Annotated in this window: 61 protein-coding genes and 2 tRNA genes (2 of these 63 running past the window's edge); 34 read left to right on the top strand and 29 right to left on the bottom strand. The window is 70.6% G+C overall.

Features of this window, described 5'->3' with window-relative positions; all coding sequences use genetic code 11:
• Window positions 1-1,944 carry the 3' portion of a polysaccharide lyase 8 family protein gene (locus IEY82_RS14130; RefSeq protein ID WP_189124537.1) on the top strand. The gene continues 345 nt to the left of window position 1, outside the view, so the window shows 1,944 of its 2,289 coding nt (coding positions 346-2,289); the start codon falls outside the window, past its left edge; its stop codon occupies window positions 1,942-1,944.
• A 24-nt stretch (window positions 1,945-1,968) separates the two neighbouring features.
• Here the strand turns inward: IEY82_RS14130 and IEY82_RS14125 are convergent, their stop codons facing one another.
• Window positions 1,969-3,201, bottom strand: a complete 1,233-nt coding sequence (locus IEY82_RS14125) for a DUF418 domain-containing protein (RefSeq protein ID WP_189124536.1) — start codon at window positions 3,199-3,201, stop codon at window positions 1,969-1,971.
• An 83-nt stretch (window positions 3,202-3,284) separates the two neighbouring features.
• On the opposite strand from IEY82_RS14125, the gene IEY82_RS14120 reads away from it, so the two are divergent.
• The 4 genes from IEY82_RS14120 (at window position 3,285) to IEY82_RS14105 (ending at window position 5,142) form a co-directional block, all read left to right on the top strand.
• Entirely contained in the window at window positions 3,285-3,881 is a 597-nt protein-coding gene (locus IEY82_RS14120; RefSeq protein WP_189124535.1) for a TetR/AcrR family transcriptional regulator, read from the top strand.
• A 209-nt stretch (window positions 3,882-4,090) separates the two neighbouring features.
• On the top strand, window positions 4,091-4,411 hold the full coding sequence (locus tag IEY82_RS14115) for a GYD domain-containing protein (RefSeq protein WP_189124534.1): 321 nt from the start codon (window positions 4,091-4,093) through the stop codon (window positions 4,409-4,411).
• Between the two features lie 69 nt (window positions 4,412-4,480).
• Window positions 4,481-4,813, top strand: coding sequence for a YnfA family protein (locus IEY82_RS14110; protein WP_189124533.1), 333 nt, complete (start codon window positions 4,481-4,483; stop codon window positions 4,811-4,813).
• Window positions 4,814-4,836: 23 nt separating this feature from the next.
• On the top strand, window positions 4,837-5,142 hold the full coding sequence (locus IEY82_RS14105; protein WP_189124532.1) for a hypothetical protein: 306 nt from the start codon (window positions 4,837-4,839) through the stop codon (window positions 5,140-5,142).
• A gap of 179 nt (window positions 5,143-5,321) precedes the next feature.
• Here the strand turns inward: IEY82_RS14105 and IEY82_RS14100 are convergent, their stop codons facing one another.
• Genes IEY82_RS14100 through IEY82_RS14090 form a run of 3 tightly spaced genes read right to left on the bottom strand, consistent with a single transcriptional unit; the run spans window position 5,322 to window position 8,169 of the window.
• Window positions 5,322-6,059 (bottom strand): ABC transporter ATP-binding protein, encoded by a 738-nt coding sequence (locus tag IEY82_RS14100; protein ID WP_189124531.1) that lies wholly within the window; start codon window positions 6,057-6,059, stop codon window positions 5,322-5,324.
• Complete coding sequence (locus IEY82_RS14095) at window positions 6,056-7,162, bottom strand: FecCD family ABC transporter permease (RefSeq protein ID WP_189124530.1); 1,107 nt, start codon at window positions 7,160-7,162, stop codon at window positions 6,056-6,058. The genes IEY82_RS14100 and IEY82_RS14095 overlap by 4 nt, the downstream gene beginning before the upstream one ends.
• Window positions 7,159-8,169: an ABC transporter substrate-binding protein gene (locus IEY82_RS14090; protein WP_189124529.1), complete on the bottom strand. Its 1,011-nt coding sequence runs from the start codon at window positions 8,167-8,169 to the stop codon at window positions 7,159-7,161. The genes IEY82_RS14095 and IEY82_RS14090 overlap by 4 nt, the downstream gene beginning before the upstream one ends.
• A 323-nt stretch (window positions 8,170-8,492) precedes the next feature.
• Between IEY82_RS14090 and IEY82_RS14085 the strand changes: the two genes are divergently transcribed.
• Entirely contained in the window at window positions 8,493-8,813 is a 321-nt protein-coding gene (locus IEY82_RS14085; RefSeq protein ID WP_189124528.1) for a plasmid stabilization protein, read from the top strand.
• A 120-nt stretch (window positions 8,814-8,933) separates the two neighbouring features.
• Here IEY82_RS14085 and IEY82_RS14080 read toward each other — a convergent pair whose 3' ends face one another.
• Window positions 8,934-9,488 carry a hemerythrin domain-containing protein gene (locus IEY82_RS14080; RefSeq protein ID WP_189124527.1) on the bottom strand — a complete coding sequence of 185 codons (555 nt, stop codon included), beginning with the start codon at window positions 9,486-9,488 and terminating at the stop codon, window positions 8,934-8,936.
• Window positions 9,489-9,748: 260 nt separating this feature from the next.
• Between IEY82_RS14080 and IEY82_RS14075 the strand changes: the two genes are divergently transcribed.
• Window positions 9,749-10,738 carry a sporulation protein gene (locus IEY82_RS14075; protein WP_189124526.1) on the top strand — a complete coding sequence of 330 codons (990 nt, stop codon included), beginning with the start codon at window positions 9,749-9,751 and terminating at the stop codon, window positions 10,736-10,738.
• A 79-nt stretch (window positions 10,739-10,817) separates the two neighbouring features.
• Here the strand turns inward: IEY82_RS14075 and IEY82_RS14070 are convergent, their stop codons facing one another.
• The 5 genes from IEY82_RS14070 to IEY82_RS14050 form a co-directional block, all read right to left on the bottom strand.
• Window positions 10,818-11,501 carry a TetR/AcrR family transcriptional regulator gene (locus IEY82_RS14070; protein WP_189124525.1) on the bottom strand — a complete coding sequence of 228 codons (684 nt, stop codon included), beginning with the start codon at window positions 11,499-11,501 and terminating at the stop codon, window positions 10,818-10,820.
• Window position 11,502: 1 nt separating this feature from the next.
• On the bottom strand, window positions 11,503-12,717 hold the full coding sequence (locus tag IEY82_RS14065; RefSeq protein WP_263648200.1) for a cytochrome P450: 1,215 nt from the start codon (window positions 12,715-12,717) through the stop codon (window positions 11,503-11,505).
• Between the two features lie 304 nt (window positions 12,718-13,021).
• Window positions 13,022-13,420 carry a RidA family protein gene (locus IEY82_RS14060; protein WP_229697585.1) on the bottom strand — a complete coding sequence of 133 codons (399 nt, stop codon included), beginning with the start codon at window positions 13,418-13,420 and terminating at the stop codon, window positions 13,022-13,024.
• Window positions 13,421-13,704: 284 nt separating this feature from the next.
• Window positions 13,705-15,153 carry an argininosuccinate synthase gene (gene argG / locus IEY82_RS14055; protein ID WP_189124524.1) on the bottom strand — a complete coding sequence of 483 codons (1,449 nt, stop codon included), beginning with the start codon at window positions 15,151-15,153 and terminating at the stop codon, window positions 13,705-13,707.
• Window positions 15,154-15,229: 76 nt separating this feature from the next.
• The gene (locus IEY82_RS14050; protein WP_189124523.1) at window positions 15,230-15,991 is read right to left on the bottom strand and encodes an MBL fold metallo-hydrolase; all 762 of its coding nucleotides are present in this window, start codon (window positions 15,989-15,991) and stop codon (window positions 15,230-15,232) included.
• 159 nt (window positions 15,992-16,150) lie between these two features.
• Between IEY82_RS14050 and IEY82_RS14045 the strand changes: the two genes are divergently transcribed.
• Window positions 16,151-16,564, top strand: coding sequence for a TIGR03668 family PPOX class F420-dependent oxidoreductase (locus IEY82_RS14045; RefSeq protein ID WP_189124522.1), 414 nt, complete (start codon window positions 16,151-16,153; stop codon window positions 16,562-16,564).
• A gap of 43 nt (window positions 16,565-16,607) precedes the next feature.
• Here the strand turns inward: IEY82_RS14045 and IEY82_RS14040 are convergent, their stop codons facing one another.
• Entirely contained in the window at window positions 16,608-17,105 is a 498-nt protein-coding gene (locus IEY82_RS14040) for a hypothetical protein (protein WP_189124521.1), read from the bottom strand.
• Between the two features lie 182 nt (window positions 17,106-17,287).
• On the opposite strand from IEY82_RS14040, the gene IEY82_RS14035 reads away from it, so the two are divergent.
• Window positions 17,288-17,971: a flavin reductase family protein gene (locus IEY82_RS14035; protein WP_225263247.1), complete on the top strand. Its 684-nt coding sequence runs from the start codon at window positions 17,288-17,290 to the stop codon at window positions 17,969-17,971.
• A 141-nt stretch (window positions 17,972-18,112) separates the two neighbouring features.
• Complete coding sequence (locus IEY82_RS14030; protein ID WP_189124519.1) at window positions 18,113-18,340, top strand: tautomerase family protein; 228 nt, start codon at window positions 18,113-18,115, stop codon at window positions 18,338-18,340.
• A gap of 81 nt (window positions 18,341-18,421) precedes the next feature.
• On the opposite strand, the gene IEY82_RS14025 is transcribed toward IEY82_RS14030, so the two are convergent.
• Both IEY82_RS14025 and IEY82_RS14020 read right to left on the bottom strand, forming a co-directional pair.
• A complete protein-coding gene (locus IEY82_RS14025) occupies window positions 18,422-19,165 on the bottom strand; it encodes an ABC transporter permease (RefSeq protein ID WP_189124518.1) in 744 nt (247 codons plus the stop codon).
• Entirely contained in the window at window positions 19,146-20,087 is a 942-nt protein-coding gene (locus IEY82_RS14020; RefSeq protein WP_189124517.1) for an ATP-binding cassette domain-containing protein, read from the bottom strand. Before IEY82_RS14020 ends, IEY82_RS14025 begins: the two co-directional genes overlap by 20 nt.
• A gap of 319 nt (window positions 20,088-20,406) precedes the next feature.
• On the opposite strand from IEY82_RS14020, the gene IEY82_RS14015 reads away from it, so the two are divergent.
• The 10 genes from IEY82_RS14015 (at window position 20,407) to IEY82_RS13970 (ending at window position 25,943) form a co-directional block, all read left to right on the top strand.
• On the top strand, window positions 20,407-20,934 hold the full coding sequence (locus tag IEY82_RS14015) for a C40 family peptidase (protein ID WP_189124516.1): 528 nt from the start codon (window positions 20,407-20,409) through the stop codon (window positions 20,932-20,934).
• Window positions 20,935-21,007: 73 nt separating this feature from the next.
• On the top strand, window positions 21,008-21,211 hold the full coding sequence (locus IEY82_RS14010) for a transposase (RefSeq protein WP_189124515.1): 204 nt from the start codon (window positions 21,008-21,010) through the stop codon (window positions 21,209-21,211).
• A 67-nt stretch (window positions 21,212-21,278) separates the two neighbouring features.
• Window positions 21,279-21,354, top strand: a tRNA-Thr gene (locus IEY82_RS14005).
• A 166-nt stretch (window positions 21,355-21,520) separates the two neighbouring features.
• Window positions 21,521-21,594, top strand: a tRNA-Met gene (locus IEY82_RS14000).
• 70 nt (window positions 21,595-21,664) lie between these two features.
• Window positions 21,665-21,829 carry a 50S ribosomal protein L33 gene (gene rpmG, locus IEY82_RS13995; RefSeq protein ID WP_019632658.1) on the top strand — a complete coding sequence of 55 codons (165 nt, stop codon included), beginning with the start codon at window positions 21,665-21,667 and terminating at the stop codon, window positions 21,827-21,829.
• Between the two features lie 239 nt (window positions 21,830-22,068).
• Window positions 22,069-22,518: a MaoC family dehydratase N-terminal domain-containing protein gene (locus IEY82_RS13990; RefSeq protein ID WP_189124514.1), complete on the top strand. Its 450-nt coding sequence runs from the start codon at window positions 22,069-22,071 to the stop codon at window positions 22,516-22,518.
• Window positions 22,518-22,946, top strand: coding sequence for a MaoC family dehydratase (locus IEY82_RS13985; protein ID WP_189124513.1), 429 nt, complete (start codon window positions 22,518-22,520; stop codon window positions 22,944-22,946). The genes IEY82_RS13990 and IEY82_RS13985 overlap by 1 nt, the downstream gene beginning before the upstream one ends.
• A gap of 146 nt (window positions 22,947-23,092) precedes the next feature.
• Window positions 23,093-24,055 (top strand): hypothetical protein, encoded by a 963-nt coding sequence (locus IEY82_RS13980; RefSeq protein WP_189124512.1) that lies wholly within the window; start codon window positions 23,093-23,095, stop codon window positions 24,053-24,055.
• 62 nt (window positions 24,056-24,117) lie between these two features.
• Complete coding sequence (locus IEY82_RS13975) at window positions 24,118-25,155, top strand: UDP-N-acetylmuramate dehydrogenase (RefSeq protein WP_189124511.1); 1,038 nt, start codon at window positions 24,118-24,120, stop codon at window positions 25,153-25,155.
• Window positions 25,156-25,376: 221 nt separating this feature from the next.
• Entirely contained in the window at window positions 25,377-25,943 is a 567-nt protein-coding gene (locus IEY82_RS13970; RefSeq protein WP_189124510.1) for a TMEM165/GDT1 family protein, read from the top strand.
• Between the two features lie 5 nt (window positions 25,944-25,948).
• On the opposite strand, the gene IEY82_RS13965 is transcribed toward IEY82_RS13970, so the two are convergent.
• The 4 genes from IEY82_RS13965 to IEY82_RS13950 all read right to left on the bottom strand — a co-directional run bounded on the left by IEY82_RS13965 (window position 25,949) and on the right by IEY82_RS13950 (window position 30,471).
• A complete protein-coding gene (locus IEY82_RS13965; RefSeq protein WP_225263245.1) occupies window positions 25,949-28,804 on the bottom strand; it encodes an ATP-binding protein in 2,856 nt (951 codons plus the stop codon).
• A gap of 110 nt (window positions 28,805-28,914) precedes the next feature.
• A complete protein-coding gene (locus IEY82_RS13960; protein WP_189124508.1) occupies window positions 28,915-29,061 on the bottom strand; it encodes a hypothetical protein in 147 nt (48 codons plus the stop codon).
• A 205-nt stretch (window positions 29,062-29,266) separates the two neighbouring features.
• Entirely contained in the window at window positions 29,267-29,929 is a 663-nt protein-coding gene (locus IEY82_RS13955; RefSeq protein ID WP_189124507.1) for a hypothetical protein, read from the bottom strand.
• Window positions 29,926-30,471 (bottom strand): RNA polymerase sigma factor, encoded by a 546-nt coding sequence (locus tag IEY82_RS13950; protein WP_189124506.1) that lies wholly within the window; start codon window positions 30,469-30,471, stop codon window positions 29,926-29,928. The genes IEY82_RS13955 and IEY82_RS13950 overlap by 4 nt, the downstream gene beginning before the upstream one ends.
• A gap of 145 nt (window positions 30,472-30,616) precedes the next feature.
• Between IEY82_RS13950 and deoC the strand changes: the two genes are divergently transcribed.
• Window positions 30,617-31,546, top strand: coding sequence for a deoxyribose-phosphate aldolase (gene deoC, locus IEY82_RS13945; protein ID WP_189124505.1), 930 nt, complete (start codon window positions 30,617-30,619; stop codon window positions 31,544-31,546).
• Here the strand turns inward: deoC and IEY82_RS13940 are convergent.
• The gene (locus IEY82_RS13940) at window positions 31,528-32,382 is read right to left on the bottom strand and encodes a YihY/virulence factor BrkB family protein (protein WP_225263244.1); all 855 of its coding nucleotides are present in this window, start codon (window positions 32,380-32,382) and stop codon (window positions 31,528-31,530) included. The two genes, deoC and IEY82_RS13940, sit on opposite strands and share 19 nt — an antisense overlap.
• A gap of 341 nt (window positions 32,383-32,723) precedes the next feature.
• Between IEY82_RS13940 and IEY82_RS13935 the strand changes: the two genes are divergently transcribed.
• From IEY82_RS13935 to IEY82_RS13920, 4 genes are all read left to right on the top strand, one after another.
• Window positions 32,724-33,809 (top strand): AI-2E family transporter, encoded by a 1,086-nt coding sequence (locus IEY82_RS13935; protein WP_225263243.1) that lies wholly within the window; start codon window positions 32,724-32,726, stop codon window positions 33,807-33,809.
• Window positions 33,810-34,370: 561 nt separating this feature from the next.
• Complete coding sequence (locus tag IEY82_RS13930; protein WP_372459725.1) at window positions 34,371-35,813, top strand: aldehyde dehydrogenase family protein; 1,443 nt, start codon at window positions 34,371-34,373, stop codon at window positions 35,811-35,813.
• The gene (locus tag IEY82_RS13925; protein WP_189124502.1) at window positions 35,803-36,000 is read left to right on the top strand and encodes a hypothetical protein; all 198 of its coding nucleotides are present in this window, start codon (window positions 35,803-35,805) and stop codon (window positions 35,998-36,000) included. Before IEY82_RS13930 ends, IEY82_RS13925 begins: the two co-directional genes overlap by 11 nt.
• On the top strand, window positions 35,993-36,838 hold the full coding sequence (locus IEY82_RS13920) for an aldehyde dehydrogenase family protein (RefSeq protein WP_189124501.1): 846 nt from the start codon (window positions 35,993-35,995) through the stop codon (window positions 36,836-36,838). The genes IEY82_RS13925 and IEY82_RS13920 overlap by 8 nt, the downstream gene beginning before the upstream one ends.
• A 53-nt stretch (window positions 36,839-36,891) precedes the next feature.
• Here the strand turns inward: IEY82_RS13920 and IEY82_RS13915 are convergent, their stop codons facing one another.
• The 6 genes from IEY82_RS13915 to IEY82_RS13890 all read right to left on the bottom strand — a co-directional run bounded on the left by IEY82_RS13915 (window position 36,892) and on the right by IEY82_RS13890 (window position 43,015).
• Window positions 36,892-38,334: an amidase gene (locus IEY82_RS13915; protein WP_189124500.1), complete on the bottom strand. Its 1,443-nt coding sequence runs from the start codon at window positions 38,332-38,334 to the stop codon at window positions 36,892-36,894.
• Window positions 38,335-38,354: 20 nt separating this feature from the next.
• Window positions 38,355-38,567, bottom strand: a complete 213-nt coding sequence (locus IEY82_RS13910; RefSeq protein WP_189124499.1) for a type II toxin-antitoxin system antitoxin — start codon at window positions 38,565-38,567, stop codon at window positions 38,355-38,357.
• Window positions 38,560-39,408, bottom strand: coding sequence for an SPFH domain-containing protein (locus IEY82_RS13905; RefSeq protein WP_189124498.1), 849 nt, complete (start codon window positions 39,406-39,408; stop codon window positions 38,560-38,562). Before IEY82_RS13905 ends, IEY82_RS13910 begins: the two co-directional genes overlap by 8 nt.
• 100 nt (window positions 39,409-39,508) lie before the next feature.
• Window positions 39,509-40,189, bottom strand: a complete 681-nt coding sequence (locus tag IEY82_RS13900; RefSeq protein ID WP_189124497.1) for a hypothetical protein — start codon at window positions 40,187-40,189, stop codon at window positions 39,509-39,511.
• 50 nt (window positions 40,190-40,239) lie between these two features.
• Window positions 40,240-42,711, bottom strand: a complete 2,472-nt coding sequence (gene hrpB, locus IEY82_RS13895) for an ATP-dependent helicase HrpB (RefSeq protein WP_189124496.1) — start codon at window positions 42,709-42,711, stop codon at window positions 40,240-40,242.
• Complete coding sequence (locus IEY82_RS13890) at window positions 42,698-43,015, bottom strand: ArsR/SmtB family transcription factor (protein ID WP_189124495.1); 318 nt, start codon at window positions 43,013-43,015, stop codon at window positions 42,698-42,700. The genes hrpB and IEY82_RS13890 overlap by 14 nt, the downstream gene beginning before the upstream one ends.
• Before the next feature lie 88 nt (window positions 43,016-43,103).
• Here IEY82_RS13890 and IEY82_RS13885 point away from each other — a divergent pair, with 88 nt between their 5' ends.
• The 5 genes from IEY82_RS13885 to IEY82_RS13865 all read left to right on the top strand — a co-directional run bounded on the left by IEY82_RS13885 (window position 43,104) and on the right by IEY82_RS13865 (window position 48,544).
• On the top strand, window positions 43,104-44,255 hold the full coding sequence (locus tag IEY82_RS13885; protein WP_189124494.1) for an MFS transporter: 1,152 nt from the start codon (window positions 43,104-43,106) through the stop codon (window positions 44,253-44,255).
• 152 nt (window positions 44,256-44,407) lie between these two features.
• Window positions 44,408-44,797: a YbaB/EbfC family nucleoid-associated protein gene (locus IEY82_RS13880; protein WP_189124493.1), complete on the top strand. Its 390-nt coding sequence runs from the start codon at window positions 44,408-44,410 to the stop codon at window positions 44,795-44,797.
• Complete coding sequence (locus IEY82_RS13875) at window positions 44,794-45,090, top strand: hypothetical protein (RefSeq protein WP_189124492.1); 297 nt, start codon at window positions 44,794-44,796, stop codon at window positions 45,088-45,090. The genes IEY82_RS13880 and IEY82_RS13875 overlap by 4 nt, the downstream gene beginning before the upstream one ends.
• A gap of 97 nt (window positions 45,091-45,187) precedes the next feature.
• On the top strand, window positions 45,188-45,574 hold the full coding sequence (locus IEY82_RS13870; RefSeq protein ID WP_189124491.1) for a YbaB/EbfC family nucleoid-associated protein: 387 nt from the start codon (window positions 45,188-45,190) through the stop codon (window positions 45,572-45,574).
• A 6-nt stretch (window positions 45,575-45,580) separates the two neighbouring features.
• Window positions 45,581-48,544, top strand: coding sequence for a WXG100-like domain-containing protein (locus IEY82_RS13865; protein ID WP_189124490.1), 2,964 nt, complete (start codon window positions 45,581-45,583; stop codon window positions 48,542-48,544).
• A gap of 66 nt (window positions 48,545-48,610) precedes the next feature.
• Here IEY82_RS13865 and IEY82_RS13860 read toward each other — a convergent pair whose 3' ends face one another.
• Window positions 48,611-49,441 carry an undecaprenyl-diphosphate phosphatase gene (locus IEY82_RS13860; protein ID WP_189124489.1) on the bottom strand — a complete coding sequence of 277 codons (831 nt, stop codon included), beginning with the start codon at window positions 49,439-49,441 and terminating at the stop codon, window positions 48,611-48,613.
• A gap of 92 nt (window positions 49,442-49,533) precedes the next feature.
• Window positions 49,534-50,376 (bottom strand): NAD(P)H-binding protein, encoded by an 843-nt coding sequence (locus IEY82_RS13855; protein WP_189124488.1) that lies wholly within the window; start codon window positions 50,374-50,376, stop codon window positions 49,534-49,536.
• 74 nt (window positions 50,377-50,450) lie between these two features.
• On the opposite strand from IEY82_RS13855, the gene IEY82_RS13850 reads away from it, so the two are divergent.
• From IEY82_RS13850 to lipB, 4 genes are all read left to right on the top strand, one after another.
• Window positions 50,451-51,371, top strand: a complete 921-nt coding sequence (locus IEY82_RS13850) for an AraC family transcriptional regulator (RefSeq protein WP_189124487.1) — start codon at window positions 50,451-50,453, stop codon at window positions 51,369-51,371.
• A complete protein-coding gene (locus IEY82_RS13845) occupies window positions 51,368-51,874 on the top strand; it encodes an HAD domain-containing protein (protein WP_225263240.1) in 507 nt (168 codons plus the stop codon). Before IEY82_RS13850 ends, IEY82_RS13845 begins: the two co-directional genes overlap by 4 nt.
• A gap of 60 nt (window positions 51,875-51,934) precedes the next feature.
• A complete protein-coding gene (locus IEY82_RS13840) occupies window positions 51,935-52,117 on the top strand; it encodes a PspC domain-containing protein (RefSeq protein ID WP_189124486.1) in 183 nt (60 codons plus the stop codon).
• Between the two features lie 68 nt (window positions 52,118-52,185).
• Window positions 52,186-52,821 (top strand): lipoyl(octanoyl) transferase LipB, encoded by a 636-nt coding sequence (gene lipB / locus IEY82_RS13835; RefSeq protein WP_189124485.1) that lies wholly within the window; start codon window positions 52,186-52,188, stop codon window positions 52,819-52,821.
• Between the two features lies 1 nt (window position 52,822).
• On the opposite strand, the gene IEY82_RS13830 is transcribed toward lipB, so the two are convergent.
• From IEY82_RS13830 to IEY82_RS13820, 3 genes are all read right to left on the bottom strand, one after another.
• Window positions 52,823-53,212, bottom strand: coding sequence for a type II toxin-antitoxin system VapC family toxin (locus IEY82_RS13830; protein ID WP_189124484.1), 390 nt, complete (start codon window positions 53,210-53,212; stop codon window positions 52,823-52,825).
• Window positions 53,209-53,436 (bottom strand): FitA-like ribbon-helix-helix domain-containing protein, encoded by a 228-nt coding sequence (locus tag IEY82_RS13825; protein ID WP_189124483.1) that lies wholly within the window; start codon window positions 53,434-53,436, stop codon window positions 53,209-53,211. Before IEY82_RS13825 ends, IEY82_RS13830 begins: the two co-directional genes overlap by 4 nt.
• A 64-nt stretch (window positions 53,437-53,500) precedes the next feature.
• Window positions 53,501-54,071: the final stretch of an amino acid permease gene (locus IEY82_RS13820; RefSeq protein ID WP_189124482.1), read on the bottom strand. It continues 959 nt past the right edge of the window; the window shows 571 of its 1,530 coding nt (coding positions 960-1,530); the start codon falls outside the window, past its right edge — the gene reads right to left on this strand; the stop codon is at window positions 53,501-53,503.

Raw genomic sequence — 54,071 nt, 5'->3', positions numbered from 1 at the left:
GCCATGCACAGGGACGGTCAGGTCGCCGAGACCGCCGTCAGGGCGCTGGACTTCCTGTACGAGCACGCCTACCACGAGGGGCTCGACCGGCGGGGCAGCAACTGGTTCTGGTGGGAGATCGGCGTTCCCCGCGCGCTCACCGACACCTGCGCCCTGCTGTACGACGGCCTGCCCAAGGACCGCCTTGAGCGCTGGTTGCGCCCCTTGCGCCGCTGGTGCCCCGACCCGGAGCGCCGCGTCAGCCACCCCGGTGTCGTCGAGACCGGTGCCAACCGCGCGGGCAAGGCGATGGCGGTGGCGATGCGCGGACTGCTCACCCACGACGCACGCCTCGTCAAGCGGGCCAGGGACGCGGTCCCCGACCTGCTGCGGCCGACCCGAGGCCCAGGCGACGGCTTCTACCGGGACGGATCGTTCATCCAGCACGACGTGTACCCCTACACCGGCAGCTACGGCGTGGACTACCTGGAGAGCGTGGCCAAACTGATCGCCATGCTCTCCAGGTCACCGTGGAAGATCACCGGAATCGGCAACATCTACGACATCGTGGATCGCTCGTTCGTGCCGTTCGTCTTCGACGGGCTGATGATGGACTGCGTACGCGGCCGGCAGATCTCGGTGCAGGGCCATCGTGACCACCACTCGGGACACAAGACGGTCGAGGCCATCCTCACCCTGCTGGAGACGGCACCCGAGCGCCATGCCGAGCGTTGGCGACCGCTGGTCAAAGGGTGGCTCACCCGCGACCAGGCCATCCCCTACGGCACGCTCGCACCGCCGGCGAGCATCGCGAAGGCCACGGCCCTGCTGGAGGACCCGTCGGTGCCGGTCGGCCCTCGCACGACGGGCACGTACGTCTTCGCCGACATGGACCGGGTCGTGCACCGCCGTCCCACCTGGGCGTACGCGATCGCGATGAGCTCGGAGCGCATCGGCGCGGCTGAGGCCATGAACCGGGAGAATCTGCACGGCTGGTACACCGGCGACGGCATGACCTACCTCTACACGGGCGACCTCACCCACTGGAACGACGACCTGTGGCCCACGATCGACCCGTACCGGCTGCCCGGCACGACGGTCGACACCCGTAGACGCGCCGATCTCCCGCACGACCACCGTCGCCTGCCACCCACCCCGTGGGCGGGTGGCGTGGCACTCGACGGCGAGTACGGCGTGGCCGCAATGAAGCTGATCGCCGGCGGCTCCTCGCTGCGGGCCAAGAAGGCGTGGTTCCTGCTCGATGACGCGGTGATCGCCCTCGGCGCCGGCATCACCGCCTCCGACGACCGCCGGATCGAGACCATCGTGGAGAACCGCAACACCCACGACCGGCATCCGCCACTGACCCGGGGCGACGGCTGGATCCACCTGTCCGGGGTGGCCGGCTACGTGCTGCTCGACGGCGCCGACGCGAAGGTGATGCGCGAGAAGCGCACCGGCCGCTGGCGGGACATCGACAAGGGCGCCACCACCGGAGGCGACACGTCGCCGGTCACCAGGCACTACACGACGATCCTCATCGACCACGGCGTCGATCCCCGCAAGGCGCGCTACGCCTACGCCGTACTGCCTGACGCCTCCATCACGCAGACGGCGGCTTACCACGGGCGAATCGAGATCCTCGCCAACTCCGGAGCGGTGCAGGCCATCACGCGCGACGGCGTGCTCGCCGCCGTTTTCTGGCGCGCTGGGACCGTAGAGACCGGGGATGGGCCGCTCGTCGTCGACGGCCCCTGCACGCTGCTGGTCCGCCGCGACGGTAAGCGGGTACGGCTCGCGGTCTCCGACCCGTCCAGGACCACCGACGAGGTGAAGATCACCTTGCCCTGGCCGGTGAAATCGCTCAAGGAAAGGGACCGCAGCGTGCGCAAGGCCAGGACCGCGCTCAAGGTGGAAGTGGGTGGCAGCCGCGGGTACGCCCACACCGCGGAAGTGCGCGTCTGACTCCGGGGCGCCTGCTCGCCGTTCTCAGCCCGGGTGATGATCTCGACCAGGCCGCTGAGGATGAGATGGACGAGCGTGCCGCACCCGGCGGTACGTCAGTCGGCGCAGTGCCGTCTCAGCGGGCCCGCGGCGGCCCGTACGGGACAGCAGGGCCGCGAGCACCACGGTGCCCAGCCAGGTGAGCACCGCGATGCCCGACGCGGCGGCGTCGCCGACCCGGGTGGACAGGCCGCCCAGGTATGGGGCGAACAGTGCGACGAACACCACCGACTGCAGCAGGTAGCACGTCAGCGACCACTGCCCGCAGGCGGCCAGCGCCTGGGTCACCGCCCCGGACCGCCGCCCGGCGCGCTCTCGCCGGGCCACGACGAGCCCGACCAGCGCCGCGTACGCCAGGCCGCCGGCGATCCCGGTGACGCTGTGCAGCGCGTACGCGGACACCGAGAGCTCGTCGCCGGGTGTCCAGAGCCGCGTGTCGGCCAGCGTCAGCGGCAGTCCGCCGACGACGGAGATCGCCGTGCCCGCGACGGCGATCCGGGTGAGCGGCGCCCGGTGCGCCTCCGGCTCCTCCAGCAGGCGGCGGCGGGCCGCCCAGATGCCGAGCATGAAGGGCGGTACGACGCTCACCAGGAAGAACGTGGGCGTCATCCCCGACCAGCCGATCAGCCGCATCACCATGGCCGCGACCGGGTCGGCCATGGCCGCGGGCGTGTCGCCTTTGCCCGCGTTCAGGGTGAGCATCCCGAGGAGAGCGACCACGACGACGTGCAGAACGGCTCCCACTCCGGCCGCCCAGGCCAGCGCCCGGTCGCTACGCCGGATGAACCCGATGAACACCAGCCCGGCCAGGCCGTACGCGCCGAGAATGTCGCCGAAGAACAGCAGGAGCGCGTGGCAGAACCCGAAGGCCAGCAGCCACAGACTCCGGCGGCGCAGCACCCGCCGGACCTCGGGCCAGCCTTCGCCGCTGGCGAGCCGCCGGTGGGCGAGCTGGACGAGGCCGTAGCCGAACAGGGCGGCGAACATCGGCAGCGCCCGACCGTCCACGAGGAGGATCTGGACCCCGGCCACGAGCCGGTCGAGGGCCGTGCCGTCGAGGGTGTAGCCGCGCCAGCCCACGGGGTGGCCCGACAGGTACATGTGCGCGTGCGCCACCGCGATGAGCAGCAGCATGAAGCCGCGCGCCAGGTCGGGAGCCGGGGACCGCTGGGTGAGCGGCACGGCCCCCCGGGCGGGGGCCGGTGCGGAGATGGACATGGATCACCTCGAGAATTAGATACACAACTGTAGCTTAGTTGCGTCGATAAGATACATGCTTGGCGCTAAAAAGGGGAGGCGTTGTGAGTGACGGGGACGGCCGGACCCGGCGGCGCGGCGAAGAGCTGATCCGGGCCATTCACGCCGCGGCGCTGGCGGAGGTTCGGGAGGTCGGCGTTGGACGGCTGACCATGGACGGCATCGCCAGGCGGGCGGCGACCCCTCGCTCGACGCTGTACCGCCGCTGGTCCGACCCCGTCGAGGTGCTCCTGGACGCGCTCTACCACTCCCACCCCGTCGAGGAGCCGACGCCCGGAGCGGACGATCTGCGCGGCGACTTGATCCAGGCATTGCGGCTCATGGTCGAGTGGGCGTTCAGTCCGGCGGGACTCGCGGTCGCCGGCATTCTCACCGACCCCGGGAGCGCCGCGCGGATGTCCGAGGCGCTGCAGGAGAAGGTCTTCGCCGTCCGTGGCGGCACCTTCACCGCTACCGTGCTGCGGCACTACGCCGAACGCGGCCATTTTCCCGCCGAACGGCTCACGTGGGTCGTGCTCGACCTCGGCGAGGCGCTCGTCACCAAGTGGGTGATCGACAAGGGCTGCCCGCCTGGCGAGGCGGAGTTGGCCGACATCGTCGACCAGGCGATCCTGCCGGCGATCGGGCTCTCCGGAGGCTGACGGGATCGCCCAGACGCCGAGGCGGCCGAGTCACCGTGCGTCGTCGAGCGGCTCGCCTGAGCGGCGTAAATCCGCGACAGGGGAAAACGCGACAGGGGAAAACCAGTACAGCGGGCGGGATTACCGTCACCCCAAGCCGAGAACTTCGACCTCGTGACCGCAATGGCCGCCCCGGCACGGGACGGCGGCACGAGGAGAGGGACTCGACCATGCCCAAGTACCTGATTCAGGCGACCTACACCGCGGACGGCCTCAAGGGAGTGCTGCGAGATGGCGGCACCGGACGCCGGCAGGCGGTGGAGCGCATGGCGGAGAGCGTCGGCGGCCGGGTCGAGCAGATGTATTTCGCGTTCGGCGAGACGGACACGTATGTGCTCGTCGACCTGCCGAGCAACGCGGCTTCGGCCGCTGTGGGTCTCACGATCTCGGCGTCCGGGGCGGTACGAACGAAGACCACTGTCCTGCTGACGCCGGAGGAGATCGACGAGGCCGCGCGGACGGAGGTGGCCTACCAGGCTCCTGGCGCGTGACAGCCGGGGTGATCGCGAGCGCCTCGACTGCGGCTTCTGCCGGGACCGGGATGCGCTGTACTACCTGCCATGACGATCGTTCGCTCCCTGGTGTTGTTCGCCGTGGCCGCACTCGCCGAGATCGGCGGTGCGTGGCTGGTCTGGCAGGGTGTACGCGAGCAGCGCGGCCTGCTCTGGATCGGTGCCGGCGTCATCGCGCTGGGCCTGTACGGGTTCGTCGCCACCCTGCAGCCGGATGCGCACTTCGGCCGCATCCTGGCCGCCTACGGTGGCGTCTTCGTCGCCGGTTCGCTGGCCTGGGGCATGGTGGTCGACGGATTCCAGCCCGATCGCTGGGACGTCATCGGCGCGCTGGTCTGCCTGGTCGGCGTCGCCGTGATCATGTACGCGCCGCGCGGTTGAGCCGTGGTCGCCCTCTGGCGGTGGTGGCGGGCGATGATGAACGCCGGCCGGTTCCATCTCCGCGCGTCGCCGATCTCGGGCCCGGCGGTGACCCGCTGTGGGATCCCGATCGACTGGCCTCGGATGTCCTGGCGGCACTGCCGCTGAGCTGGGAGCAGGCGGCCGACTGGGCGGTGGACCGGCGGACGCGTCCTCGCGAGGAGATCCTGGCCATGCGTACCTGCAAGAACCTCCTCGCCCCCATGAGGCTGATCGCTGATCAGCTGGCGGCGGGGCCGGTGAGAGCGCGGATCGAGAGCTGGCTGGACCTCTGGCCACAGCTCCCGTAACGCCCTGCAGGGGCAACTCCGCTGAGGGGTCTTGAATCCTCACGGAATAGATCATTAGCCTCAATGGGAACGCGGAACCTCTGTGCCGTCACGCTCGATGCCCATCCGGGCGCAAAGCGCCGGGGGAGCCGATCACCACCCTGATCATGGCTCCCGCGCTCAGCACGGCGGACCGCAGGTCATTCCTTGAGCCGTTCGAAGACGAGCTGGGTGCGCCGCACGGCGCGCACGCCGTACACCTCGGAGATGAGCTCGGGGGTGAGGACCTGGCCGGGCGGGCCTCCGGCGAGGACGCGACCGGCGCTCATGACGTACAGGCGGTCGCAGAACGCGGCGGCCTGGTTGAGGTCGTGCAGGACGGCCAGCGTGGCGACGCCCAACTCCCGGACTAGGTGCAGGATCCCCAGTTGGTGGCGGATGTCGAGGTGGGAGGTGGGCTCGTCGAGCAGGAGCAGGCGGGTCTCCTGGACCAGGGCGCGGGCCACGAGGGCGCGTTGTTTCTCGCCGCCGGACAGGGTGGCGTAGACGCGTTCCTCCGTGCCTGCGAGGCCGACCCGGTCGAGGGCGCGCGCGCACCGCTCCTCGTCGTCACCGGCGGCGCGTGCGTACGGCGTGCGGCCCATGAGCACGACCTCTCTGACGGTGAAGTCGAGCTCGGCGGGCGTTTCCTGGGCCACCACGGCGGTTCGCCGGGCCGACTCGCGCCAGGACAGGCGGTGTACGTCGTCGCCGTCCACGCTGATGAGCCCGGCCGAGGGGCGCAGCGCCCGGTAGATCGTGCGCAGCAGGGTGGACTTGCCGCAACCGTTCGGGCCGACCAGGGCGACGAACTCGCCGTCGTCCACCAGCAGGTCGGCCTCGTGCACGATGGGGCGGCCGTCGAGGTGTGCGGAGACGCCGCGCAGGTCGAGCCTCATGTGACGCTCACCGCCCGGTCGACGGAGCGGCGGCGCAACAGCCACAGGAAGAACGGCACGCCGAACAGCGCGGTGACGATGCTGAGCGCCAGCTCCTGCGGCGCGTTGATGGTGCGGGCGGCGACGTCCACGAGTTGCAGGAACGCCGCGCCGAGCAGCGCCGTGACCGGGAGCACCCGGCGGTGGTCGGCGCCGACGAGCAACCGGGCCGCGTGCGGCACGATCAGCCCGACGAACGCGATCGCCCCGCTCGTGGCCACCATGACACCGACCAGCAGGGAGGTGAGCACGAAGAGCGTGAGCCGCAGGCGATGCACGTTCACGCCGAGGGAGACGGCGGTCTCCTCGCCGGCGGTGAGCGCGTTGAGCCGGCGATGCTGCAGCAGCAGGTACACCAGGCCCGCGGCCAGGACGACGGTGGGCAGCGGCAACATCTCCCAGCGGGCGCCGCCCAGGCTGCCCATCAGCCAGAACAGCACCTGCTGCGCCGCCCGGCCGCTCTGCGCCTGCTGCAGCACGAAGCTGTAGAGGGCCTGGAAGAGGTAGGCGAGGGCCACCCCGGCCAGCACCAGCCGAGACGGTGTGAGCCGGCCCGAGCGCTGGGCCAGAACGTACACCAGGGCCAGGGCGAGCAGCGCGCCGGCGAAGGAGGCGCCCGACATCGACAGCCCACCCAGCGTGGAGGCGCCCAGGATCAGCACGAGCACCGCTCCGAAGGACGCGCCGGAGGAGATGCCGAGCAGGAACGGGTCGGCCAGCGGGTTGCGCACCAGGGCCTGCAGCACCGCTCCGACCACCGCCAGCCCGGCCCCGACCAGGAGCGCCAGCAGCGCGCGCGGCAGCCGGAACTCCCACACGATCTGCTCCTGCACCGGTGTCCAGGTACGCGGGACCAGGCCGGGCACCAGGCGGTCGGCGATGATGCCCCAGGTCTGCGGCAGCGCGACGGGGACCGCGCCGATGCTCACGGCGAGCCACGTCGAGGCGACCATGGCCACCGCGAGCAGGACGAGGAGCACTCCGAACCGGCCGCGGCGCCGGGCCGGCCCTCCGGCGCTGACCGGCCCGGTCGCCACCCGGTCCTGCTGGGTTTCGCCGATCATCGGGAGAAGGCGTCAGGGTGCAGGAAGCGGGCGATGTCGGCGATGGCCAGGAGGTTGCGGTAGCCGGGATGCTGGGCCGCCACCGGCACCGGGAGGACCCGATCGTCCCTGGCCGCGGGGCTGTTCCTGGCGATGGCGAGGATGCCGGCGGCCTTGGCCCGCACGGTCGGCATCTTCTCGCCCCGCAGCGTGGCGTACTCACTGACCAGGATGGCGTCGGGTTGCGCGGCGCTGATCTGCTCCACGCTGACCTCGGTGTAGTCGCTATTGACGTCGGCCAGCGTGTTCCGCCCGCCGGCGGCGACGATCATCTGGTGGGTCACGCCGGCGCCGCCGTAGGCGTTGACGGGTCCCTTGCCGCCGTCGGTGGCCAGCACCTTGACCGGCGGCCGGCCGCTGACGCGCTCGCGTACGTCCTCGAGCCTGCCGCGCAGGTCGGCGGCCAGTCTGTCGGCGCGGTCGGAGACGCCGAAGATCCTGCCGAGGTTCCGCAGGTCGGTGAAGGTGTCGTCGAGGGTGAACTCGAGCGTCTCCTCCGGGCTGCACCAGCCGCCCAGGATGTACACCGGGGAGCCGGCGGCGTCCAACTCCGCCACGGTGGCGTAGCCGCCGCCGGCGTCGAAGCCGGCCATCGCGTTGTCGAGGACGAAGTCGGCGCCCTGGGAGAGCATGACCTCCTTCTGCGGCAGCATGATCGTCGGCGAGATCTCCGGGATCTTGTCGTACTGCTCCTTCTGGCCGGGCAGGAACGCGCTCTCGGAGAAGTTCGTGCGCCCGGCGATCCGGTCGCCGACGCCGAGGGCGAGCAGGGTCTCCAGGGCGGGGTGATAGCCGGTCACGACCTTGGCGGGCGGCCTGTCGAAGGTGAGGGTGCGCCCGCAGTTGGTGATCGTGACAGGGAAACCCGCCGGGGGCGCCGCGGCGGGATCGGCCTGCCGCGTGGCTGCGGGCGCCTGCCCGCAGGCGGTCAGCGTCAGAGCCGCCACCAGGGCGAGCAACCTTCTCATGATCGGGCTACCGCCTTGAGCGGCGCGCTGTCGCGAACGATCGGCGTGACTGGGGACGTGCGGGGCGGGCGGCTCATGCGGTGAGTCTCCGGAGGTGAGAGGTTCGACGATCGCGGTGCGACGACCACCTCATTCTGCACATAAGCCGCAATTGCCAGCAAGTTGCATTAAGTCTCTCCCTGTGCCGGTACCCGTCGAAGGGGACGGGTTCTGCCGTACGGCAGGGGAATCGGGCCGCCTGGCGAGCGGACCTGTTTCGTGGATTTCGCCGGGGTAGTTGTCCTTGGGTCTCAGAGTTCTGATGAGTCTGATGAGGAGGAGACATGCCTCGCGGATCGAGTCCGAAGCGGGAACGCCAGTACGAGCACATCAAGGACAGCGCCAAGCAGCGTGGCGAAAGCGACAAGCGCGCGACCGAGATCGCCGCCCGTACCGTGAACAAGGAGCGGGCCAGGGCCGGCGAGTCCCGGACCGCGAGCCGTACGTCCACCAAGGACATCTCGTCGAGTCGGCGAGGCGGGCTGCGCTCGCATTCCGGCGCGGGCGGCCGTACCAGGGATCAGTTGTACGCCGAGGCCAAACGCCAGGGCATCAAGGGCCGCTCCAAGATGAGCAAGGCGCAGCTGGAGAAGGCCGTCGGCTGACCGGGCCGGCGAACTGCCAGAGCGCGGCCACTGCCGCGACGTGACCACTCGCGCGACATCTGCCCTGGCTCCCCGGCGGGTTCCGCCTTCCCGGCCGGAGAACCAGGGCAGATCGAGCGATCACCGCTTCAGCGCGGCGGCGAGTTCGTCCTTGGTCATGGACGAGTAGCCTTCGATGCCCTTGGCCTTGGCCCGGTCCTGGAGCTCCTGCTTGGTGCGACTGACAGGCTTGGGCGGGGCGGTCAGCAGGTCCGCCTTGGCGGCGCTGAAGGCGCGAGCCAGCTCGGTCAGCCTGCCGGCGGGCACGGCCTTCCGCAGGGCCGGGAGGATCTCGCTCTCCTCTTCCTCGACGTGGTGCGTGACCGCCTTGACCAGGTCAGCGAGGACCTGGTCGAAAGCCGGTCCGTCCGGGTCCGTGTCGAGCAGCCGGACCAGCTCCTCCTCGGCCTCGTGATGTTCTTCGGTGCCGTGGTGCACCTCGCCTCGCTCGCTGGGCGCGGCCTTGGCCAGCGCGGGGTAGACCTCGTGTTCCTCGGCACGGGCATGCGCGGTGAACTTCGCGGCGAGCTCGGCCAACAGCGCGGGCCGGTTCTCCCGTTCGGTGCGCAGCCTGTCGAAGAGGGCCTCGACGTCGCGGTGGTCGGCCGTGATCAGGTCGATGACGTTCTGTGTCATGTCAAGCTCCTTGTAGGGGTCGCCAGGTCGGCGCTGCTACCCCGGGAAAGCCGTCGCACGCGACTACCCCGCCCCACCCCGGTAAACGGCGGCCGTCGTACGGTCACTTGGCGACAAATCCCCTCATTCCCCCATTGATTGTCAACCCGCTCTCACCTGGAAGGACACGGTTTGCTGTCCGCCGGAACCTGCCTTCGACGTTGATCGTTCAGGCGGATGGCTGACACATGCCAACAACCGTCGACAGGGAGAACAAAGTCGTGGTCTTCAAACGGATGCTGGGTGCCTTCGGTGTGGGCGCCCCCTCGGTGGACACCGTCCTGGCCACTCCGCGGATCCAGCCGGGAGGGATGCTCACCGGTGAGGTACGACTCACCGGCGGCGACTTCGACGCCGAGATCGAGCACATTACCCTCGGTCTGGTCGCCCGGGTCGAGGTCGAGCACGGTGACGGAGAGGGATCCGGAGTGGGTGAGTTCTCCCGCGCCCAGGTCTCCGGTCCGTTCACCCTCCGCAAGGGCGAGAACCGCACCATCGACTTCAGCGTCTCCGTGCCGTGGGAGACCCCCATCAGCGAGATCGGCGGCCAGCACCTCAACGGAATGGCGCTGGGCGTACGCACGGAGCTCGCCATCGCCAAGGCCGTCGACAAGGGCGACCTCGACATGGTCGCGGTCGAGCCGCTGCCCTCCCAACTGCGCATCCTGCAGGCGTTCCTGCAACTCGGCTTCCAGTTCAAGTCGGCGGACCTGGAGGTGGGGCAGATCTACGGCTCCGGTCAGCAACTGCCGTTCTACCAGGAGATCGAGTTCTACCCGCCGCCCCAGCACGCGGGGAGCGTCGGCGAGGTCGAGCTGACCTTCATCGCCAACCCAGGTGGGCTGGAGGTCATCCTGGAGGCCGACAAGCGGGCCGGCCGCTACGGCGACGACGCCATCGGCCGCTTCACCATCGGCCACGACGACGCCATGCACACCGATTGGCCGGGCGAGCTCGACCGCTGGCTGGCCGGCCTCAGCCAGTATGGCGGCCAGTACGGCGGCCACCAGGGCGGCTTCGGTCACGACGGCTACGGCCACGGTGACCACCACGGCGGCTACGGCCATCCGCAGCACCATGGCCATCACGAGCACCGGAGCGGCCCCGGCATGGGCGCGGTGGTGGCGGCCGGCGCCGCCGGCGTGGTCGGCGGGCTGGTGGCGGGGGAGATCGTCGAGGAGATCTTCGAGGACGAAGAGGAAGAGGGATAGGACGCCCGCCGGGGCCTGTTCGCCGCTGAACAGGCGGCGAACAGGCCCCCAGCGTGACACCACCAAGCCCTGGTTGGGGCTACCCGGGTGCGCGGCCGGCTCGGTCCAGTCCGGCCGCGAGCTGAGTGATCGCCGTGTCGACCTGCCGGCCGAGCAGTGTCGTGTCCAGCGGCCGGTCTGAGCCCGCTGTCTGCTGGAGCCACTGGTTCATGACGACACGGAGCGCCGTCAGGACGGCCGCCGCGCACAGCAGCGGATAGAGGGCGTCTCCGGATCGTTCGGTTGTACGATCCGCGGCGGGCGGCGTCGCCGGGTGATCGATGTGCTCGGCGATCGCTTCGGCCAGCGCCTTCTCCTGGGCGGCGAGCACGGCCAGTTGCTGGGGCACCAGCGTCGGAGAGGCGCGGATCAGTTGCAGGGCGCGGATGTGGTCGCGGCTGGCGACGTCGCTCTGGTTCATGACGATCAGCACCGCCTCGCGGAACGCCTGGAGCACCGTCTCCGTCCGCGGCCGGGCCCTGAACTGCGCGATGAGCTCCTGCGAGCCCGCCGACAGGGAGGCCGCGACCGCTTCCTCCTTGCTGGAGAAGTAGTTGAAGAAGGTGCGCAGCGCGATGTCGGCCTCGTCGGCGATCTGCTCGACGGTGACGTTCTCGACGCCGTGGCGCAGGGACAGGCGGAGCGCCGCCTCGCGGAGCGCGGCGCGGGTGGCCTGCTTCTTGCGTTCGCGGCGGCCGATGACCGGCTCGGCGTCACCGTCCACGTCAGGACCAGGCGACCGGAAGGGCGTGCACACCGAAGATGAGCATCTCGTCGCGCAGCGGCACCTGCTCCGCGGGCACCGTCAGGCGCAGGTTGGGCAGGCGGGTGATCAGCTCCCTGAGGCCGACCTGCATCTCGATGCGGGCCAGCTGCTGGCCCAGGCACTGGTGGACGCCGTGCCCGAAGGCCAGGTGCGGCGTGCGGGGGCGCTTCACGTCGAGCCGGTCGGCATCGGGCCACTGCTGTGGGTCGCGGTTGACCTCGGGGGTGGCGATCACGACCGTGGCGCCGGCGGGGATGTCCGCGCCGCCCAGGGTGACGGGCTCGGTCGTGACGCGGCTGACGCCGAGCTGGATGATGGACAGGTAGCGCAGCAGCTCCTCGACCGCGTTGTCGATCAGGTCTGGGTCGGAGCACAGCGCGGCGAGCTGGTCGGGGTGTTGGAGCAGGGCGAAGGCGCTCAGGCCCAGCATGTTGGCGGTGGTCTCGTGGCCGGCGCCGAGCAGGACGAGGGCGACGTCGACCAACTGGGCGTCGGTCAGCGGCGGGTCGGCGTCGTGGACGAGCCCGGACAGCAGGTCGTCGGCCGGGTTGGCGCGCTTGTCGGCCACGAGGCGCTGGATGAACGCGTACAGCTCGGCGCTCGCGACGGCTCGCTCCTCGGCGGTGGCGTTGGCGTTCAGCCCGATGGCGGTGCGTTCCTGGAACTCTGCCCGGTCGGCATAGTCGACGCCGAGCAGCTCGCAGATGACCAGCGAGGGCAGCGGCAGCGCGAACGCCGGCACCAGGTCGGCCTCGGTGCCGGCCGCCTTCATGGCCTCGATGTGCTCGGCGGCGATCTCGGTGACCCGGTCCTCCAGCGCCCGCATCCGCCGTACGGTGAACTGGCCGGTCAGCAGCCGCCGGATGCGGGTGTGCTCGGGCGGGTCCATGAAGACGAAGAAGCCGTCCTCGCGGCTCTCGACGGCCGGACCCGGCGGCAGGGTCCCGGCCTCGAACTCGGCCACCTCGTGCGGCTGCAGTGACGTGGCCTCGCGATGGCGGACCCGGTCGGCGCTGAAGCGCGGGTCCGACAGCACGGTACGGGCCTCTTCGAAGCCGGTCACCAGCCAGGCCCGCGCGCCGTTGAGCAGTCGCAGGGGCTGGACCGCGCCCTGACCGCGCCGCTCCCGCAGGCCAGGCGGCGGATCGAACGGGCAACGGCCGCGCTCGACCATGTCCGCGGGGATGATCCGGCGCATCGCCGTGGGGTTGGCCTTGGGGGAGTCCTCGGTCAGGCCGGCGTTGTCCACGGGCACATCCTGTTCTCGGGCGGAGCCGTTCACCGGCCGCCCGCAGCGAAAGACGGACCCACACTATAAAAGATGCACGGCGCGCATCGATGCACGCCACGCACGAATGTCGCCGGCAGTCGTATGGTCGCCCCACGGGTGTCTCCACAGGGCGGTGATCGCCTCGGCGTCCTGGAACGACGAAGGCCCCGGATGGTTTCCGCAGCCCTCGCCGTCGGACACCTGCGGCTCAGGAATCAAGTACGGCGGCGACGGCTTCGATCTCGACGAGCTGGTTGGCGTAACCGAGCACGGTGACGCCCATCAGGGTGCTCGGCACATCGTGATCACCGAACGAGTCCCGGACCACCCGCCAGACGCTCCCCAGGTCCTCCTGCCGCGTGGACGCGACGAGGACCCTGGTGTTGATGACGTCGCGCAGCGATGCGCCGGAGGCGGCGAGCGCAACCCGCAGGTTCTCAATGGCCTTGACCGCCTGACCCGTGTAGTCCCCGATGGCCGCCGTCGAACCGTCCTCGTTCAGCGGGCAGGCTCCGGCCAAGAAGATCAGCCGCGACTCGGCGGGCGCGGTGGCCGCGTACGCGTACTCGGCGACGTCGGACAGGGCGGTCGAGCGGATCAACGTGATGGAGCGAGGCACGGTCGTTCCTTTCGCATTCAACTGCAAAGCGACCAGCCTGGCAGAGTCGTTCTGGCCGCCGCCTCCCCTTTTTATCCGCCGGCCGGGCGGTGCGTTCGGGTGTCGAGCGCACGGCCGCCTACGAGCGATCGAGCGTCCACCGACACCGAATTCCCGGGAGTTCGACCAGAAGGCGTCGGCGTCCGGTTGACCGCCATTTTCGATCACTGATCAATCGAATGACATATCACGGCCGAAAGCGTGGGGAAAGAGGTGCCGATGGACGTCGCCGGTCAGTCGGTGCCGGCCTCCATCGCGGCGCGGTCGAGCATCTGGTCCTCGTCGGAGACCTCGCCGCGCGAGGCGATGGCCTCGGCGCCGCCCTCCGGCATCTCGCCGATCAGCTCGGTCGGGGGCGCCGGGAGGGTGCCCATGAGCGCGGGGTGGTGGGTGCCGACCATGCCGAGGGTGGCGTACTGCTCAAGCCTGGAGCGCGAGTCGGCGATGTCGAGGTTGCGCATGGTGAGCTGGCCGATCCGGTCCACCGGGCCGAACGCGGAGTCCTCGGTGCGCTCCATCGACAGCTTGTCCGGGTGGTAGCTGAACGCCGGGCCCGAGGTGTCGAGGATCGAGTAGTCCTCGCCGCGCCGCAGCCGCAGCGTCACCTCACCGATGACCGCGGTGCCGACCCAGCGCTGCAGCGACTCGCGCAGCATCAGCGCCTGCGGGTCGAGCCAGCGGCCCTCGTACATCAGCCGGCCCAGTCGCCGGCCCTCGGTGTGGTAGTACGCCAGCGTGTCCTCGTTGTGGATCGCGTTGACCAGACGTTCGTACGCCGCGTACAGCAACGCCATCCCCGGCGCCTCGTAGATGCCGCGGCTCTTGGCCTCGATGACCCGGTTCTCGATCTGGTCGGACATGCCGAGGCCGTGCCGTCCGCCGATCGCGTTGGCCTCCATCACCAGGTCGACCGGGGTGGCGAACTCCTTGCCGTTGATCGTCACCGGCCGGCCCTGGTCGAAGCCGATGGTCACGTCCTCGGTGGCGATCTCGACCTCGGGGTCCCAGAAGCGCACCCCCATGATCGGATCGACGGTCTCGATGCCGGTGTCCAGGTGCTCCAGGGTCTTGGCCTCGTGGGTGGCGCCCCAGATGTTGGCGTCGGTCGAGTAGGCCTTCTCGGTGCTGTCGCGGTAGGGCAGGTCGTGGGCGAGCAGCCACTCCGACATCTCCTTGCGCCCGCCGAGCTCGGAGACGAAGTCGGCGTCGAGCCAGGGCTTGTAGATGCGCAGGTGGGGGTTGGCCAGCAGGCCGTAGCGGTAGAACCGCTCGATGTCGTTGCCCTTGAAGGTCGAGCCGTCGCCCCAGATCTGCACGTCGTCCTCGAGCATCGCCCGGACCAGCAGGGTCCCGGTCACGGCGCGACCGATCGGCGTGGTGTTGAAGTACGCCCGCCCGCCCGAGCGGATGTGGAACGCGCCGCAGGCGAGCGCGGCCAGGCCCTCCTCGACCAGCACCGTCCGGCAGTCGACCAGGCGCGCGACCTCGGCTCCGTAGGCCAGCGCGCGGCCGGGCACCGAGGCGATGTCGGGCTCGTCGTACTGGCCGATGTCGGCGGTGTAGGTGCACGGAACGGCACCCTTGTCGCGCATCCAGGCGACGGCGACAGAGGTGTCGAGCCCACCCGAGAAGGCGATGCCGACGCGCTCGCCGGTGGGCAGGGAGGTGAGAACCTTGGACATGGAACAAGAGTATGCATGGTGGCGCATGGTCATGCAACATCCGGCACGGTCCAGCATCGGAGGTCGCGTATCGAGGTCACCGCAGGTCGCGGTCTACCCAGAGGTCGAGGACGAGTCCGGGGGTGGCGACGCCGATCGGGCCGTCGTACTCGGACTCGGCGGCGGTGTGGGCGGCCACGGGGTCCGTGCCGGGCTGCAGATGCGTCAGGAGCAGGCGCCGGGCTCCGGCCTCCCGGGCCTGCCGGCCTGCCTGGCGGGCGCTCGACAGGTGGTGCCGCGAGTCCTCCGGGACCCGGTCCGCGTAGGTGGCCTCGGCCAGAAGCAGGTCGGCGTCACGGGCCAGGGCCACCACCTCGGGGCTGGGGCCGGAGTCACCGGTGTAGGCGAGCACCCGCCCGCCCGCCGCCAGCCGTACACCGGCGTTGGGGACCGAGTGCGGCAGCAGGCGGGTCCGCGCCTGGAACGGGCCGAGGTCGAGCGGGTCGCCGGCGGCGAACTCGCGCAGGACGTAGGCGCCGGCCAGCGCCCTCGGGCGGTCCAGCGCGAGCACCGCGTCCAGCGCTCCGGGCAGTGAGTACACGGGCAACGGTGACGAGGGGTCGTCACGGAACGTCCGCGCACGCAGGAGCGGGTTCAGATCGGCGCAGTGATCGGGATGCCCATGGGTGACGAACACGGCGTCTACCTGGTCGGCCGTGATCCGTTCCAGCAGTCGCGGCACCGTCGCGTAGCCGGGGTCGAGGAGAAGCCTGAACCCGTCGTGCTCCACGAGGTAGCCGCCGCAGGACTGGCCCGCGCCCGGCCACGCGCCGCATCCGCCCAGGATCGTCAACAGCATCCATGAACCCTAGTCCGGCGGCCGGCGGCGTCGGGAGGCGTTTCATCTGGGAGGGCCGCTCCCTCCTGCCGACTGGTCAGACCTGGTGCCCCGACGTGAAGTGGGAGCGCGCGGAGTCCCGGTCGAGCGGATCTGAGGGGGACGGCGGAGAATGGGCGGATGGACGCGCGGCGGGCTCGCGAGAGGTTCCGCGGTGAGCGGGTCGCCCGCCTCGCCACGGTGAGCGGCGACGGCGAGCCGCATCTGGTGCCCGTCACGTTCGCCGTGACCGGCGATCGGATCATGATCGCGATCGACCGCAAACCCAAGACGACGACGAACCTGAGGCGGCTGCGCAACATCCGGGCGCACCCCCGGGTGACGCTCCTGGCCGACCACTACGAGGACGACTGGGCGCGCCTGTGGTGGGTACGCGCCGACGGCTCCGCCCGCGTCGTCGAGAGCGGGACGGCGTGGGCGTCGGCGATCGACGCCCTGGCCGAGAAGTACGACCAGTACCGGACGGGCCGGCCGGACGGGCCGGTGATCCTGGTGGAGGTGTTTCGCTGGTCCGGCTGGTCCTCGTCGGAATAGCGCCGGCCCGGAGCGTCGGGCGGGATAGGGCCGGCCCGGTGGCTCAGGCGGGAGCCGTGGTGCCCGGCAGGGGCGTCGTGGCGGGCGCACCGGCCAGGCGTTCAGCCAGGCGTCTCGCCACGAACTGCGCGAACATCCCGTGGGCGACCACGGTCGCGCCGAAGGCCACGACGATCACCACGATGAGCGACATGCGGGAGTCGGGGGCCAGGATGACGGCCGCGCCGTCGGCGAAGCCGTTGGTCGCCATGCCCCAGCCCGTGACCGCCGCGGTCACCCAGCGGCCGGCCACCCGCACCACGGCCGGCGCGACCGCCGTCACGGCGGCGGGCACGGCGAGGACGGTGAAGACCATCATCACCCCTGCGGTGCCGGCGGCGGTGAAGGTGCTCTCCTCGGCGGCGGCCACCGTGATCGCGCTCATCAGCAGGCGAGCCGTCATGCCGATGACGACACCGGCGGCCAGCGCTCCGCCGGCCGCCGCGGCTGCCGTGGCCGCCACGCGCATTAGGCGGCCTCCCCGCTCGGACAGTTTCCCCATGCCTCACCTTCCGTGTTTGAGAAGGTTTTGTATCGGTCCAAAGAGCCCAGAGCAATGCCCGATAGATTCCGTAATGTGGCCGTTACTCTTGATAAATGGCGTTACAAGAAGTTTGGGGCAGGCGAACAGGACGTCCGATGGCTGCCAGCCTCCGCCGCCCGCCTGGAACGACAGTGGATCGTGTGACAGCGACGCACACCCCCATAGAGTCCAACATCCTCTACTTCGGCACCCCGGTCGTGCTGATCTCCACGATGAACGAGGACGACACCCCCAACCTGGCCCCCATGTCGTCGGCGTTCTGGCTCGGCTGGCGGAGCATGCTGGGCCTGGGCGCGCGGTCCCAGACGGCGCGGAACCTGCTCCGAGCCCGCGAATGCGTCCTCAACCTGCCCTCCGACCGGCTGGCCGCGGCCGTCGACCGGCTCGCGCTGACCACCGGCCGCGATCCGGTCCCCGAGCGCAAGCACGAGCGGGGCTACCGCTACGTGCGTGACAAGTTCGGCCGCGCCGGGCTCACCCCGGTGGAGTCGGAGACGGTCCGGCCGCCGCGCGTGGCCGAATGCCCGGTGGCCATGGAGGCCGTGGTCGAGGCGGTTCACCCGGTGGCAGACGAGGACGAGGCGCAGCGCGGCGGCATCATGGCGTTCGAGGTGCGCGTGTGCCGCCTCTGGGTGCACGACGAGATCCGGCTGGCGGGCACCGACGATCACATCGACCCCGACGCCTGGCGGCCGTTGATCATGAGCTTCCAGAAGCTGTACGGCCTCGGGCCGCAGGCGCACCCGTCCACGCTGGCCCGGATCCCCGAGCGGTTCTACCGCGGTCCCGACCTCGACCGGGTGCGACAGGTGACCGGATCCTAGGCGGCGGGTGGGAGGCTCGCCCGCTGCCGGGCATGGTGAGAAGGAGATGGAAGAGGCCGCACACCGTTCAGACGCCGGCACGGGAGGGTTCGCGTGGCCGGCGCCTGACGCGGCCGGCATCCACACCGAAGGAGAAGTCCCATGCCGTTGGTCAATGTGAAGGTCATCGAAGGGGTGTTCACCGAGGCCCAGAAGGCCGAGATGGTCACGGCGCTCACCGACGCGATGGTCGGCGTCGAGGGGGAGGCCATGCGCCCGGTGACGCTGGTCGTCATCGAGGAGGTCAAGAGCGGCGACTGGGCGATCGGTGGCAAGCGGCTGACCACCCAGGACGTGAAGGAGTTGGCCGCGGGGGCGCCCGCCGGCTGACCGGGGCCGGGCCGGCGCCGTGGGCCGAAGCCCATGATCACCGGCAGCCGGCCTGGTCGCCCTTCAGCTCCTACACGCCTCCTACACGCCCTGACGCATGGCCCGGTTGCCGAGCACGAGGCCGACGACGGCGACCACCAGCGTGGCGGCGGTGCCGTACAGGACGGAGGGGGCGGTGAGGTCGCCGGCGAACAGCGCGCGCTGGGCGTCGACGATGTAGGTGATCGGGTTGAGATGGCCGATCACCCGCAGCCAGCCGGGCCCGGCGTCGATCGGTAGGAGCACACCCGAGAGCAGCAACAGGGGGAACAACAGGACCTGGGTCACGATGTAGAACAGGGTGCCGTCCGGGGCCGACTTGATGGCCAGCACGAACGACAGGGCGCCGAGGCCGATCCCCAAGGCGACCAGCATGGCCAGCCCGGCCAGCACGCCCGCCGGGTGCAGCTGGAAACCGAGCGGCAACGCCAGCACGATGATCAGCACGGCCTGGGCCAGCAGGATCACCATCGCCTTCATCGTCCTGCCGACCAGCATGGCCGTCCGGTTCATCGGGGTGACCAGCATGCGCTCCATCGAGCCGCCGATCAGGTCGACCAGCAGCGTGTAGCCGGCGGCCATCGGCCCCGACAGGCACATCATCACCAGGATGCCCGGCACGAACCACTGCCAGGACGAGCCCACCGCCCCGTCCAGCAGCGAGCCGAACAGGAACAGGAACAGCAGCGGCTGCCCCATGTCGAAGAGCAGGCCGACCGGCTCGCGGACGGCGGGTGTGATCTCGCGGGTGAAGACCGTCGCGGTGTCACGCAGGAATGTCGTCATCGGTGAGGCTCCTTCCGGTGAGCGTCAGGAACACGTCGTCGAGCGTGGGACGGGTGGTCTCGGCGGTGGCGGCCTTGACGCCGGCCGCCTCCAGTGCGCGCAGGTACTCCGGCAGGGCCGCCGCCGCGTTGCCCACCCGGAGCCGGACGGTCGTGCCTTCGGCGGTGCCGTCGCCGATCCGCGCCGCCGTCTCCGCCTCCTGCTCGGTGTCCGTGGTGATCGTGATCTGGTCGCCGGCCAGGTCGTTCTTGAGCTGCGCGGCGGTGCCGTCCGCGATGATCCGGCCGTTGTCGATGATCACCACCCGCTCGGCCATGCTGTCGGCCTCCTCCAGGTAGTGGGTGGTCAGAAAGAGCGTCGTGCCGTACGCCTCGCGCAGCCGCAGGATGTGCGTCCAGATGTCGGCGCGGCTCTGCGGGTCGAGGCCGGTGGAGGGCTCGTCGAGGAAGAGCAGGTCGGGGCGGTGGATGAGGCCGAGCGCGATGTCGAGGCGGCGTCGCTGGCCGCCGGAGAGCGTGCCGGGCTTGCGCTGGGCGAGCGGGCCGAGGTCGAGCAGGTCGAGCAGCTCGTCGGCGCGCTCACGGGCCTGGGACGTGCCGAGGCCGTAGGCGCGGCCCTGGATGACCAGCTCGTCGCGGGCGCGGAAGTTCTCGCCGGCGCTGCTCTTCTGGCCGACGTAGCCGATGCGGGCGCGGACCTTGGCAGGCTCGCGCCCCACGTCGTGACCGGCCACGGTGGCGGTGCCGCCGGTGGGGGGGAGCAGGGTGGTGAGCATGCGCAGCGTGGTGGACTTGCCGGCGCCGTTCGGGCCGAGGAAGGCGACCAGCTGTCCGCTCTCGACGTCGAGGTCGATGCCGCGGACGGCTTCGACGGTCTGTTTTTTCACCTTGAACACTCGGGTCAGTCCCCGGGCGTGGATCATGGTCGTGCTCCTCCGGGCATGGCGAAGAAACCCCTGGTCGGGGGCCGTTCGGGATCGGAATTCATCTTGGGGCGCGGAAACCGGATTTGGCAAACGCGAATGTGACGTTCACATACGGCTCTGACCAGCGGAAACAGCCATGAGGGCGGCGGCCTCGTCAGGGCGTTTCGAGGGCCGCTGACATGCGGTTATCGGCGTTCGTGAAAGTTTTTCCGGCGAACGGGCGGAGCGGCTCCCGGCGCACTCCTTCTGCGCGACTTTTAACGCCATAAGGCAGGATCAATAAGGGGGAAGTTCGGGCGGGCGAGGGGAGTTCGGGGTGTCGGGGAGGCGCCGGCTGGCACTGGTGACCGTCCTCGTCCTGGTGACAGCCACGGGGGCGGTGCCGTTCCGGACGAACGTCTTACCGGAGATCGTGCGGATCGCGTTCGCGATCGAGAAGCGGGAGATCGTCTACGCGTGGGGCGGGGGACACGCCGAGGATCCGGGTCCGTCGAAGGGCACCTGCCTGGGCTACACCGGCAGGATCAAACCCTGCCCGGCGGCCGACACGCGGGGGCTCGACTGCTCGGGTTTCACTCGGTGGGTGTACGCGCTGGCGCACGGGGCGGACGTGCTGGGCCCGGGTAACACCGATGACCATGTACAGAAGATGCGCCGGGTGCGGATCGCCAGACCCGGCGACTTAGTCTTCTTCGGGAAAATCACGAAAAAGCGAGTCAAAACCCACCACGTCGGCATCTATCTGGGTGATGGAAAGATGATCAACGCCCCCGAGACGGGAGCCGTCGTCCGGGTCGACCCGATCGGCCGGATCAGGGACTTCGCCGGTTTCTACCGGCTCTGAGGCCGTCTTGGTATGGCTGTAACGCGTGTCACGTCTCGGAAATTGAGAGACCCGAGGACTACTGTGTGCCGCTATGGACAGGCGATGGGTGGGCACGGGTGGCATCGAGGTGATCCCGGTGGTGCGCGCGGGGCGGCAGGTGCTGCGCGTACGCCGTGACGGGTGGCTCGTCGCCGACTGCGTCTCCGTCGCCGAGGTGGCCCGGCACGTCGACCTCGCCGATCTCTGCGAGGTCGTCGAGCTGCCCCGGCAGCGGGGCTATGAGGCCGTCGGATAGTCGTCCCGACAAGTTCGCATCATGGCTGGACCCCGTGTATGGTTACACCTGTCCGCAGCGCGGACAGGCCCCTATAGCTCAGTCGGCAGAGCGTCTCCATGGTAAGGAGAAGGTCAACGGTTCGATTCCGTTTGGGGGCTCCAGCTTGGACGAGCCTCACCGGGAATCTCAGGTGGGGCTCTTGTTGTTGATTTCAGTGGTCGGGTGTTCTTGGGGCATACTAGGAGCACCTCACCTGACCAGGCGGAGTTCGTATGCGCTCCCCAGGTCGGGTATCCTCTACGGGCCGGGGCTTTCGTCCGGCTCAAAGGCGGAGTAGCTCAGTCAGGCAGAGCAAACGGCTCATAATCGTTGTGTCGCCGGTTCAAGTCCGGCCTCCGCTACTGCCCTTTCTCAGGTCGTCGACCTGAGTTGGGGCATGTCCTAATCCCGAACGTAGAAAGGCACTCCCACGTGGCTGCCACCGACGTTAGGCCGAAGATCACGCTGGCCTGCCAGGAGTGCAAGCACCGCAACTACATCACGCGGAAGAACCGGCGAAACGACCCGGATCGGCTTGAGCTGAAGAAGTACTGCCCCAACTGCCGCTGCCACCGCGCGCACCGCGAGACCCGCTAGCTCTTCCCGAGCGCGGTCTTGCCGGGCAGGACCTGCCTGGTTCACATCGCACAACCGGCGTCCCGACCGTGGGCGCCGGTTTGTCGTGTCTGAACTCCGTTCCGGCGGTTCGTCTCCCCATCCCGCTGCCGCGTGTCCACCTTCCCGGCGCGGGCAAAATCGCGGAGGTCCCCGGCGACAGCCGAACCTTGTTCTGTTAGCGTCTGCTCCAACGTCGGCGGACCTGCGAGGGAGCACAGATGGCCTTGAACCGTGACTTCGTTGGAAGGACGTACGCGTCCACGACCCCGTACGAGGTCAGCCGGGTGAAGATCAGGGAGTTCGCCGCGGCGATCGGTGATCACAACCCGATCTACCGCGACAAGGAGGCAGCCCAGGCCGCCGGGCACCCCGACGTGGTCGCACCACCGACCTTCCCCATCGCGTTCAGCCTGCAGAGCGGTGGCGAGGCGCTGGCCGATCCCGACCTCGGCCTCAACTTCGCCATGGTGGTCCACGGCGAGCAGCGGTTCGAGTACCACCGGCCGATCTACGCGGGAGACGAGCTGGTCACCAGTTCGACGATCACCGACATCCGCAGCGCCGGCCGCAACGAGTTGCTCACGGTCAGGAGCGACATCACGACCGTGGCCGGCGAGCCGGTCTGCGTCAGCTACAACACGATCGTCGAGCGCGGAGGAGCGGCCTGATGACAGCCACGGTGAAGTACGACGAGGTCGAGGTCGGCCAGCAGATCCCGGCCGCCGACTACACGGTGCGCAGGCTCGACCTGGTGATGTACGCGGGAGCCTCCGGCGACTTCAACCAGATTCACTGGAACGAGCGGTTCGCCAAGGCCGTGGGGCTGCCCGACGTGATCGCCCACGGGATGTTCACCATGGCGCAGGGCGGCCGGTTCGTCACCGACTGGGCGGGCGACCCCGGCGCCGTCGTCGACTACGGGGTGCGGTTCTCGTCGATGGTGGTCGTGCCCGACGACGACCAGGGGGCCGTGATCACGGTCAGCGGCGTGATCGAGGAGAAGCTGGACGACAAGCGCGTGGTCGTCGCCCTGACGGCCAGGTCGGGCGACGCCCGGGTGCTGTCGAAGGCCCGGGCCGTGGTGCGGCTCGCCTGACCGCGCCGCACTGGATGTCGCGCTGGGTGCCTGCCGTGCCGGGTGTCGTGCCGGGTGTCGTGCTGATGCCGTGATAGGGCCGGCGGCTCCAGGGTAGGCGGGTCCCTATGACTGAAGCCCCACATGATGTCAAGGTCTGGCCCACGGTGAGCTCGATCCCGGTCTCGGCGGTGACCGACGACTCACCGCCGGGCCGGCTGCTCCCGCCGCGGATCGAGGAGGTGGCCGGCGCCAGCGGTACCGGCCGTGACTCCACGGGTGGCGCGGCCGGCGGGGGCGCGGGTCGTGACGCCGCGGGCGGCTCCACGGGCGGGGCCGCGACGGGCGTGGGCACGGGCCGGGCCAGATCCGCCACCGGGGGCGCGCGGGGCAACCCGGCCGCCGAGTTCGGCTTCTCGGGCGACCCGGGCCAGCACGGCACCCCCGACGACGACATGCTGCACGCCCAGCGCGTCTGGGACGGCACCCTGGCCACCAACCGCCTCGACGACCTGGGCGTCAACACCGAGCGGCAACGGGTGGAGACCGCCGACGTCACCATCACCGTGGGCGTGCTCGTCGACGGGCGCCCCGACGACGTACGCCGGTCGCTGCGCTCGGTCCTGGACCACACCAGCGCCGCCGTCCTCGCTCTCGACCTGGGCGACGTGGACGGCGCTGGGCGGGTGCTGCGCGAGCTGGCCGAGGAGTATCCGGAGCGCGTCATCGCCTGGCACGTGGCCGAGCGGCCCGCCTGGCACGGCGGCACGGCGTCGTGGGGCGAGAGCCGTACGAAGCTGATGCGGCTCGACACCTCAGAGGTGCACGTACTGCTGGAGACCCTTGTGACGCTGGACGGAGACGCGATCACCCCGCTCGTCGCGGCGGTCTACGAGGGCGCGGTGGCCGCCGGATGGATGGGGTACGAGCGTGACGGCGACAACTGGCGTGAGGCCGCTCCCGGCCGGGTGGCCGCGCTGAGCGGCGACCTGATGGCGGTGCGGAGGTCGGTGGCGCTGGGCGCCTCTCCCGAGGACGCCCGTGACGGGTTCGAGCTGTCGCGCGCCCTGCGCGGCGAGCTGGTCGTCCCCCGCGACCGGCTGGAGGTGCGCCGCACACAGGCTCACTAGGGCTGGAGGTGCGCCGCACACAGGCTCTCCGGGGCCGGTGCGCATCTCCTAAGCTGGGGCGCATGCAGAAGCTCGCCCCGTACACCACGCTGGGCCTCGGCGGGCCCGCCCGCCGATTCGCCGAGGCCGTCACGGCCGAGCAACTCGTCTCTCTGGTGGCCGACTCCGATCGGCGGGCCGAGCCGACCCTGGTGCTCGGCGGCGGCAGCAACCTGGTGGTGGCCGACGAGGGCTTCGACGGCCTGGTCGTCCGGGTCGCGACCGAGGGCGTGTCGGTCTCCCGTGACGGCGAGGAGGTGCTGGTCACGGTCGAGGCCGGCGAAGACTGGGACGCGCTGGTCGTCCGCGCCGTGGCCGAGGGGTGGTCCGGCATCGAGTGCATGTCGGGCATTCCCGGGCTGGTCGGGTCGACGCCGATCCAGAACGTCGGCGCCTACGGCCAGGAGGTGGCCCAGACGATCAGGTGCGTGCGGGCCTACGACCGCAAGACCCGGCAGGTCGTCGACCTGGAGGCGAGGCAGTGCGGGTTCGCCTACCGCACCAGCGCGTTCAAGCGTGACCTCGCGCGTCACGTGGTGCTCGCCGTGACCTACGCGCTGGACACCTCGTCGGTGTCGGCTCCGATCGCCTACCAGGAGCTGGCCGGAAAGCTCGGCGTCGAGCTGGGCGAGCGGGTCCCACCGGCCCGCGCCCGCGAGGCAGTGCTGGAGCTGCGCCGAGGCAAGGGCATGGTGCTCGACCCCGACGATCCCGACACCCGCAGCGCCGGGTCGTTCTTCACCAACCCGATCCTGAGCGCCGAGGAGGCCGCCGACCTGGAGAGCCGCGCGCCCGGTCACCCCCGCTGGGACATGCCCGGCGGCGCCGTCAAGGTGCCCGCGGCCTGGCTGATCGAGCAGGCCGGCTACCCCAAGGGCTACACCCTCGGCCCGGTCCGCATCTCCACCAAGCACACGCTGGCCCTGACCAACCCCTTCGGCCAGGCCGCCACGGCCGACCTGATGGCGCTGGCCGGCCAGGTGCGCGACGGCGTCCGCGAGAAGTTCGGGGTGACGCTGGTCAACGAGCCGGTTCTGGTCAACTGCGCGCTCGCGGAATAAGGCGCGGGTAATGCGCTGTTAAGGTTGTTCGGAAACACCGAAGGGGAGTAGTCCCAATCGCGTGATCGACACACTGGCGCCTCACCGCGCCCGGTCACGCGGGCCTTCGCGGGCGGACGAGACCTTCGGCCTGGCAGTCATGCGAACAAGTCGCTGCCGGGCCGAAGACGTGCCCGCACCTCTCCCCGGGCGCCACGGTCCGGTCGCGCGGAAGAGGACCGTTGGAAGCGTTCTGGATCAGCCTCGTCGTCATCTTCGTCGCCGAGCTCGGCGACAAGAGCCAGCTCATGGCGATGACGTTCGCGACCCGTTTCAAGATCTGGCCGGTGCTGGCGGGCATCACGATCGCGACGACCGCCGTACACCTGTTCAGTGTCGCCGCCGGCGGCCTGATCGGTGACGCGCTTCCCACCACCGCCATCTCGGTCGTGGCCGGTCTCGCCTTCCTCGGCTTCGCCCTGTGGACGCTGCGTGGCGACGAGCTCACCGACGAGGAGTCGAGCAAGGCCCAGCGCACCACCAGGAACGCCGTCATCGCCGTGACCGTCGCCTTCTTCCTGAGCGAGCTGGGCGACAAGACCATGCTCGCCACGGTCACCCTGGCGACGCAGCACGGCTGGCTGGGCACCTGGATCGGCTCCACGGTCGGCATGGTCGCCGCCGACGCGCTGGCCATCCTGGTGGGCCGCCTGCTCGGCAGGCACCTGCCGGAGAAGGTCATCAGGTACGGGGCCGCCGCCGCGTTCGCGGTGTTCGGCGTCGTGCTCCTGGTCGACGCGATCCTCTGACCCGGCTACCTCGTCAGCAGTGAGAGCCGGTGCGCCGCGGCGGCCGCCTCGCCCCGGGTGGTGACCCCCATCTTGGCCAGGATGTTCGAGACGTGCACGCTGACCGTCTTGGCCGAGATGAACAGCTCCGCGGCGATGTCGCGGTTGGTGCGGCCGAGCGCCACGAGCCGGAGCACCTCCAGCTCCCGCGGCGTGAGCAGCTCGGAACCCTCCTGCTGGCGCGAGCCGCCGCCGACGCGGCGCGAGAGCGCCTCGATCTCGTCGAGGAGAGGCACGGCCCGCAGCGCCGCGGCCAGCGGGCCGGCCACCGCGAGCCGGGACGCCGCGCCCTCCCGGTCACCCGAGCGGGCCGACTCGCCGGCGGCCCGCAGCAGCGCCTTGGCCTGGTTGTGCGGGCGGCTGAGCCGCTCCCAGGCGGCGGCCGCGGCGTCGAAGTCGCCCGCGTAGGACAGCCGGTACGCCTCGGCGACCGGCCCGCTGGCCTTGAGCTTCGCCGCCACCTCGGCCGCCTGCCGCCTGACCGCGCGGGCGCGGACCGGCTCGGTGCCATCGGACGCGTCGCAGACCGTCTTGAGCAGCGACAGCAGCCGCCAGCCCAGCATGGCCTTGGGCGACTGGGCCGGGCGGGCCAGGATGCGCTCGGCCACCGCCAGCGCCTGGTCGGGCTCGCCCCTGGACAGGTGCCAGCCGATGCGCAGCCGGGTGCTGTTGGTGATGTCCTGGACGAAGTCCTCCGGCCGCTCCTTGAGCACGCCGATCTCGGCCAGGATGCTCTCGACCAGGGCCGGCTCCCCCCTGCCCAGGGCGACGTCGGCGCGGACCCGGAGCAGGTGGTGACGCTTGCGCAGCGTCGGCCCCAGGTTGAGGGCCCGCTCGACGGTCTCGATGGCCTCGTCCCAGCGGCCGATCGCCTCCAACGTCTCGGCCCGGTTGTTGAGCACGAACAGCCCGCTGACCCGGAGCCGGCCGTACTTCTTGGACAGCCGCCAGCCCTCCTCGCTCAGGTCGAGGGCCTCCTGCCAGCGGCCGAGCTCGTTCAGCGCGTCGATGTTGTTGCCGACCGCCCGGGCGATCAGACGGCCCGAGCTCTCCTGGCGGCCCAGCTCCATGGCGGTCAGGTTGGTGGCGAGCGAGGCCTCGGTGTCTCCGGCGATCGAGTGGCCGAGCGCCTGGTTGAGCAGCAGGTCGCCTTCGAGGCACTTGTCGCCGAGCTTCCTGGCCAGCCGGAGCCCTTCCTCGACGAGGGCGAAGCCCTCCTCCAGGTCGCCGCTGAGCATGAGGTGGCGACTGATCGGCATCACCACCTCGACGCGGTCGAGCGTGGGCTCGGGCACCAGCCGCAGGGCATGGCGCAGGTCGTCGAGCACCCCGGTCTTGCCCTTGTCGACCTTGAAGCCGGCCCAGCGGACGATCAGTTTGGCGACCCGGTCCGGCTCGCGCGTCTCGTCCAGTTGGGACAGGGCGGCCTTGACGAACTTGATGCCCCGGTCGAGCTCGCCGCCGGCGAGCGCGGCCTCGCTGGCCCGTTCGAGCACCGCCGTGTGGTCGGCGCCGATCCGCTCGGCCGCGTCGGGCACCCGGTCCCAGAGCATGAGCACGCGTTCGAGCAGCGGGATCGCCTCGGTGTAGGCGAACGCGTGGAACGACTTCCGTGCCGCCTCCCAGGCGGAGATCAGCGCCCAGAGGTCGTCCCGCGCGCCGTACCAGTGGTGGGCCAGCTCGACCGCGGCGCGGCCGGGCGGGACGAGCTCGCGGTCGCGGGAGATCTCCTCGGCGTAGCGCGCGTGCAGCCGCTGGTACTCGCCGGGCAGTAACTCCTCGTGTACGGCTTCGCGGATCAGGGCGTGGCGGAAGACGTAGGCCCGGTTGTCGGCGATCTGCAGCACGTTGCCGGCGATGGCCGGGCGCAGCGCGGTCTCCAGCTCGATGTCGGACAGGCCGCTCACCGCGGCGAGCAGCGCGTGGCCGACCCGGGTGCCGCCCGCGGCGGCCACGCGCAGCACCCGCTGGGTCTCCTCGGGCAGGCGCTCGACCGAGCCGAGGATCAGGTCCTGCATCGACTCGGGGAAGGTGCAGTCGGCGCCGCAGTCGAGCAGCGCCTCGACGAACAGCGGGATGCCCTCGCTGCGGTCGTAGACCTTCTGCACCGTGGAGTATTCCGGGGCGTTGCCGAGGATGCCGGCCATCTGCTGGGCTACCTCGTCCCGCGACAGGCGGGGCAGGTCCATCCGGTAGACGCCGTCGACCCGGCCCAGCTCGGCGAGCACCGGGCGCAGCGGGTGCTGGCGGTGCAGGTCGTCGGATCGGTAGGTCATGACGATCAGCACCTGCGGGGTGCGCAGGTTGCGGCTGAGGAAGGCGATGAGGTCGCGGCTGGATCGGTCGGCCCAGTGGATGTCCTCGATCAGCAGGATCGTGGGGCGGCTGTCGGCCAGTCGTTCGAGAAGGGTGAGGAACTGCTCGAAGAGCCGGGCGCGGCCGGTGTCGGTCTCGCCGTCGGCGTTCGGCTCGCCGAACTCGGGCAGCAGCCGGGCCAGATCGCGCTCGGCCCCTTCAGGCAGCAGCGCGGCGATCTGGCCGGGGCCCTGCTCTCTGACGAGCTGTCTGAGCGCCGCGGTGAACGGCGCGTAGGCCAGGCCCTCGCTGGAGAGCTCGACGCAGCCGCCGTACAGCACTCGGGCGCCGTCTTCGGCGGCCTTCTCGACGAACCGCTGGACCAGCCGGGTCTTGCCGACTCCGGCCTCGCCGCCGAGCAGCACGGCCGTCGCGGCGCCCTTGCGGGCCTCGTCGAAGACTTCGGAGAGGGACGCCAACTGCTCTTCCCGTCCGACGAAGACGGGGCTCACCGAACGTCCCAGCATGTCATCCAGCATGTCATGCCTCACGTAGCGCTTTCGACCGTTTTATGGGGTTTACGGGGGTACGGAAGCCCGGCCGCGAGGGAGGTTGCGGCCGGGCTCTCGTGCGGTGGTCATGCGGGACGGCGCTTGCCGAAGACCGAGCGACGCTCGGACTTGTTGGCACGCTGGGCCTCTCGTACCTGGCGGTGCCGGGCGGCGGCTGCCCGCAGTTCGCTCGCCTGGCTCTTCATGAGCTGGTACTCAAGCTCGGGGTTCACGGTGTCTCCTGAAATGTCGTGCTTCTTCCTGACATCCTTAAGACTCCCGCTAAGGCCCACCCCGTCACATCGGGCGGATGCCTTATCTCCGGCGGATCATCGGCTGAGGTGTACCTAGGACCCTGCCTCGGCCTGCCTTAGTACCTCCCGAGGTAAGCCGGAACCGGGCTCCCACGGCGATCGGGAACGGCCCTCGCCTTGAGCGTCACTCGCCCCCGGTGGAGAGGCTGGGAGAGCCGTCGTCGTGCTTCGAGGTGACGTTGCCCTGGGGGTCGGGCTCGCCGGGAGCCGGGTCCGAGGGCAGCGGCATCGGGACGGCCTCGCAAGCGGCCACCGCGCCGTCGATCACCGTCAGCGACATCGCTCCCGCCACCTTGGCGGGATCGTCGCTGTCCACGGAGAGGACCAGGACCAGCGTGTCGCCGCTCGCGACCCGTCCCTTCTCGATCGTGAAGTCGATCCCCTTTCCGTCGCTGCCCATACTCACCTGCATCGGCCCCCTTGAGGCGGTCGCCTTACCTCTGGGCTCCTTACACGTCTGCCCCTGGGGCAGGTAGTCCACCACGGCCTTGATCCCCGCTGAGGAGAGCTCGGCCTCCAGGTCGGAGGGATCACGGAACTCACTGATCCGTACGCTCACCGAGCCGTCGGACAGGCGGTCCACCGCGAAGGCCGGGGTGGCGCCGCCGAGCACGGTCACCGCGGCCGTGGCGGCCGCCGCGACCCCCGCGAGCGCGGCGGCCGCCCCCACGAGGCCACGGCGCCGGACGCGGCGGGCCGGTGCCGCGGCGGTCACTCCCTCCATGACCGGGGTCCTGGCGAGGTCGTCCTTGAGCGCGTTGAGCAGGCGCTCCTCGAAATTGTTCATGCCTTTCCCTCCATCTGTACTGTCGACGGCGAAGCGCTGTCTTGAAGGGCCCGTCTGGCCCGGTGCAACCTGACTCGGGCGGTGACCTTGCCGATGTTCAGGGCCGCGGCCGCCTCGGTGACGGTGAGCTGGTCGATCGCGACGAGTTCCAGCACCGCCTGCTCGCCCTCGGGCAGGTCCCGCATCGCCTCCAGGGCGTGCCGCATCCGGCGCTCGGCGTCGATCCGCTCCTCCATCCGGACGAGGTCGTCGTCGTCCATCAACCGCCGGCCGGCGATCCGGCGGTTCACCTCCGCCTCACGAGCCGTCCGGCGGTACTGCGCGGCCACGACGTTGCGCGCCACGCCGTACAGCCAGCCGAGCTCGCTGCCCCGTCCGGCGCGGTAGGTGTGGGCCGAGTCCACGGCCGCCAGGAAGACGTCGGCGGTCAGGTCGGCGGCCAGGTGCGAATCACTCACCCGGCGTGCCACGAACCGCAGGACGGCGTCGATATGGCGGCGATAGAAGGCCTCTAAGGCCGCGGGGTCATCATGGAGGCGCACTGGCCTCGCTCCCTTCGTCGTTCGCCCTTACACCTGTGTTTGGCACGAGCGCGGCCAGGCGTTTCCCGGCCCACGTCAGACGGGTGGCGACGGGTCCGGTTTGGAGGTAGCCCGGCTGGTCGGCGATGCTGTGGAGGTGTCAACTGTGACTACCTCGTTCGCGGACGTCGCCGCGTCCAACGCGACGCTGCGAGCATTCCTGCACGGCCTGCCCGGTGTCGACCGGGTCGGCGCCGACCAGCGGGCCGCGATGCTCGGCACCCGTTCCATCAAGACGACGGCCAAGGCCCAGGCCATCGACCTGGCCATCTCCATGGTCGACCTCACGACGCTCGAAGGCGCCGACACCCCGGGCAAGGTCCGGGCGATGTGCGCCAAGGCGACGCACCCGGGCGACGGCGCTCCCACCGTGGCCGCCGTCTGCGTCTATCCCGACCTGGTGGCGGTGGCCGCCGAGGCCGTGGCCGGCTCAGGGGTCAAGGTCGCCTCGGTCGCCACCGCGTTCCCCAGCGGGCGCACCTCTCTTGAGGTGAAGGTGACCGACACCGCGCTCGCCGTCGGCGCGGGCGCCGACGAGATCGACATGGTGATCGACCGCGGCGCCTTCCTGTCGGGTGACTACCTGAAGGTGTTCGAGGAGATCGTCGCGGTGAAGGCTGCCTGCGGCGAGGCCCACCTGAAGGTGATCCTCGAGACCGGCGAGCTGTCCACCTACGACAACGTACGGCGCGCGTCCTGGCTGGCCATGCTGGCGGGGGCCGACTTCATCAAGACCTCCACCGGCAAGGTCTCCCCGGCGGCCACGCCCCCGGTGACGCTGATCATGCTGGAGGCGGTACGCGACTTCCGCGACCAGACGGGCAGGCAGGTGGGGGTGAAGCCGGCGGGCGGCATCCGCACCACCAAGGACGCCATCAAGAACCTGGTGCTGGTCCACGAGACCGCCGGCGACGACTGGCTCACGCCCGACTGGTTCCGGCTGGGCGCGTCGTCGGTGCTCAACGACCTGCTGATGCAGCGCCAGAAGCTGTCCACCGGCCGCTACGCGGGCCCCGACTACTTCACCCTGGACTGACGAGCGGGGGCGCAAGCTGAGATCACCGTGGATCTGGCCGAAGTGGCCAGGTCGGTGACATCGCCGGTGGCGCTGGTGGCCGCCAGCGCGGTGGCGAACAGGATGAGCTGGTTGAGCATCTTGAGGAAGAGCAGCATCGCCACTGCTCCGGCGACCACCTGGTAGGCGGGGTTGGCGGCGGTGAGGTTGAGCAGGGCTTGGCCGAGGGTCTTGAGGATCTCCAGGCCGATCGTGATGACGAGCGCCGGGCCGATCACCCGGCGCAGCGGCACACGCAGCCGTGGTGGCGCGGTCAGCAGCGCCATGGCCAGCAAGGTGTTGACCCCGATCCCCAGCACGAACGCCGCCACCGACAGGACCCCACGGGCGGGGGTGGCATCCACACCCACTGTGTTCACCGCAAGCCAGGTCAGCAGCCACTCGGCGGCGAAGGCGACAGTGAGCGACAAGGAGAGCAGCACTCCGAGCCCGGCCACCATGCCCAGGTCGATGATCTGGCGCAGGAAGAAGTTGCCCGGATACTCGTCGAGCCGCCAGATCGCCCTGGTCGCCGAGCGCAGCGTGTCCATCCAGAACAGGCCCGTCAGCGGGAGGACCACGCAGGCCACCAGCCCGGCCGTTCCTCCGGCATCGCGAAGCGCTTTGACGTCCAGGCGTGGGAAGGTGTCGCTCAGGTAGCGCTGCACCTCGGCCAGCGCCGCCGGATAGTCCAGAATGCGGCTGAGGAAGGCGAACCCCAGCAGGCCCAAGGCGAAGGTGGCGAAGAAGGCGTAGTAGGTGAGGGCGGCCGACAGCCGACCGGCGTCGGCCTTGTCATAGCGGATCAGGGCGCGCACCGTGTGATCCAACCAGCCGTGCCGGCTCCTGGCTCGCTTCCAGCCTGTCGCCATCCGGCCGGTCCAATGCCGGGCGGCGCTCATGGGAGGGGTCGGCACGTCGGCGAAATGCGGCCGTGAGCGCGCGCCGCGGTCGTTTCACAGAAGATGACTCACCACGCCGTCGTGAGAAAGCTGGTAGGGCGGAATGCCCCCTACCCAGATGCAAAAAATTTACCTCTCCAACATTTTCTTGGCTCAATACCTGAGAGCGTGCCTATCCCCGACCTGTGGGGCAGTTGCCATCCATGGATTCACCCCAGGAGCGCCTGTTGCGGTTAGTGCCACCGACCTTGGCGAAGATGGCCGCCTGGTGCGCGTGTCTGATCGTCATCGGCATCGTGGCCAACTACGTGTTCGGCTTCGTGGCGACGATGCGCATCGTCGCCCTGCCGGTGGCGGTCGCCCTGCTGCTGACCGCGTTGCTGTTCCCGCTCACCCGGCAACTGCGCGCGTCGGGCCTGCGGGCGATCTACGCCACCTGGGTCACCATGCTCGTCGCCTTCACCGTGCTGGCCGGGACGGGGTGGATCATCGGCGTCCGGGCCAACGAGGAGTTCCCCGGCCTGGTGACACAGGTCAGGCAGACGGCCAAGACGGTGGAGGGCTGGCTCTACACCGGCCCCCTGAACCTGGAGCCCATGCAGCTCAGCGGCTGGGTGGACGAGATCGGCAAGCTGGTGACCGAGCGGCAGCAGCAGATCACCTCGACGGTTCTCGCGGGCACCGTGGTGGTGGTCGAGGTGCTGGCCTCGATCGTGCTCCTGCTGTTCGTGACGTTCTTCCTGCTCAAGGATGGCGACCGGATCTGGTCCTGGTTCCTCAAGGGGTTCGGCCGGATGGCGCCGCGGGTCGACCGGGCCGGGCGGACCGCCTGGGCCACGCTGTCCCACTACGTGCAGGGCACGGTGGCCGTGGCCGCGGTGCACGGCGTGCTCATGGGTCTGGTGCTGGCCATCCTGGGCGTCCCGCTCTGGGCGGCGCTCGCCGTACTGATCTTCCTGGCCAGCTTCATCCCCATCGTCGGCATCCTCTTCGCCGGTGTGGTCGCGACGCTGGTCACGCTCGGCGCGAAGGGCCCGATCTACGCGCTGATCTTCATCGGCATCCTGATCGTCGAGCAGCAACTGGAGAACCACGTGCTCCAACCGCTGATCGTCGGCCGGGTGCTGCACTTCCACCCGCTGGCGATCATCATCGTGCTGGCCGTCGGCGGCATCCTGGCCGGAATCGCGGGCGCGGTCGTGGCCGTGCCGATCACCGCCATCCTCTACCGGGCCGTGCCCGAGCTCTTCAAGGACGATCCGATCCCCCTCCCGCCAGGACGGGCCCCAGAGCCACCGGCGCAGGCCGTACCTCCTGGGAAGGAATCCGAGCAGAAGGACTGACAGGCTCGAAGGCGGCCGAATGCCTGCGTCGGTGATCACGACACGCCATGAGCGGCGCAGCCGTCAAACCGGCCTGGTCGCCGTACCGGCGTCAGGCCGGTGTTCACACCTGGCGATAAGCAGGGCGCAGATCGCTGCTTTCCACCTGGTCGTGTCCGCGCCCGGCATCGCCGGGCGTCTCACTGAAGCTCTCACCGACCTCGTCACCGCCTCGACGTGTGCCAGTGGCCGCCCTCTGGTGATCACCGTTCGAGATGAGCTCTTCTCCCCTTCACGATTGTCCGGAGGGGAGGCCCGGAATTGACTGTCTCACGGGCGGCGACCTTTCCGAAGGGGGGCCGCCAGGGTGCTCAGGTCGGAGTCGCGTGATCGTCGGCGTGTCACGCCGACCCCGTCGACTCCGCCGAGTGCCCTGGTCGGACAAGAACGGCGGGCCCCGCCCGGCGGCGCTGACATCACCTTGACATCGTGGGCGCTTGATGTGCCCTCGAAGCAGTCGATATGACCGTCTAGGCTGGCAGGCGTGACGCCTAGCTACTTCACCCTGGACTGATGATGGCGATGTTCAAAGACGCGCCGGCGTTCGAATACGCACCGGCGCCCGAGTCGCGCGACATCGTCGATCTCAGTCCTTCGTACGGGCTGTTCATCGACGGTGAGTTCGTGGACGGCTCCGCGGCCTCCTTCAAGACCGTGAACCCCGCGACCGAGGAGAAGCTGGCCGACATCGCGGGCGCGTCCTCCGACGACGTCGACCGGGCGGTTCAGGCGGCCAGGAAGGCGTTCGGCGGCTGGAGCGCGCTGCCCGGCTCCGAGCGGGCCAAGTACCTGTTCCGCGTCGCCCGGCTCATCCAGGAGCGGGCCCGCGAGCTGGCCGTGCTCGAGACCCTGGACAACGGCAAGCCCATCCGCGAGTCGCGTGACGTCGACCTGCCGCTGGTCGCGGCCCACTTCTTCTACTACGCGGGCTGGGCCGACAAGCTGGGCCACGCCGGGTTCGGGGCCGATCCCCGGCCGCTCGGCGTGGCGGGGCAGGTCATCCCGTGGAACTTCCCGCTGCTCATGCTGGCCTGGAAGATCGCGCCCGCGCTGGCCTGCGGCAACACGGTCGTGCTCAAGCCGGCCGAGACCACGCCGCTGACCGCGCTGCTGTTCGCCGAGATCTGCGTGCAGGCCGGCCTGCCGCCCGGCGTGGTCAACATCGTCACCGGCGCCGGCGAGACCGGGGCCGCCCTGGTGGCCCATCCCGACGTCAACAAGGTGGCCTTCACCGGCTCCACCGAGGTGGGCCGCCTCATCGCCCGCACCGTCGCCGGCACCGACAAGAAGCTCACCCTGGAGCTGGGTGGCAAGGCCGCGAACATCGTGTTCGAGGACGCCGCCATCGACCAGGCCGTCGAGGGCATCGTCAACGGCATCTTCTTCAACCAGGGGCACGTGTGCTGCGCGGGCTCCCGGCTGCTGGTGCAGGAGTCGATCCAGGACGAGCTGCTGACCGCGCTGAAGCGCCGGCTCGGCACCCTGCGGCTCGGCGACCCGCTCGACAAGAACACCGACATCGGCGCGATCAACTCGGCCGAGCAACTGGCCAAGATCCGCGCACTCAGCGAGATCGGCGAGCAGGAGGGCGCCGAGCGCTGGTCGCCCGCCTGCGAGCTGCCCGGCAAGGGCTACTGGTTCCCGCCGACGCTGTTCACCGGCGTGGCGCTGTCGCACCGGATCGCGCGCGAGGAGATCTTCGGTCCCGTGCTGTCGGTGCTGACCTTCCGCACTCCGGCCGAGGCCGTGGAGAAGGCCAACAACACCCCGTACGGCCTGTCCGCCGGGATCTGGACCGAGAAGGGCTCCCGGATCCTGTGGATGGCCGACCGGCTCCGGGCCGGAGTCGTCTGGGCCAACACCTTCAACCGGTTCGATCCCGCGTCGCCGTTCGGCGGCTACAAGGAGTCGGGGTACGGCCGTGAAGGCGGGCTGCTCGGGTTGGAGGCCTACCTTGACGTGTGACCACAGACGCGGCCGTCGCCGGATCCGCCGCCACCAGGCCACCCGGGGTCACGCCTTCGCCCGTGCCGGCCGGCCCGTACGCACCGGCTGGTACGCCCACCGCTGCGGCGTGAGCCGGTGCGGTCAGGTGTTCGTGCCGGTGCAGATGTCGCAGGAGATCATGTGGAGGGGGCGCGGCGATGAGTAGGTTGGCCGTTCGCAAGACCTACAAGCTGTTCATCGGCGGGGCCTTCCCCCGCTCCGAGAGTGGGAGGTCCTACCCCGTGACCTCGCCCAAGGGAGACTTCCTCGCCAACGCCTCGCGGGCCTCGCGCAAGGACGCCCGCGACGCCGTGGTGGCCGCCCGCAAGGCGTTCCCCGGCTGGTCGGGCGCCACGGCCTACAACCGGGGCCAGATCCTCTACCGCGTCGCCGAGATGCTGGAGGGCCGCCGGGCGCAGTTCGCCGAGGAGCTGGGCACGGGCCGCAAGGCGGCGCTGGAGGCGGTCGACGCCTCGGTCGACCGGCTGGTCTGGTACGCGGGCTGGTCCGACAAGATCGCCTCCGTGCGCGGCACCGCCAACCCGGTCGCGGGCCCCTACTTCAACCTCTCCTCGCCGGAGCCCACCGGTGTGGTGGCCGTCGTCGCCCCCGCCGATCCGCTGCTGGGGCTGATCTCGGTCGTCGCGCCCGTGATCGTGACGGGCAACACGTGCGTGGTCATCGCCTCCGAGCCGTCGCCCCTGGCGGCGATCACCCTGGCGGAGGTGCTGGCCACCTCCGACCTGCCCGGCGGCGTCGTCAACGTGCTCACCGGCCGGCAGGAGGAGCTGGCGCCCTGGCTCGCGGCCCACATGGACGTCAACGGGCTCGACCTGACCGGGGTCAAGGACACCGACCTGGCGTTGCGGTGCGAGCAGTCGGCGGCCGAGAACCTCAAGCGGGTCCTGCGGCCCGCCTCGCCCGACTGGGCGGCCGATCCGGGCCTCACCCGGATGACCCGCTTCCTGGAGACCAAGACCGTCTGGCATCCACAGGGCACCTGACACCGAAACCGGCCGGCCTCCATGGGGCGGCCCGATGAGGGCGGCTCGGCAGGTCAGTAGGCGAAGCCGGGCGGGTGGACGAGGGGGTGGGCCGCCTCCAGTTGGGCGGCCAGGCCCAGCAGGTGCGGCTCGCCGCCGGGCGGGGCGACGAGCTGCACCCCGATCGGCAGCCCGCTGGAGTGGGTGGCGATCGGTACGGCCAGCGCGGGCCAGCCGCACATGTTCCACGGCCCGGTGGCGGGGGCGTACCTGACGTTGGCCAGCAGGTTGCGCGCCAGGCCGCGGCGGCCCCAGCCGTCGGCCTTCGGCGGCACGGCGGCCAGGGCGGGGGTGATGAGCACGTCGGCGTCGCCGAACCACTGGTCGGCGCCGTAGCTCCGCCAGCGTTCGCGGCTCCGCTCGCCGTCGAGACTCAGCCTGGACAGCACCCGGCCACCACGGGCGAGGGCGCGCGTGCGGCGTTCGAGGCGCCCGCGGTCGAGCCCGTCGGCCGCCTCGGCGGCCCGCGTGAGCCAGGTGGCGACCGTGGCGGGACCCAGCCAGAACGGCAGCCGGCGGTCGTGCTCGACGATCGTGTGCCCGGCGACGCGGAGCGTCTCGGCGGCGCCTCGGACGGCCGCCTGGAACTCTCCGTCCATCGGCAGCCCGGCGGGCAGCGGCTGCGGGGCGTAGGCCACCCGCAGGTCGAACGGCTCAGGGCCGGACGGCGGCGGCTGGGGCTCCCACATCTCGTCGTCGTCGGCCCAGACCGACCGCAGCATCCGGGGCGCCGGCTCGATCCGCGCGCCGCCGCGCCACGCCTCGGCCAGCGTCGGGTCGGCGGCCAGCACCGAGAGCGTCAGCGCCAGGTCGGCGGCGCGGGCGGCCACCGGGCCGTTCTCGGTCAGGCCGTGCCAGTCGTTCGACGGAGGGGGGATCAGGCCGGTGCCCGGTTTGACGGCGTACACGCCGCAGCAGGCCGCCGGGATGCGCAGCGAGCCCATGCCGTCGTTGCCGAGGGCGATCGGCACCATCCCGGCCGCCACGGCCGCCGCGCTGCCCGAGGACGAGCCGCCCGCCGTACGGGACGGGTTCCAGGGGTTGCGCACGGTGCCGTAGGCGCTGTCGCCGAAGGCGACGAGCCCCAGCTCGGGCAGGTTGGTCAGGCCGACCACCACCGCGCCGGCCGCGCGCAGCCGGGCGACCGTCTCGTGGTCGCGCGGCGCGGGCGCCTCGGCGGTGGCGGAGGAGCCGCCGCGCGTGGCCTCGCCCGCGACCTCCAGGTTGTCCTTGACCGCCACGGGCACCCCGGCGAGGGGCAGGTCGGCCAGGTCACGGCGGTCGCTCAGGGCCTGCGCCTCGGCCACGGCTCGCTCTCTGACCAGGCGGAACGCCCCCACCCGCGGATCGCGCTCGGCGATCGCGTGAAGGTGCTCCTCGACGACGGTGACGGCCGTGACCTCTCTCTGGCGCACGGCCGTCGCGATCTCGACAGCGGACCTGCCTGCCCACGACATGCCTAGAAGTGTGCAGGTTTTCACCGTTGGTTGCGAGGATCCCGTCCGGCCTGCTTCAGCGCGAGGCGTAGCGCGTACTCGATCTGCGCGTTGACGCTGCGCAGGTCGTCGGCCGCCCACCTGGCGATCGCGTCGTAGACGGCCGGGTCCAGCCGGAGCAGGAGTTTCTTGCGAGCCTTCGGCCCCGCCGGAGGCGACTCGGAGTCCGTCGGCTCGCCTTCGCGCTCAGGCATAGAGGCTGCCGGCGTTCACCACCGGCTGGGTCGCCCGGTCGCCGCACAGCACGACCAGGAGGTTGGACACCATCTGCGCCTTGCGCTCCTCGTCCAGCTCGACGACGCCTTCGGCGGCCAGCCGGTCGAGTGCCAGCTGCACCATGCCCACCGCGCCCTCGACGATCCGGGTGCGCGCGGCCACGATCTGGCTCGCCTGCTGGCGGACCAGCATGGCCTGGGCGATCTCCGGCGCGTAGGCCAGGTGCGTGATGCGGGCCTCGATCACCTCGATGCCGGCCAGCTCGGTGCGGTCGCGCAGCTCGGCGGTCAGCTCGGTCGCCACCTCGGCGCCGTCACGCAGGCTGGTGCGCTCGGAGTCGTGGGAGTCGTAGGGGTGGGTGGTGGCCAGGTGGCGGACCGCGGCCTCCGACTGGATCGCGATGTACTGCTCGTAGTCGTCGACCGCGAACGCGGCCTTGGCCGTGTCGGTCACCTTGTAGACGACCACCGCGGCGATCTCGACCGGGCTGCCGTCGGCGTCGTTGACCTTGAGCTTGGCCGTCTCGAAGTTGCGCACGCGCAGCGTGACCGTGCGCCTGGTGGTGAACGGCAGCAGCCACTGGAAACCGGCGTCGGAGATCGACCCCACGTAGCGGCCGAGGAACTGCACCACCTTCGCCTCGTTCGGGTTGACCACGGTGAACCCGCTGGCGACCAGCGCGACGAGCACGCCCCAAGCGCCGAGCAGGCCCCACTCGGTGCCGAGGATCTCAAGCCGGATCGCGGCCGCCGCGCCGCCCAGCACCAGCAGAACGAGCAGGACCAGGAACCCGTTCAGTCGGAAAGCACGTCGTTCCATCGCAACTCCTTGCTATCGGGGTGATATCACCATGATAGCCGCATGGATCCGCCCGGCGCGTACCGAGTTTCCGTACGATCCGCCGGTGCACCGCCGACCGTCACGCCTTCAGCCACACCCGGAGCGGGCCGATCGGGGCGAAGCCGTGCCTGACGGCGGCCGTCACGTCCCCCTCGTAGCCGGCCAGCGCGCGACCGGGGAACAACTCGGCGGCCAGGGCGATCGTGCCGGCCCACGCGGTGTCCTCCGGGCAGCCGTGGGCGAACACGTTGGAGACGCCGGCGACCCGGCCGCTCAGGTTGAGCACCGAGCCGCACACCAGCTCGCCGCCGAGCCGGCCGGCCAGCACCGCCAGGTCGGGCCTGATCAGCAGCTCGGGCCGGAACAGGCCGCCGTCCTCGCCGGGGAAGCAGGCGCGCTCCCAGGCGGCGAGGGTGGCCGGGTCGCGGACCACCTCCCAGACGACCTCCGCGTGGCCGGTCTCCCGGTCGGGCGCCGGGCGGTGGATCCACTGGGCCTCGAACAGCACCTCGAAGCCCGCCGGGCGCAGGTCGAGCGTGGCGAAGCTGTCCTTCACCGACGCGCCGGGGCCCTGGTCGACGGCGTCGAGCACGTCGCCCGCCGTCGCCTCGGGGGACAGGGTGACGGCGTCGGGGTAGTAGAGCGGGGTCCTGACCGGGCTGGTCCAGGCGCGCGGGCCGAAGACGCCCGTGATCCCGTGGGTCCGGCACACCGCCTCGCACCACTCGGCGTTGTTGCGGGCGGCCTCGATGACGCTCATGGGGTCCGTTCCATTGGGGGAGATGGTGCTGGCGAGGTGGTGCGCGAACCTCAGCGCGGAGCCCGCTTCACGCGCCGGGTGGGTACGGCGGTGAGGGGGTCCTCCGGCCAGGGATGCTTGGGATAACGGCCACGCAGCTCCGCGCGGACCGAACGGTAGCCGTCGCGCCAGAACGACGCCAGGTCGGCTGTGACCGCCACCGGGCGCCCCGCCGGGGAGAGCAGATGGATCAGCAGCGGCACCCCGGCGATCGGCGGCGCCTCGTCCCAGCCGAACAGCTCCTGCAGCTTCACCGCCAGCACCGGCTGCTCACCCGAGTAGTCGACGCGGATCCGGGAGCCGGTCGGGACCTCGACGCGCTCCGGCGCGACCTCCTCCAGGCGTTCGCTCCATGGGACCAGCCGCCGCAGCGCCGAGGCCACGTCGATGCGTTCCAGGTCGGCCCGGCGGCGGGCCCGGGACAGCTCGGGTTCGAGCCAGCGGTCGGCCAGGTCGGCGAGTGAGTCCATCGGGGGCCACGGGTCGCCGAGCGCGCGATGGCAGAACGCCAGCCGGTCCCGCACGGCCAGCGCCTCCTTCGTCCAGGTCAGCACGTCCTCGGTGCGCAGGCCGGTCAGGACGGCCTCGCGGACGTCGGCGTCCTTCAGCGGGGCGGACGACAGCTCGATCGCGCCGAGCCGCTCCACCACGCGGGCCGAGACGTCGCCGCGCCGCTCGCCCGGCGGGACCCGCCAGGCCACCTCCTCCTCGACGGTGACCGGCACGACCCGCCGCGCGGTGTCCTCGTCGATCTCCACGGCCTGCCGGACGCGGGCCGACGCCGAGCCGGTGGGCCGGTCGGCGACCGCGACGGCCAGCCAGCGCGCCGACCCCAGCCTCGATCCCTGGGCGAGCTGCGCCTCGGTGCCCGACGCCATCAGGTAGCCGCCGCCGCGCCTGCGCGCCACCCGCTCGGGGAACGCCAGCGCCACGACCAGCCCGGCCAGCGCGTCATCGGCCAACCGCTCACCCGCCGTCCCGGCCGTCCCGGCCGTGCGGCGCAGCCGGGTGACCTCCTGGCGCCAGCGGGCGGCGAAGCCGTCGTCGCCCCGGCGGGTCGCGCGCCAGATCTCGACGAGGTCGTCGCCGGCCTCGCGGGGCAGGGGCTCGGACAGCAGGGCGACCACCTCGGCGGCGCGTGGCCCGGCGTCGATGAGCGCCCTGGCCAGACGGGGATGGACTCCGGCCCGTGCCATGCGCCGGCCGCGGCCGGTCACGCGGGCGGCTCCGCCGGAGGTGCGTTCCAGGGCGCCCAGAGCGTGCAGGGTACGGGTGGCGGCGGCGAGCGCGGCGGGCGGTGGCGGGTCGAGCAGGGCGAGCCCCTCGGCGTCGGGGACGCCCCAGCAGGCCGCCTGGAGCGCGAACCCGGTCAGGTCGGCGAGCGCGATCTCCGGTCGCGCATGGTCGGCCAGGCGCTCGTGCTCAGCCGCCGGCCAGCAGCGGTAGACGGCCCCCGGCGCCTCCCGGCCGGCCCGACCGGCGCGCTGGGCGGCCGACGACCTGGAGACGCGGACCGTGGTGAGCGAGCCGAGCCCTCGCGCGTGGTCGGTGCGCGGCTCCCGGGCCAGCCCCGAGTCGACCACCACCCGGACGCCGGGCACGGTCAGGCTCGACTCGGCCACCGACGTGGCCAGCACCACCCGGCGCGCCGAGCCGGGAGACAGCACGGCGTCCTGGACGCGGGCCGGGGCCTGGCCGTGCACCTGGAGGACCTCGACGTCGCCGAGCATTCCGGCCACCCTGGCGATCTCTCCGACGCCGGGCAGGAAGCACAGCACGTCGCCCTGTCGTTCGGCGAGGGCCCGGCGGACGACCTGGGCGACGTGGGACAGCAGCGCGGGATCGACGCGCAGCCCGTGCGGGGGCGCGACCGGCCGGGCGGGCGGCGCCCACACGACCTCCACGGGATGCGTCGCGCCCGTCGCCCTGACGATCGGCGCCACGCCGGTCGCGGCCGCGGACGGCCCGCCGGCTGCGTCGGCGCCGAGGAGGCGGGCCCAGGGGAGGGCGTCGGCGGTGGCGGAGGTGGCGAGGACGCGCAGGTCGGGGCGGAGCGTGTCACGGACGTCGAGCAGGAACGCGAGCGCGGTGTCGGCGTCGAGGTGGCGTTCGTGGCATTCGTCGAGCAGCACCACGTCCACCCCGGCCAGCTCCTGGTCCCGCTGCAGCCGCTGGAGCAGGACGCCGGTGGTGACGACCTCGACCATGTGGTTGGCGCCCACCCGGCGCTCGCCTCTGATCGTGTAGCTGACGCCCATCCGCTTGGCCGCGGCCCGTACGGCCAGCCGGCGTGGCTCGGCGACCAGCACCCGCAGGCCCGCCTCGGCCAGCGCGAGCGGCACGACGGTCGTCTTGCCCGTGCCCGGCGGGGCGGTCAGCACCGCCGTGCCGTGCCGGTCGAGCTCGGCGAGCAGCAGGGGCAGGACGTCGTGGATGGGCAGTCGGTCGGGCGGACCGATGGGCGGGCGGTCAGACGGGCTCATGCGCCGCCGTCAGCACGGAGTCGAGCAGGCCGGGGAAGCGCGCGTCGAGGTCGTCGCGGCGCAGGCTGATGTACTTCTTCCGGCCCTCCTGCTTGGACATGATCACTCCGGCCTCCCGGAGCATGCGGTAGTGGTGGGACGCGGTCGACTTGTGGACGCCCAGGTCGTCGCCGGCGGTGGAGCACGTCATCTCGCCGTGGGCGGCCAGTCTGCCGACGATCAGCAGGCGTACGGGATCGGACAGCGCCTTGAGCACCTCGGTGAGCTGGATGTCCTCCGGGTTCGGATGCGGGAGCAGGCGCATGGCTAGACGATACCTCCGTCTAACTGTTTGACATACATCCAACTATACGTCAGTTTGATGCATGTCCAACTTTATTTCTGGAGGCCAGGTGAATCCGCGGCTCTATCCGCTCGCGTTGGGAAATTTCGCCATCGGAACCGGCATGTTCGTCACCGCCGGACTTCTTACGCCGATCTCCGGTGACCTCGGCATCTCGCTGTCGGCCGCGGGCCAGTTGATGACCGTCTTCGCCCTGGCGTACGCGGTGCTGTCGCCGTTGCTGGCCGCGCTGAGCGCCCGCCTGTCGCGCCGGAGGCTGTTGCTGATCGCGCTCGCGGTCTTCGTGCTGGGCAACGTCCTGTCCGCGCTCGCGCCCACGTACCCGCTGGTTCTGGCCACCAGGGTGATCGCGGCGGCGGGCGCGGCGATGTTCACGCCGACGGCGTCCGGAGTGGCGACCGCGCTGAGCCCGCCCGAGCGGCGTGGACGCGCGCTGGCTCTGGTGATGGGCGGGCTGGCCGTCTCGTCCGCGATCGGGGTGCCGCTCGGCACCTGGCTGGGCGACGTGTCGGGCTGGCGGGCCACGCTCTGGCTGGTCGCCGGGCTCGGCGTGCTCGGCTTCGCGGGGGTCGCGGCCGCGGTGCCCGACGTCGCGACCCTCGCCACGGCCCGGCTGCGCGAGCGGTTCGAGCCGTTGGGGGACCGGAAGGTGCTGCTGGTGCTGGGGACCCAACTGCTGGTGTTCGCGGGCGCCTTCACCGCCTACACCTACATCGGGTCGCTGCTGGACCTGCCGCTGACCGCGATTCTGTGGGCCTGGGGGCTCGGCGGCGTCGTCGGCAACCAGGTGGGCGGGCGGCTCACCGACAGGTTCGGGGCGCGGCGGATGGTGCTGATCGGGCTGGCCGCGGGCACCATGGCCACCGGGCTGATCCCCGTCGCGAACCTGGCGCTGCCCGTCGGGCTGGTGTGGGCGTTCCTGTGGGGCGTGCTCGGCTGGCTGATCGCCCCGGCCCAGCAGTATCGGACCGTCGCGGTGGTGCCCGGCAACGTCCCCGTCGGGCTCGGGTTGCTCTCCTCCGCGCAGTACGTCGGGCTGTTCGTGGCGGGCGTCGCCGGAGGCCTGGCCCTCGACTGGTACGGCAGGGTGGGCGTGATCGCGCTGTCCACCGGGTTCTGCCTGGTCGCGCTGGTCTTCACGCTGGCGACCTACCGGCGGGAGGTGGCGCCTGCGGCAGTGGCGCCGGCCCCGGTCGGGTAGGGGCCCCGTCAGCCCTGGGCCGGGATCCAGTCCAGGGTGACCGCGAGGATGACGATGAGGCCACGCGGTAGGAATTCTCCGTCAGGGACGGCGTCGGCGTCCTCGAAGGCTTTCTTGTCGTTCCCTGGTGCGGATGGGATAAGGCGACTGTTATGTTTTTTGGCGTGACATCTGAGTTCATTTCGAGTCCAGAGGCACTCGCCGTCGAGTACGACCGGCACCTGAAGCAGGTGGCTGACGCGTACGGCGAACTGAACGAGTTGACTGTGAGCACTCGATCGGACGACGGGATGATCACAGTCACCGTGGGACCGCGAGGGCAGGTCCGCAAGATCACGCTCAATCCGCGGGTCTCCCGCGTGCTTGAGCCCTCCGAGCTTGCCCAGGCGCTGATGGAGCAGATCGGTCAGGCCGCCAGTGCGGTCGCCGAGCGGTCGCGCGAACTGCTCGACCCCCTGCTGCCCGACGACCTGCCGTACGGGGGGACCCTTGGAGACCACCCGAACCTCGCTGAGCTCCTGCCTCGGCCGGGTGCCCGATGAGCGGGCAGGGGTTCTCGGTCGACCCGTATTTTCTGCGCAGGGAAAGCGCGGTGATGCGCGAGCGTCACACGGAGATCGACGACGTTTCCAAGCGTCTGCGGCGTGCGTTTGACCGGGACCGAGCCACCCTCGGACAGGACGCGTACGGTGCGGAACTGTCCAAGCACCTCCCGCAAATGGAGGAGACCATCTTCAGCGCGATCGCAAGCTACCTGGACGGGATCAAAGCCACCGGCGACGGCCTGGCCGCGAACGCGATCACGTACGAGTCGGCGGTGTGGCCGTCAGAGTAGGTGCCAGCCCGCTCATGGCGACATGCACGTGTCAAGGGCGTCAGGTGATGCGGTCGCTCTTCTCTGGTCGCGCAACCGTAGGAGTGGAAGGGCTGTTGTGAACGCGTTCGACGATACTCTCGCGGAGCTTGTGGCCGTCGTGGAGCAGCAGGTGCTACACATTGGCGAGCTGCCCCAACGGCTCGGCGAGCTGGAGGCCGTTTCCCGTTCCGCCGACGGACTGGTCAGCGTGACCGTGGGGTTCGGCGGCCAGGTCAGAGCTATCGAGCTGGACCCTGGGGTGTATCGCCGGATGTCGTCCGCTGAGCTCGCCGACCGCATCGTGGAGCAGCTCGGCCGGGCCGGCGCCGCGGTTTCCGACCTGGCCGAGGAACTGGTCGCGCCGCTCCTGCCGGAGGGCGTGCGATACGGCGACGTGTTCGAGCCCGATCAGATAAACCTGAATGCCTTCCTGCCGCCGGGGCTTGACGTCAGCACGCGCTGACAGCTCATGGGATACGAGGGGATCCTCGTCCCGGAGTGGGCCAAGCCATATGTCGGCTGGGTCGTCGGGATGGACTGGCCCGAGGGCGACGAGACCGGGTGCTTCAGGCTCGCCGACGCCTGCATCACGGCTGCGCATGACCTCGTCGCGCACACCGCGGCAGGCGGGCACGAGAGCGCGCGCAGGATCGGCAAGGCATGGGACGGTGCTGCGCACGAGGCCTTCGTCGAGCATGTCACGAGGGAGCTCGGCGGCCGGGAGGCTGAGCTGGTCAAGCGGCTCACCGAGGTTGCCATGGCGTTTAACGCCGTCGGGCTGCAGATCCAGTACGCCAAGTACATGATCGAGATCACTGTCTGGCTGCTGATCGCCCAGCTGGCGTACCTCCTGGTCATCGCCTTAGCACCCGGCGGCGGCGCGTGCTGGGCGCTGATCGCACTACGCGTACGGCTGGCCAGGATGACCGTGCGACAGATCGCGAACAGAGCCTTGACGAACATGGCTCTGTTCGCGGGCATCGTCGCGGGGATGGACGCAGCCGTCCAGGGCGCACAGATGCTCGGCGGGCGTCGCGACGAGCTGGATCGGCACCAACTGGCCTCCTCCGCGCTGATGGGCGGAGCGATGGGGTTGATCATGGGCGGGATCTCGGGCGGGCTCACCCGGATGGCCTCCGATCGCATGCTCATGGGCGTGACCCGGGCCGAGATGACCACCGCCGAGAAACTGCTGGCCGCCGCCAGCACCTCCATCTACGGCCAGGCGGCCCAGTACGGCCTGGCCGGCACTGCCGTCACCGCGGCCGAAATGCTAATCAATGGGAAATTTGACGTCGAGCTGCTCGCAAAGGCTTTCACCTCAAGCGCACTAGGCGCCGACGGCCAGCACTTTCTGACCACCAGGCACTCGCCCGACTTTCGCGCTCCCGAGGGCGCTCCCGAGGGCAGGCGCGAGGGTGGGCCCGAGGGTGGGCCCGAGGGTGGGCCCGAGGGTGGGCCCGAGGGTGGGCCCGACGCGCCACGTTCGCCGCATCCGTCCCAGCCAGGTTTGGATGGCGGTCCTCGCCCCCGCGACGAGACGCCCGGCGGCAGCGCCCTCAGCCAGGCCAACGCCGCCGATCTCGGTGCCGCGTCGAGGGCGCCAGGAGCCGGCGATCCTGCTGTGCCTGGGGTGCCGGGGTCTGTGCCCGGGGTGCCTGGGGTGCCTGGGGTGCCGGGGTCTGTGCCCGGGGTGCCTGGGGTGCCTGGGGTGCCCGGGGTGCCTGGGGTGGCTGGGGTGCCGGGGTCTGTGCCCGGGGTGCCCGGGGTGCCCGGGGTGCCCGGGGTGCCCGGGGTGCCCGGGGTGCCCGGGGTGCCCGGGGCGCCTGGGGTGCCTGGGGTGCCGGGGGCTGTGCCGGGGGTGGCTGGGGTGCCGGGGTCAGTGCCCGGGGTGTCTGGGTCTGTACCCGGGGCACCCGGGTCTGTGCCCATGCCCCGCGGTGGCGAGTTAGCGGCTCCCCGACCAATCGGTGGCGACCCCGTCCAAGTGAACCCGCCCCTCCCCAGCGCGAGAACCGACGTGCCGCCTCGGGAGGGGGCGACGGCAGTAACGGCGTCCGCCCCCCCGCACTCCCCCCTGCCAGACGCCCCCGCGCCCGGAGCGGTTCGCGACGGGGCAGGCGGACTTGCCCGGAGTGCCGGCCCCACAGCAGCGGACACGTCGAGCGCCTGGCAATCTCTCACCCGGGAAACCCAGGGGACGGTGGGTGACCAGGCGCCGACGACACCCCTAAGGAGCACGCCCGAGGCGCAGGCCGCGCCAAAGGACGCAACCGGGGCGCAGGCCGCGCCAAAGGACACAACCGAGGCGCCGGCTCACGAGAGCCGTCCGCCGGACCCGCCGATACTCGGCGACTGGAAGCAGCAAGGGGTCGCGGACGTCGCCTGGCTGCGCGAAGTAGACCCGCGGATGGACGGCCTCCTGCGCGAGTTGGAGGGGCGAGCCGAGCCCGGTGCGAGGCCGGACGGGGCCTACCGAATGGTCGAACTGGAGGCGTCCAGGGAGGAGGCTCGTAGCCTGTTCCCCGACGAAGTGACCCGGAATCCGGCCCTCAGCAGGATGGTCGAGAAGGCCGTCGATGTCGCCACGGTCCTGTTGGGGCTGGTCGACCGCCAGTTCACGCGCGGGGAGGGAGCCCTGCCGCCGGTCAATGGCACCGTCTGGAAGGAGATGCCTGCCGCCTACAACAACGGTCAACACACCCGGGAAGTCGTCGAAGGCGGCGTCAGGTATACCCTGCGTAGCCGCGAGGTAGACCCCAGAAGTTTCACGCTCGAAGATGTCGTGCTGGTGGTGATCGCTGCCTTGGGGCATGACCTGGTCCAGGGACACGGGAGAGTGCTGGACGAACGCATCGCCGCCGGCTTGACCGTCAAGCTGATGCAACTGCTCATGCCGGAGACCTACACCGAGGCCCACGGGAAGGCGGTCTACGACGGCATCATCGCGACGACCTTCGTGAACGGAGCGCAGGCCGTTGACGCGAACAGCCCGAACGTGAAGCCCATGAAGGCCCTCGCAGTCGCAGATCTCTTTCACCTCGCCCACTCGGTATGGGGGGTGGAGGGCGGCATCCGCTGCGCGCTCAAGGACCTGTCGACACCGGGAGGGAGGTTCTGGGCCGACCTTCCGGGCAGGGTGCACGAGGTCAGGCCCGATGCCGGGCAATTGTCCGTCATCGGCTACCTCAAGATCATCGAAGACGACCCGGTTCTGCGCGCCATGTTCGTCGAGCAAGCTAAAGGGCAAATCGGCTTCACCAAGAGTCACCAGTACCCGGATCCGAGAGTCGACGAGTGGTTCACCGACGCCACTCGCCAGGCCAACGTCGCCTTCCTCGAACGGGAAGTACGTCTCCTGGAAGAGGGCTTGATCACGGTGCCCGAGTACTACCGGCGCGCGCTCAAGAGAGCATCCGAGGCAGACGGTTAGTCATCCGCCGTCACCGGGCCGCCGGGCCGTGCTCGCTGCGCCGATCGGGTAGTGGCGGCGCCCGCCTCAGCCCTGGGCCGGGATCCAGCCCAGGGTGACCGCGAGGATGACGAAGAGGCCGAGGGCGATGCGGTAGAACACGAAGCCGGTGAACCGGTGGGTGCTGATGTATCTCAGGAACCAGGCGACGGCCGCGTAGCCCACGGCGAACGAGATGACCGTGGCCACGATCGTCGGCCCCCACGCCGGGGCCGGGCCCTCACCGATCTGGCTGAGCTCCAGCATGCCCGACAGCAGCACGGCGGGGATGGCCAGCAGGAACGAGTATCTGGCCGCGTCCTGCCGGCGGTAGCCGAGCAGCAGGCCGGCCGTGATGGTGCCGCCCGAGCGGGAGACGCCGGGGATGAGGGCGAGCGACTGCGCGAAGCCGTAGCCGATGGCGTGCCTGAAGCCGAGGTGCTTCTCCAGCGTGAGCGTGTCGCGGGCCCTGCGGTCGGCGAACCAGAGGATCAGGGCGAACACCACGAGCGTGGTGCCGACCAGGCGCAGGTCGCGGAAGACGCCCTCGATCTGGTCCTTGAACACCAGACCGAGGACGCCGATGGGCAGGCTGCCGACGATGACGTACCAGCCCATGCGGGCCGCGTGGTGGGAGCGCAGCGCGGGAGTCCACAGGGAGCGGGTCCAGGTGGACAGGATCTCCCAGATGTCGCGGCGGAAGTAGATCAGCACGGCCGTCTCGGTGCCAAGCTGGATGACCGCGGTGAAGGCGGCGCCGGGGTCCTGCCAGCCGAAGAACGCCGAGACGACCCGGATGTGCGCGCTGGAGGAGATCGGCAGGAACTCCGTGAGCCCCTGGACGAGCCCCAGGATCACCGCTTCGAACCAGCCGATCACGTACGTACCTTCCACGAGCCCCGGAGTGACGAGGCGAGGGTAGCGGACTCAGCGGGCCGGCAGGTGAACGCGGAGGAGACAGCGGGGTATCGCTAGGCGCGGTCGCCGCCTGACGGGTCGCGCGCGGCCACCGTCCAGGCCCCCGCCGCGTCGCGGGCGTAGTCGGCGAAGTCCCGCGCGGGGCGGCCGAGCGCCTCGCGCACGCCGTCGGCCAGGTAGGCGTTGCGGCCGTCGAGGACTTCGGTGAAGAGCGTGGTCAGCAGGCCGATCTCGGCTTCGGGCACGCCGTGCTCGGCCGCCGCCGCCGCGTACTCTCCGGCCGTCACCGGCAGGTAGGCGATCTGCCTGCCGGTCGCCTTCGACAGCTCGTCCGCCACGTCGGCGAACGTCATCAGCCGCGGCCCGGTCAGCTCGTAGAGCCGGCCTGCGTGTCCCGGCCCGGTGAGCGCGGCCACGGCGACGTCCGCGATGTCGTCCACGTCCACGAACGGCTCGGCCACGTCGCCGGCGGGCAGTGCGATGACGCCGTCGAGCACCGGCTCCAGCAGGTAGCCCTCACTGAAGTTCTGCATGAACCAGCCGCACCGGACGATCGTCCACTCGGCCCCCGACTCCTGGACCACCCTCTCGGCGGCCTCCGCCAGCGGCTCGCCCCGGCCGGAGAGCAGGACCAGCCGCCCGACCCCGCTCCGGACGGCGAGCGAGGTGAACGCCCGGATGTCGTCGAGCGCGCCGGGGAAGGCGAGGTCGGGATAGTAGGTCAGGTAGACCGCGTCGACGTCGCGCAGGACGGGCGCCCAGCCGTCGCGGTCGGCCCAGTCGAAGGGCGGCTCGGCGGCGCGCGAACCCACCCGTACGGGCAGGCCGAGAGCGGTGAGCCGGTCAGTCACACGGCGGCCGGTTTTGCCCGTGCCGCCCAGCACCAAAGTTGTCATGCCCCCAGTAAGCCGGAAGGCCGTGAGACTATCCATGGTTGAGGAGCGCAATGCCATATGCGATCGTCTAGACCATGGACCGGCTGGCCGCCCTTCTCGACGGGCCCCGCGCCCGCGGCGCCTTCGTGCTGCGTTCGATCATGGATCCGCCGTGGTCGCTGCGGATCCAGGACGAGGCGCCGCTGACCCTGGTGGCGATGACCCGGGGCGTCGCCTGGGTGACGCCCGACTCCGGCGACCCGGTGCGCGTCGGCCAGGGCGACGTCGCGATCATGCGTGGGCCCGAGCCGTACACCGTGGCCGACGACCCCGCCACGCCGCCGCAGATCGTCATCCACCCCGGCGAGCGCTGCACCACGCTCGACGGCGAGTCGCTGTACCAGGCGATGGACCTTGGCGTCCGCACCTGGGGCAACTCCGCCGCCGGCGGCACGGTGATGATCACCGGCACCTACCAGCTCGAAGGGGAGATCACCCGGCGGCTGCTGGAGGCCCTGCCGGCGCTGCTGGTCGAGCCGGGCGGCCCGGTCATCTCCCTGCTCGGCGCCGAGGTGGTCAGGGACGAGCCGGGCCAGGAGGCGGTCCTCGACCGGCTGCTCGACCTGCTGCTCATCACCGTGCTCCGGTCGTGGTTCGCCGCCCACGAGGCGCCCGGCTGGTATGACGCGATGAGCGACCCGGTGGTCGGCCGGGCCATGCGGATGCTGCACAACAATCCCGCCCACCCGTGGACGGTCGCCACGCTGGCCGCCGAGGTGGGCGTCTCGCGGGCCTCGCTGGCCCGGCGGTTCACCGAGCTGGTGGGCGAGCCGCCGATGGCGTTCCTCACCGACTGGCGGCTGGCGATGGCCGCCGACCTGCTGCGCGAGCCGGGCGCCACGATAGGCTCGGTCGCCAGGAAGGTGGGTTACGGCAGTCCGTTCGCGCTCAGTGCCGCCTTCAAGAGGGTGCGCGGGGTCAGCCCGCGGGAGCACCGGGCGGGAGCCGACAGGTGAAGCCGTTGCTGCTGGTGGACGTCGACGGAGTGCTCAATCCCTTCGGAGCGCCCGGTCCCGGCTTCAGGCGCTACAGGTGCACGGTCGACGGCGTCGGCTACACCGTCCACCTCAACTCCAGGCATGGTCCCAGGCTGCTGGAGCTGGCCCTGCGCACGGGCGCCGAGCTGGCCTGGGCCACCACCTGGGAGCATCACGCCAACGAGTGGATCTCGCCCCGCGTCGGCCTGCCGGAGCTCCCGGTCGTGCCCCTGGGGCCCGACGGCGGCAGCGAGCTGGGCGAGATGTTCAAGACCCGGCACGTGGGGGCGTACGTCGGTGACAGGCCGTTCGTCTGGTTCGACGACCAGGTGCGCTGGGAGGATGAGAAGTATCTCAGGGAGTGTCAGGGTTTGAGCGATTTTCTGCTTGTTCCCGTCGAGCCCAATCGTGGCCTGACCAGCGAACATCTCGCGGCGGCCCGTGACTGGCTGACCCTGTCGGGGTTTTCTCAGGGTCCGTAGCGGGATAGGTGTGGTCAGCCCGTCCGTTCTTCAAGTAGCTGCGACCACACGGAGGAAACGATGTACCGCTCTCGCGAGCACAGGATGCTGGCCGGCGTCTGCGGCGGCCTCGCCGACAAGATGGGCCTGCCGCCGACCCTCGTCCGGATCCTCTGGCTGATCCTTTCCCTGTTCCCCGGCCCGATGTGGGTCGTCTACGTCGTCATGTGGGTCCTCGTCCCCGAGGAGCCGAAGAAGTACTGACGCCGAAGCACTGACACCGAAGAAGCACCGACACCGAAGAAGTGCTGGCGCCGCTCTATCCTCGAAGCATGAAGTCAAGGCCGCTGACGCTCATCCAGGATGAGCTGGTCGACTACGACAAGGCGATGGAGCGCATGGCCGACCTCGTCGGCGAGCGCCAGCGAGACGAGCGGCCGGACACCCTCTGGCTGCTGAGCCACCCGTCGGTCTACACCATCGGGCGCCGCACGCCGCAGGCGCACCTGCCCGACCCGTCGCGTGGCATCCCCGTGGTCGAGACCGGCCGCGGGGGCCAGCTCACCTATCACGGTCCCGGCCAGCTGGTCGGCTACCTGATCGTGAAGCTGGGCGAGCAGGAGCGGATCGTCGACTATGTGCGCGAGGTGGAGCTCCGGCTGATCGAGGCGCTGGGCGCGCTCGGCCTCGCCGCCGAGCGCCGCGACACGCCGCCCGGCTCCGAGCTGCTGACCGGCGTCTGGACCACCGAGAGCGGGCGCAAGATCGTCTCGATCGGGATGCGCCAGAGCCGCGGCGTCACCAGCCACGGTTTCGCGCTCAACGTCGACGGCGACCTCGACCCCTGGCAGTGGGCGGTCGCGTGCGGCATGCCCGACGTCGACATGACCTCGCTCAAGCGAGAGGTCGGCGACGCGTCGATGGGCTCCGTCCGCGTCGCCGTGGCCGCCTCCTTCGAGGCGTCCTGACCTAGTCGCGCGCGAACACCCGCACTTCGGCATCGTGCGCGCTGCCGGTCAGCTTGCCGTCGCAGGTGTAGAGGGGACACTCGAGCGCTTCGGCGAGGGCGATATAGCTGGCATCGTAGGCGGTGTAGTTGTGCCGCAGCTCCCAGATCCGCTCGGCGATCCCTTTGATTTCGTAACGGGCGATCTTGAGTGCGAGGTAGTCGGCTCGCGCCTGCTCGGCTGCGTGCGCAGGCAGTTTCCCGCCGAGCGTAAGGCCTCGCAGAGTCGAGAGAACCTCGACGTCGAGCAGATGTGGGGCATGAACGCTCGCCTGGAGCGCATCGAGGAGCTCGTCGTCGGCTTCGCGGCCGGCCAGCGCCTCTGTCATCGCGGACGAATCGATGACGATCATCGCCTGCCTGCCTCGATGGCCTCGAGAATCTCGGCGGTCGAGGGCCCGTGTGAGCGATCTCGCGCTTTCAGCCGCTTGACGATCTCAGCATTCGTGGGGCGGGCGGCGATATCCGCCAACTCCCTCGCGACATAGGCCGAAAGCGACATTCCTGCTTCGGCCGCACGCTCTTTCAGTGATTCGGCTACTGGTTCGGGGACGTCGCGGATGTAGAGCGTTGCCATGCCCCCACGCTAGCAGTTTGCAAGCAGAGGGGTGCGGGAGACGTACCCCTCTGCTTGGCGGACGTCAGGGGACGGGCACGTCGTCGATCGTGCGGCGGGGGCCGGTGAACCAGTGGCGGGCCGACAGCGCCCACCACAGGGCGATGCCGATCAGCACCACCCCCACCGCGATCGGCGCGTAGTTGACCGAGGTCCAGGTGAAGTCCTCATTGCCGGGGACACCGGCGGGCGAGAACGGCATGACGAAGTAGACCGAGACGATCACGATCTCCACGCACGCGATCCAGCACAGCACTCGATACTTCCTGCCCAGCGTCCACGGGCCGGGGACGAAGTCGTCGCCCATCTTCAGCCTGAGCCAGATCGGGATGAGGAAGGCCAGGTAGAGGCCGATGACCGCCATCGACACCACGGCGTAGAAGGCGACCGGGGTGGTCGTCCCGGCCGGGGCGTAGAGCGCGGGCAGGGTGATCAGCGCCGCCACCGCGCAGCCCGCGAGGATGGCGTTGACCGGGGTCCGGTTGCGGTCGATCTTCGACCAGATCCGCCAGCCGGGTACGGCCCCGTCACGGGAGAACGCGTACGTCATCCGCGACATCGAGGTCACGCAGCTCATGCCGCAGAAGAACTGGCCG

It is taken from the genome of Nonomuraea cavernae (assembly GCF_014646355.1).
GTDB lineage: Bacteria > Actinomycetota > Actinomycetes > Streptosporangiales > Streptosporangiaceae > Nonomuraea > Nonomuraea cavernae.
Note: the sequence above shows the minus strand (reverse complement) of the source record. Positions and strands in the feature narration are given on the sequence as shown.

Excerpts from the sequence above, each read along its gene's own strand:
- IEY82_RS14125 (WP_189124536.1), bottom strand. The coding sequence starts at position 3,201 with ATGTCCATCTCCGCACCGGCCCCCGCCCGGGGGGCCGTGCCGCTCACC.
- IEY82_RS14115 (WP_189124534.1), top strand. The coding sequence starts at position 4,091 with ATGCCCAAGTACCTGATTCAGGCGACCTACACCGCGGACGGCCTCAAG.
- IEY82_RS14110 (WP_189124533.1), top strand. The coding sequence starts at position 4,481 with ATGACGATCGTTCGCTCCCTGGTGTTGTTCGCCGTGGCCGCACTCGCC.
- IEY82_RS14100 (WP_189124531.1), bottom strand. The coding sequence starts at position 6,059 with ATGAGGCTCGACCTGCGCGGCGTCTCCGCACACCTCGACGGCCGCCCC.
- IEY82_RS14095 (WP_189124530.1), bottom strand. The coding sequence starts at position 7,162 with ATGATCGGCGAAACCCAGCAGGACCGGGTGGCGACCGGGCCGGTCAGC.
- IEY82_RS14090 (WP_189124529.1), bottom strand. The coding sequence starts at position 8,169 with ATGAGAAGGTTGCTCGCCCTGGTGGCGGCTCTGACGCTGACCGCCTGC.
- IEY82_RS14085 (WP_189124528.1), top strand. The coding sequence starts at position 8,493 with ATGCCTCGCGGATCGAGTCCGAAGCGGGAACGCCAGTACGAGCACATC.
- IEY82_RS14080 (WP_189124527.1), bottom strand. The coding sequence starts at position 9,488 with ATGACACAGAACGTCATCGACCTGATCACGGCCGACCACCGCGACGTC.
- IEY82_RS14065 (WP_263648200.1), bottom strand. The coding sequence starts at position 12,717 with ATGGTCGAGCGCGGCCGTTGCCCGTTCGATCCGCCGCCTGGCCTGCGG.
- argG (WP_189124524.1), bottom strand. The coding sequence starts at position 15,153 with ATGTCCAAGGTTCTCACCTCCCTGCCCACCGGCGAGCGCGTCGGCATC.
- IEY82_RS14050 (WP_189124523.1), bottom strand. The coding sequence starts at position 15,991 with ATGCTGTTGACGATCCTGGGCGGATGCGGCGCGTGGCCGGGCGCGGGC.
- IEY82_RS14045 (WP_189124522.1), top strand. The coding sequence starts at position 16,151 with ATGGACGCGCGGCGGGCTCGCGAGAGGTTCCGCGGTGAGCGGGTCGCC.
- IEY82_RS14040 (WP_189124521.1), bottom strand. The coding sequence starts at position 17,105 with ATGGGGAAACTGTCCGAGCGGGGAGGCCGCCTAATGCGCGTGGCGGCC.
- IEY82_RS14030 (WP_189124519.1), top strand. The coding sequence starts at position 18,113 with ATGCCGTTGGTCAATGTGAAGGTCATCGAAGGGGTGTTCACCGAGGCC.
- IEY82_RS14025 (WP_189124518.1), bottom strand. The coding sequence starts at position 19,165 with ATGACGACATTCCTGCGTGACACCGCGACGGTCTTCACCCGCGAGATC.
- IEY82_RS14020 (WP_189124517.1), bottom strand. The coding sequence starts at position 20,087 with ATGATCCACGCCCGGGGACTGACCCGAGTGTTCAAGGTGAAAAAACAG.
- IEY82_RS14010 (WP_189124515.1), top strand. The coding sequence starts at position 21,008 with ATGGACAGGCGATGGGTGGGCACGGGTGGCATCGAGGTGATCCCGGTG.
- IEY82_RS13990 (WP_189124514.1), top strand. The coding sequence starts at position 22,069 with ATGGCCTTGAACCGTGACTTCGTTGGAAGGACGTACGCGTCCACGACC.
- IEY82_RS13985 (WP_189124513.1), top strand. The coding sequence starts at position 22,518 with ATGACAGCCACGGTGAAGTACGACGAGGTCGAGGTCGGCCAGCAGATC.
- IEY82_RS13975 (WP_189124511.1), top strand. The coding sequence starts at position 24,118 with ATGCAGAAGCTCGCCCCGTACACCACGCTGGGCCTCGGCGGGCCCGCC.
- IEY82_RS13965 (WP_225263245.1), bottom strand. The coding sequence starts at position 28,804 with ATGCTGGGACGTTCGGTGAGCCCCGTCTTCGTCGGACGGGAAGAGCAG.
- IEY82_RS13955 (WP_189124507.1), bottom strand. The coding sequence starts at position 29,929 with ATGAACAATTTCGAGGAGCGCCTGCTCAACGCGCTCAAGGACGACCTC.
- IEY82_RS13935 (WP_225263243.1), top strand. The coding sequence starts at position 32,724 with ATGGCCGCCTGGTGCGCGTGTCTGATCGTCATCGGCATCGTGGCCAAC.
- IEY82_RS13930 (WP_372459725.1), top strand. The coding sequence starts at position 34,371 with ATGTTCAAAGACGCGCCGGCGTTCGAATACGCACCGGCGCCCGAGTCG.
- IEY82_RS13920 (WP_189124501.1), top strand. The coding sequence starts at position 35,993 with ATGAGTAGGTTGGCCGTTCGCAAGACCTACAAGCTGTTCATCGGCGGG.
- IEY82_RS13915 (WP_189124500.1), bottom strand. The coding sequence starts at position 38,334 with ATGTCGTGGGCAGGCAGGTCCGCTGTCGAGATCGCGACGGCCGTGCGC.
- IEY82_RS13910 (WP_189124499.1), bottom strand. The coding sequence starts at position 38,567 with ATGCCTGAGCGCGAAGGCGAGCCGACGGACTCCGAGTCGCCTCCGGCG.
- IEY82_RS13905 (WP_189124498.1), bottom strand. The coding sequence starts at position 39,408 with ATGGAACGACGTGCTTTCCGACTGAACGGGTTCCTGGTCCTGCTCGTT.
- IEY82_RS13900 (WP_189124497.1), bottom strand. The coding sequence starts at position 40,189 with ATGAGCGTCATCGAGGCCGCCCGCAACAACGCCGAGTGGTGCGAGGCG.
- hrpB (WP_189124496.1), bottom strand. The coding sequence starts at position 42,711 with ATGAGCCCGTCTGACCGCCCGCCCATCGGTCCGCCCGACCGACTGCCC.
- IEY82_RS13890 (WP_189124495.1), bottom strand. The coding sequence starts at position 43,015 with ATGCGCCTGCTCCCGCATCCGAACCCGGAGGACATCCAGCTCACCGAG.
- IEY82_RS13880 (WP_189124493.1), top strand. The coding sequence starts at position 44,408 with ATGTTTTTTGGCGTGACATCTGAGTTCATTTCGAGTCCAGAGGCACTC.
- IEY82_RS13875 (WP_189124492.1), top strand. The coding sequence starts at position 44,794 with ATGAGCGGGCAGGGGTTCTCGGTCGACCCGTATTTTCTGCGCAGGGAA.
- IEY82_RS13865 (WP_189124490.1), top strand. The coding sequence starts at position 45,581 with ATGGGATACGAGGGGATCCTCGTCCCGGAGTGGGCCAAGCCATATGTC.
- IEY82_RS13855 (WP_189124488.1), bottom strand. The coding sequence starts at position 50,376 with ATGACAACTTTGGTGCTGGGCGGCACGGGCAAAACCGGCCGCCGTGTG.
- IEY82_RS13850 (WP_189124487.1), top strand. The coding sequence starts at position 50,451 with ATGGACCGGCTGGCCGCCCTTCTCGACGGGCCCCGCGCCCGCGGCGCC.
- IEY82_RS13840 (WP_189124486.1), top strand. The coding sequence starts at position 51,935 with ATGTACCGCTCTCGCGAGCACAGGATGCTGGCCGGCGTCTGCGGCGGC.
- lipB (WP_189124485.1), top strand. The coding sequence starts at position 52,186 with ATGAAGTCAAGGCCGCTGACGCTCATCCAGGATGAGCTGGTCGACTAC.
- IEY82_RS13830 (WP_189124484.1), bottom strand. The coding sequence starts at position 53,212 with ATGATCGTCATCGATTCGTCCGCGATGACAGAGGCGCTGGCCGGCCGC.
- IEY82_RS13825 (WP_189124483.1), bottom strand. The coding sequence starts at position 53,436 with ATGGCAACGCTCTACATCCGCGACGTCCCCGAACCAGTAGCCGAATCA.